Origin of the sequence: Brevibacillus sp. JB24b (assembly GCF_051713385.1) — a bacterium.
GTDB lineage: Bacteria > Bacillota > Bacilli > Brevibacillales > Brevibacillaceae > Brevibacillus_B > Brevibacillus_B laterosporus.
In genome coordinates this window covers 3,761,344-3,819,014 of record NZ_JBNVQV010000001.1, presented here as the reverse complement: position 1 = coordinate 3,819,014, position 57,671 = coordinate 3,761,344, and the positions used below count along the sequence as shown (strand labels likewise).

Sequence of the window (57,671 nt, the reverse complement as noted above, 5' to 3'; positions counted from 1 at the left end):
TTATGAGAAGGGGGAAAATTATCTAGTAATCAAGCGTATGAGAGGAATCTCGTTGTTTGATTGTGTACGCTATGGAATCCCTATTCCTGAAAATGTAATAAAAGAAGTAGACGAGGCACTAGATGAAGCGAGAGCGAAGGGATTATACCCTCAAGATGTGCATGGTAAAAATGTTCTCATGTATCAAGGACATGCCTATATCATTGATGTGAGCGACTATATCCATCCGGGGGAAGATCGCAAATGGAAGGATATTAGAAGTGCCTATTATCGTATTTATTACCCTTATCTTAAAGATCGGCGTATCAAAATTCCATTGTGGACACTTGATCTGGTACGCAAAGGGTATCGCTTTTATCGGAAGCTGAAAGGTTTGACTTCCATGAAACATAAAGAAAGACATAAAAAGAGCTCTATCTAATAAACAAGCAGGAAGTTATTGAAAAAAATTGCCCAACTGATTTTGCCTGTGGTACAATTTGCGGTGTTACTCTACGCCATTTATGTAAGGAGGCTGTTATGTATATATACTACATAATTGCGCTCGCGGTTATTGCCTTGGATCAATGGACCAAGCATCTCGTGGTGAAGTACATGGAATATGGAGAATCAATTCCGTTGATTGAAAATGTGTTCCACTTAACTTCACACCGTAATATGGGTGCTGCGTTTGGCATGCTCCAGAACCGTCGCGTGTTCTTTATTATTATCACTACGCTAGTTGTAATTGGGATTATCTATACTCTTTACAAACAAGGAAAAAGCAATCCGCGTATGTCCATTGCCTTATCACTCGTATTGGGTGGAGCCATCGGTAACTTTATTGATCGGGTTTCAACGGGACAAGTAGTGGACTTTTTACACGCTGTCATTATCAACTTCCCAATCTTTAATGTAGCCGATATGGCAATTACATTTGGTGTGGCCGTGATGCTGATTGATATTTTTATGGAATCTCGCAAGCCATCACATTCTTCCAGCAAGTAAGAGCATACTACAATTAGAATGAATACATTTAGGAGCTTATAGATGACAGAGCAAACTTTTGAACGTTATGATTGGACAGTGGAAAAAGAAGAAGCAGGGGAACGCATTGATAAATTTTTGACCATGCAAGAAGGAGAATGGTCTCGTTCTCAAGTACAAGCATGGGTAAAAGATGGAAGAGTTACGGTCAATGATGCTCCGATTAAAAATAATTATAAGGTAGCAGTGGATGATGAGATCAGTTTGCGTGTGCCACCTCCAAAAGAGTTGAAGATCGAAGCGCAAGAGATGGATTTAGATATTGTCTATGAAGATTCTGATGTCGTGGTTGTAAACAAACCACGTGGTTTAGTCGTGCATCCTGCGTTGGGTCATTATACAGGAACGTTAGTAAATGGCCTCATGTACCATTGTAAGGATTTATCTGGCATTAATGGTGTGATGCGCCCAGGTATCGTTCATCGTATTGATAAAGACACATCTGGGTTATTAATGATTGCCAAGAACGATAAGGCTCATGCGAGTTTGGCTGCTCAATTAAAGGAACATACCGTTAATCGTAAATATGTGGCGCTTGTTCACGGGGAAATCCCACATGAGATGGGGACTATTGATGCGCCAATCGGACGCGATCCCAAAAATCGTCAACAGATGGCAGTTGTCTTTGGTAATAGTAAGCCCGCTGTGACGCACTTTGTCGTGCTGGAGCGGTTGAAGGATTTTACCGTTGTGGAATTAAAGCTAGAGACAGGACGCACTCATCAGATACGTGTTCATATGAAATATATTGGCTATCCGTTAGCTGGTGATCCAAAATATGGACCTCGAAAAACACTGGATATCAATGGTCAAGCCTTGCATGCGAAAACACTAGGATTCATTCATCCAAGTACAGGTGAATACATGGAATTCGAGGCACCAACGCCAAAGGAATTGCAAGCAGAGATTCAGTTCTTACGTGAGCAAAAAAGTTAAATGTGTTGACAGATATAAAAAGGTATGTCATAATCATTCGTAACAAAAGGTAACCTTTAAATCCAGTCCCGTGAGGCTGGCAAGGGCGACGGTGAATAACGTAGATATGGTTGGGATAATTATACCCTTCTTTATGTACGCACGAAGCTTCTTGTCAGTGAGACAAGAAGCTTTTTTTGTGTGTCAAACCACCAAGAAGAACACAAGCTAGCAGATAGTAGCCTCCCGAGTCTTGTAAAGGTCATCTACTTCTGCTGAAAGGAGCAACTCCAATGAACGAAAAAAGCATTATGATGGATGAAGCAGCTATTAGACGAGCCTTAACTCGCATTGCTCACGAAATTATTGAACGTAACAAGGGCGTAGAGGACTGTGTGATCATCGGCATTAAAACTCGCGGTATTTATTTGGCAGAACGCTTAGCCAAACGAATCGAGCAAATTGAGAATGTACAGCTTCCATTTGGTGAATTGGACATTACCCTGTACCGGGACGATTTGACACACAGGTCATCGGAAGCAATTGTTCATGGTGCGAAACTACCTGAGATTACAGGAAAAAAGGTCATCTTGGTGGATGATGTGCTGTATACAGGTCGTACTGTCAGAGCTGCTCTGGATGCCTTAGTGGATCAAGGACGCTCCACGATGATTCAACTCGCTGTATTAGTGGATCGTGGACACCGTGAATTGCCCATCCGACCTGATTATGTGGGCAAAAACATGCCAACGTCCCGTTCTGAAATTATTGCTGTACAATTACTAGAAGTAGATGGAACGGATAAAGTTTCACTGATGCAAAAAGAAGAATGAATCGACAACTATATATGCCTCTTTAAGGCTAATCCCGTGAGGTTAGCAAGGGGACACGATCTAACGCTGGAGGTATGCGTACCTCTGTGCTTGGACCTGCCTCTTTGTGTACACACGAAGAGGTTTTTTTGTGCAAAAAATACCAGAAAGCAGGGGAGATAATGAGCAAACAAGACTTTGTAGACGTACATGAAACACCAGCTTTGACTCGTTTATTACCACTTAGTATTCAACACTTATTCGCAATGTTTGGCTCCACAGTACTAGTCCCAATCTTAACGGGTTTAGATATATCAGCTGCATTGATCGCGAGTGGTTTAGGTACTCTAATTTTCATGATGATTACAAAAGGAAAAATTCCTAACTATCTTGGATCTTCCTTCGCTTTCATCGGACCAATCATTACGGTGACTGCAACATATGGTCAAGGAGTTGCCTTATTGGGTTGCTTTTTATCTGGTCTGGTATATGTGCTAGTAGCAGCAATGGTACGAAAATTTGGGGTAGGCTGGCTAGATCGATTACTCCCTCCAGTTGTGATTGCATCCATCATCGTGGTTATTGGTTTGAGCTTGGCCGGAGTAGCTGTCGATATGGCTACAAAAGTAACAGTAGAGGGAAAGTCAGTAATCTCGCTCACTTCTATTGAAATCTCTTTAGTTTCACTGCTGGTAACAATTATCGCTGCGGTTATGCTACGTGGATTCTTATCAATGATTCCCATCTTGCTTGGAATCATTGGTGGATACGGCTATACAGCCCTACGACATGCTGAATTGATTGACTGGGCTTCCATTACAAATGCCCCACTTTTCATCAGCTTACCGGAAATGTTTACGCAACACTTGCATGTAGGCTTGCTAACAACTGCCATGATGGATAAAGGAGCATGGTTGTCGGCCCTAATTATTGCACCGATTGCATTTGTCTCCTTAACAGAACATCTGGGTCATTTATTAGTAACAAGTAAAATTATGAATCGTGATTTAATGAAGGAACCTGGCTTGCACCGAAGCTTACTAGGTGATGGTGTAGCTACTGCGGTTGCCGCCTTTATCGGTGGACCACCTAGTACGACTTATGGCGAGAACATGGGTGTTCTAGCAATCACCCGAGTCTATAGTCGAGCAGTCATTGGCCTAGCGGCAGTGTTCGCGATCTTATTCTCCTTCTGTGGAAAAATCAGCGCGTTTCTCTTAACCATTCCAACGCCGGTACTTGGTGGAGTCTCGATCGTGCTGTTCGGGATTATCGCATCCCAAGGGTTCCGGATGTATGTTGAAAATAAAGTAGATTTTTCAAATAAACGTAACATGATTATTGCCGCCTCCATTCTAGTAACAGGAATCGGCGGATACAAAATTAGCTTTGAGGGAGTTACCTTCTGGCAAAGCTTCCTGAAGAACTTAACGATTGATAATGTAGCATTTGCTACTTTCATAGGAATTTTCCTGCATGCGATCTTGCCTGGAAAAGAATCTGCGATGGGTGAGGCGCACAAGGATCAAGTAGAGTCGGCAGCATAAGCATTATGACAGACCAGACAGGCGAAGGAGTGGAGGATAATGAAGAATCTGCTGGGAATAAAAAACCTTAGTAAAGGTGATATCGAAGCAATCTTGCGAGAAGCGGAATACTTTGCAGCAAGGCCAAACGAAAATATCAATCTATTGCAGGGACGATTCATAGCTAACCTATTTTTCGAAGCAAGTACGCGAACCCGCTTTTCCTTTGAAGTAGCGGAAAAACGTTTGGGTGCTCACGTATTGAATTTTAGTGATAGCAGCTCTTCCACTACCAAAGGTGAGACAATCTATGATACTTTGCGAACACTTGAATCGATGGGAGTAGAGACAGCTGTTATTCGCACAGGACAAAATGGATTATTCACTGAGCTTGCTAACGAACAAAACTTGAACATGCACCTTGTAAATGCAGGGGAAGGCACGATGGAACATCCAACTCAATGCTTGCTGGATTTACTGACAATGAAGCAGCATCACGGGGGCATTCAAGGGTTACAGGTAGCGATCGTTGGTGATTTGCGCCATAGCAGAGTGCTCGGTTCGCACTTGGATGCATTACCTAAGCTTGGCGCTAAACTTATGATTTCAGGACCAGATCAGTTGTTGCGTGATCAGACAGCCTTGCCAGAAGGTGTAAGAGTGGTGGGGATGGAGGAAGCCATAGCAAAAGCGGATGTGGTAATGATGCTACGGGTACAACTAGAACGTCATACTGGTCAGCTCTTTTCATCCAAGGAAACGTATCATCAGGCTTATGGACTTACGTTGGAACGAGCTGCCATGATGAAGACAAATGCAATTATTATGCATCCGGCTCCTTTTAATCGAGGAGTGGAGATTGATGGACAACTGGTAGAAAGTAAGAAGTCGGTTATTTTCCCCCAAGTTACAAATGGGGTGGCTGTACGCATGGCCGTAATCGCTAAAATGATGACAGGAGGAATGAGCACATGGGAATCATCCTTAAAAATGGCAAACTGCTAAACGAACAAGGTGAACTTTCGATCAAGGATTTGTTAATTGTAGAAGATCGCATTGTTAAAATCGAGAGTAACATCGAGGTAGAAGCAGATCATGAAGTGGTGGAATTGAATGGACACTTCGTAGCCCCAGGTCTAGTGGATGTACATGTGCATTTCCGTGAGCCAGGATTTGAAGCTAAAGAAACGATTGAAACGGGAGCACGTGCAGCAGTGGCGGGTGGCTACACCACGGTATCCTGCATGCCAAATACACGCCCAGTGATCGACAGTGTTGAAACCGTAGAATTCGTCCTCAATAAAGCAAAACAAGCGAACATGGCACGTGTTTTGCCTTACGCTGCCATTACAGTACGTCAACTTGGTTTAGAGCACACAGACTTTGCGGCCTTACAACAAGCTGGAGCCTTTGCCCTGACTGATGATGGGGTAGGAGTGCAATCTACTAAAATGATGGTAGAAGCAATGAAACGGGCTAAAGCATTAGGAATGTCCGTCGTTGCCCACTGCGAAGACAATGATTTGTTGCCTCCGGGTGCGGCTTTACATGACGGGATGACAGCAGCCAAGCATGGGCTACCAGGTATCCCGTCTGCATCAGAATCCGTGCATGTCGGCCGAGATATTCTACTAGCAGAAGCAACGGGGGTTCACTATCATGTATGTCATATCAGCGCAAAAGAATCGGTGCGCCTTGTACGCGATGGTAAACGTGCAGGCATCAACGTTTCAACGGAAGTAACTCCACACCACCTGTTGTTATGTGATGAGGATATTCCAAACAGTCTAGATTCTAACTGGAAAATGAATCCACCACTTCGCTCCCGCGAGGATCGTGAAGCTTTGATCGCTGGACTAAAAGAAGGAAGCATTGACATCATTGCTACCGATCATGCACCACATACATCAGAAGAAAAAGCAAAAGGATTGGAGCGTGCTCCATTCGGAATAGTCGGACTAGAAACGGCATTTCCACTCCTTTATACGTATCTTGTAGAAAAAGGAATTTTAACTCTTGCTGAGTTGGTTGACAAAATGGCTACAAAACCAGCCGAACTGTTTGGACTACCCTATGGAAAATTAGAAGTAGGAGCAATTGCTGACTTGGCAGTATTTGATCTTACGACTGAGAGAAGCATTAATCCCGATCATTTTAAAAGTAAAGGCAAAAATACACCATTTGCTGGTTGGGTATGTAGGGGATGGACTGTACTCACGATGGTAGATGGAGAAATTGTATACAACAACAAGTAGGGATAAGGGGGATAACGGCATGAAAGCACGTTTGATATTAGAAGACGGAACGATTTGTATAGGGAAAGCGATGGGGGCCACCAATGAAAGCATTGGTGAGGTGGTATTTAACACAGGATTGACAGGCTACCAAGAGGTATTATCCGATCCTTCTTATTGTGGACAGATCGTCGTCATGACGTATCCCTTGATTGGAAACTATGGGATTAACCGCGATGATTTAGAAGCGGTTCGTCCGTTTATCCATGGCTTTGTTGTACGAGAGCATTGCGATATGCCAAGCAATTGGCGCTCGACACAAACCTTAGATGAACTATTACAGGCCTATGAAATTCCGGGTATTTCAGGTGTAGATACACGAATGTTAACACGTAAAATCCGTCATTTTGGAACCTTGAGAGGATTAATCACTACCAGCGAGCGACCAGCTGAGGAATTGATTGCTCAGTTGAAAAGTACGGATGTAATGACCAATCAGGTCGCCCAGGTATCAACAAAGAGTATTTACTCAAGTCCAGGTAGTGGTGACCGTGTGGTTTTAGTAGATTTTGGTTGCAAGCATGGCATTATGCGGGAATTATCCAAGCGAGGATGCGATATGGTAGTGGTTCCACATAACGTCACTGCAGATGAAATTCGCCGACTGCAACCAGATGGCATATTGCTGTCTAACGGCCCAGGTGACCCTAAAGATGTACCGCAAGCTATTCAGATGGTTAAAGAAATCCTTGGTGAATACCCATTATTTGGAATATGTTTAGGCCATCAGCTGTTCGCTCTTGCAAGCGGAGCTGACACGGGAAAATTGAAATTTGGTCACCGTGGAGGCAATCATCCTGTAAAAGAATTGCTAACCGGACGTACATATATCACGTCCCAAAACCACGGCTATGCTGTAAACGAATCTTCTATTATCGGAACAGAATTAGAAGTAACACATCTCGCGCTTAATGACGGTACCATTGAAGGATTGCGTAATGCTGAAAAGCAAGCTTTCTCTGTTCAATACCACCCAGAAGCAGCACCTGGTCCATACGATTCAGGCTATTTATTCGACCAATTCTTAGACATGATGAAACAATCCAAGGAGGAGAAATGGTATGCCAAAAATAGATAATCTGAAAAAAATTCTGGTGATTGGCTCTGGTCCTATCGTAATTGGTCAGGCGGCGGAGTTTGACTATGCAGGAACGCAAGCCTGCGAAGCATTAAAAGAAGAGGGGATGGAGGTGGTTCTAATCAACTCCAACCCAGCTACGATTATGACGGATACCAATATGGCTGACAAAGTATACATTGAGCCAATTACACCTGAGTTCGTAGCTCGGGTCATTCGTAAGGAAAAACCAGATGGATTGTTACCAACATTGGGCGGACAGACAGGATTAAATATGGCAGTAGCTCTAGCAGACATGGGTGTACTTGAAGAAGAGAATGTAAGGCTATTGGGAACAAAACTGACCTCAATTAAACAAGCGGAAGATCGCGAGTTGTTCCGCTCTCTTATGCAAGAGCTAAATGAACCAGTACCTGATTCCGCGATTGTTAGTACGGTGGAAGAGGCGCTTGATTTTGCCAATGAAATTGGGTACCCAATCATTGTTCGTCCCGCTTACACGCTCGGTGGAACAGGCGGAGGTATTTGTGAAGATGAGGCTTCGTTGATCGAAATCGTCACAAGTGGTTTAAAATACTCCCCGATTACTCAATGCTTGGTTGAAAGAAGTATTGCAGGAATGAAAGAAGTAGAATATGAAGTGATGCGTGATGCTAACGACAACTGTATCGTAGTCTGCAACATGGAAAATATTGACCCAGTTGGTGTACACACAGGTGATTCTGTTGTTGTCGCTCCAAGTCAAACGTTATCTGATCGTGAATATCAAATGCTGCGCTCTTCTGCATTGAATATTATCCGTGCCTTACAAATTGAGGGTGGATGCAATGTTCAGTATGCGCTCGATCCCGTTAGCTTTCAATATTATGTCATTGAGGTAAATCCACGTGTCAGCCGTTCCTCGGCATTAGCGTCCAAAGCCACAGGATATCCGATTGCTAAAATGGCGGCAAAAATCGCTATTGGCTATACCTTAGATGAGCTAAAGAATCCGGTAACTGGTCAAACCTACGCTTGTTTTGAACCAACCCTAGACTATGTAGTTAGCAAAATTCCTCGCTGGCCTTTCGATAAATTTCAATCAGCCAATCGCCGTCTTGGTACGCAGATGAAGGCAACGGGCGAAGTCATGGCGATTGGACGTAGTTTTGAAGAATCTATGATGAAAGCGATCCGCTCCTTAGAGATCGGAAGCTACCATTTGGAAATACCAGAGGCAAAAGAGCTTACTGATGAAGAATTAGAACAACGTCTGGTGATTGCAGATGATGAACGCCTTTTCTTACTAGCAGAAGCGATGCGCCGTGGCTATCATATCTCACGAATTCATCAGTTAACCAAGATTGATCTTTTCTTCTTACACAAATTCTGGAATATTGTTGCTTATGAAACAACACTAGCCGAATCTGGCTTGACTCAGGAAGCTCTGTATGAAGCAAAGCGACTTGGCTTTACCGATCGGAAAATCGCAGAATGTACGGGACAAAAAGAAGAGGAGATTTATAATCTACGTACACAATGGGGAATGAAGCCTGTATATAAAATGGTAGATACTTGCGCTGCCGAATTCGAAGCGCAAACACCGTACTATTACTCGACCTACGAGCAAGAAAATGAATTTGTTGATACAGGTAAAAAACGCGTAATCGTGCTAGGCTCTGGTCCAATCCGCATTGGGCAGGGAATTGAATTCGATTACTCTACAGTCCATGCGGTCTGGGCTTTGAAAGAGGCTGGATACGAGGCCATTATTGTCAACAACAACCCTGAGACGGTATCAACAGACTTTAATACCTCTGACCGGCTTTACTTTGAACCTTTGTATATAGAGGATGTCATGCACATCATCGACCAAGAGAAACCAGAAGGTGTCATTGTTCAGTTTGGAGGACAAACAGCGATCAATCTTGCTGATAAGCTTGCTAAACGTGGTGTCAAAATCCTGGGTACAAGCCTAGAAAATATTGATGCAGCTGAGAACCGTGAGAAGTTTGAAGCTCTGCTGCGAAAGCTTGATATAGCTCAACCACCTGGGAAAACAGTGACCTCTGTAGAAGAAGCTGTGGTTGCTGCTGACTCATTAGGCTTCCCTGTGCTAGTTCGCCCTTCCTATGTATTGGGAGGACGAGCGATGGAAATTGTTTATAACGAAGAAGAGCTAATCTCTTATATGAAAAAAGCAGTAAAAGTGAATCCAGAGCATCCTGTTCTAATTGATCGCTATATGCTAGGGATTGAGGCAGAAGTAGATGGGATTTGCGACGGAGAGAACGTTTTGATTCCAGGTATCATGGAACACATCGAGCGTGCAGGGGTTCACTCAGGTGACTCTATTGCAGTATATCCGCCGCAATCCTTATCAGAGACAGTGAAGACAGAGATCATCGACATGACTACAAAGCTAGCGCGTGCTCTCTGCATCAAGGGCTTACTCAATATTCAGTTTGTCATCTATAAAGGCAAGCCTTACGTCATCGAGGTCAACCCACGCAGCTCCCGTACAGTTCCATTCTTGTCTAAGGTAACAGGAATTCCAATGGCGAACATTGCGACGAAAGCCATTCTTGGTTACAGCATTCTCGACCAAGGATTTACTACAGGCTATCATCCTGAAGAAAAGATGGTTTCTGTAAAAGTTCCTGTCTTCTCCTTCACAAAACTACGCCGTGTGGACATCACTTTAGGCCCAGAGATGAAATCCACCGGGGAAGTAATGGGACGTGAGACTACCCTAGCTAAAGCTCTTTACAAAGGTTTGCTAGCGGCTGGCATGAATATTCCAACCAAAGGAACTCTTTTGGTAACAGTAGCTGACAAGGATAAGGAGGAAGCGTTGTCGATCACAAAGCGTTTCCAACAGCTTGGTTTTAAACTACTAGCGACGGATGGAACTGCTGACTACTTAGAGCAGGCAGGCTTATCGGTCCGTCGTGTACAAAAGCTATCGGAAGGCACTCCGAACTTGCTAGATGAAATCCGTACAGGTCAAGTGAATCTTGTGCTTAACACCTTAACGAAAGGTAAAACACCACAGCGTGATGGGTTCCGCATTCGTCGTGAGGCCGTGGAGAACGGGGCAGTATGTCTGACATCTCTGGATACAGCAAGCGCTATCTTGCATGTATTGGAAACAATCACATTCTCTACAGAGGCAATGCCGAAACAACAGATGGGAAAGGTACTGGCAACACAGTAATAGAAAAATTGAGTTGACTTAGAACGGGGACGTGCTCATCAAGAGCACTCCCTTCCTGTATGTGGACAATGAGTGGACAACAAAGGAGAGGAGTTTCACACATGGAATCATCCTTAACTCAAAATCATTTGTTATGTAAAGCGGACGAACGGATTATTCTAGCGCTGGATTTTCAAACAAAAGCAGAGGTAATGAACTGCCTTGCTAGCTTAGAAAATCAGGTACGCTACGTGAAAGTTGGCATGGAGCTTTTTTATGCAGAAGGATCAGCAATTGTATCACTATTGAAGGAACAGGGATTAAAAGTGTTTGTTGATTTGAAAATCCACGATATTCCCAATACTGCTAAAGGCTCGATGAAAAGTTTAGCTAAGCATGGCGCTGATATGGTGAATCTGCATGTAGCAGGCGGCATAGCTATGATGGAAGCGGCACGAGAGGGATTGGAGCAAGGCGTCTCTGCCGGTAGTAAATCCCCATTACTGATCGGTGTAACCATGCTGACGAGCAGCAGTCAGCAGATGATGAATGAACAAATTCTCATTCCTGGTAGATTGGACGAGACGGTTTCTCACTATGCATCCTTGGCATGTCAAGCAGGTCTGGATGGCGTTGTTGCTTCTCCCTTGGAAGTACCAATTATTAAACAAGCTACTAGAACGGATTTTTTGACTGTAACACCAGGAATTCGTACCGTTGGATCTGCTTTTGGCGATCAAACACGAGTAACTACCCCAGCAAAAGCATTTGAACTGGGTACAGACTATATCGTTATCGGGAGATCCATTACGCAGGCTGAAGAGCCAGCCAAAGTATGGGCTGACATGATGGCAAGTATACGGGAGGGAAAATAAATGAGTACAACAATTGCAAAACAAGTAGCACAGCATCTCTTACGAATTGGAGCTGTACATCTTCGTCCAGAAGAACCGTTTACCTGGACATCCGGGATTATATCTCCCATTTATTGTGATAACCGTATTACAATGACGTACCCAGAGGTTCGTAGCTATTTAGCAGATGCTTTTGTTCAGGTAATTCGTGAGCGTTTTCCTGAAGTAGAAGTTATTGCTGGTACAGCGACAGCAGGAATTCCTCATGCAGCATGGATTGCTGATCGTATGGGGTTGCCAATGATTTATGTCCGTGATAAGGCAAAGGGTCACGGTCGTCAAAATCAGATTGAAGGGCATATTGCTGCTGGTCAAAAGGTAGTCGTTATTGAAGATTTAATTTCTACAGGTGGAAGCTCCATCAAGGCAGCAAAGGCTGTTGAATTGGAGGGAGCTGAGGTATTGGGAGTAGTCGCTATTTTTAGCTACCAATTTGCCGATGCAGAACGTGCTTTTACAGAAGCGAACTATCCATTACACACGTTATCCAACTATACAGCACTATTAGAGCAAGCAAAAGATAATGGAACAATCAGTGCTAGACAAGAAAAAGTTTTGTCTCAGTGGAAGGAAAAGCCGCACACGTTTTATAAGGAGCAGGTTTTAAAAACAGAATAGGTTTTAATACAAAAGGACAGTTTTCGAAATGGAAAAAGCTGACGCCCAATGAAGGTTGGGGTCAGCTAACGTTCTAACGAACAGACTTTTCTTGTTGACTACAAAATTGCGCTTATAACTCAATCGGTGTAATGGAAAGCGTACTTATCTTACTAAATACTTTGCCTGTGATGAACCAAGCTTTTTAGCATTTTTATCATCAATCTTTGTTTCAATAAATTCGATCCCCGCTTTTTCCAATCTGATTCGATTCGAATTAAAATGTTGGAAATCAACTAATACAGGCTGCTTACTTTTCTTCATTTCGTGAAACTGTAGATTTACTTGGGCATTGAAGAATGTTTGAGCAATCGTTTGAGTAGCCCCTACTAGCAACAGATTTATGGAAAGAGTACAAATCAAAAACCAACTTGCGTACTTCGTAAATTGCTTATCAGTTTCCAATCCTACCATTGCAATGAGAATGGGTACGAACCACAATTGAGGAACGTATCGCGCCCACCAACATTCAGGATTTATAAATACCGTCAAAAAAATGATTCCACTTACTATAAATACAGGCTTTGCTAATTGTCTACTTCGAAGGAAGAGAGCAAATGAGACAAGGCAGGTTAGTAATACAGCTCCTCCAAACAGAGGACCAAATCCCGCTAAACGAGCATCAGCCCCAATAAAAGCTTGAAATTCCTCAAATGCTACAGTGAACGGCCATTTCATTGTGCTTTCATTAGGTCTTATAATATTTTCTGACTTGGCAAATAAAGATACAAAGAACTTTTCGAATTGATTTTTCCCTTGAAAGTCGGCTGGACTATTAGCTGTCATAATATCTACAGCATGTTCACCGGCTAATGGATAAAATGGATGTCCCTTTGCTAAGAAATTGGTAACGTAGGGATTATAACCAACGATTGCTACCGCTACGAGGCCGCTTGCGACAAGAGAAAGCAGTAGCTTTTTCCAATGTCTATGTTTATCGTACAAGAAAAATAGAACAAGCAATCCACCACATAAAAGAACTGCGTATACAAGAGCGGTAAACTTAATAGCCGTTAGCAGGATAATGGCCGAGCATAGCCCTGCTAAAATCCATGGGTTAAAACGTTTAAATAAGAGATACCCCAAGGAATAGATGATAAGTACAAGCGATGCTAATTGTCCATCAATATAAAAGGTGACCAGCTGTGTTATCACGACTGGATTGCAGGCCAGAAGTAGTGAGAGGAAGACCGCACGCCTTCTTTTCTCAGGATAGGCATCAAGAATTGCAGCCAAGCAAAGAAAAAACGAAGCAAATAAAAGAATAAAGTTAAACATCTTACTTCCTTCAATTTGATCCGTCAATTTGTACATGACGGCATCAAGCATCCATGGCCCTTTTGTGTAATGATTAATCCATAGATGAAAGGGAGTACGGATGTCTTCTCCACTTGAATTATCAAGCTTTTGGGCGTCGGTTATGTTTAGTAAAGGTTGGTCATGAACGGGATTCCAGCCATTTTTTAATAGAATAATCGCTTCTTGATGGTAGGTCTGACCATCCCAAGATAGATCATATGTAGCAGTACTAGTATACCAGCTTATTCCAAAAATCAGTCCTAATCCCATTAGCAAAGAAAAAAACATGGTTGCCCTACGAGATGTAAAGAATGTATGTGTCATAACTAGGAGGCAGACAATACTTGCACATACAGCCACCCAGAAGCTAGTTGTTGAGATGGATACACCAAGCAAAAATAGAATCGATGTAGAAAGTACAATTCCTAATAAAAGCAGGAGTAAGACAATTCCTATTACAAGAGAGACGTTAGGTGTTCGGCTCTTCATATCTTTTCTAGTTCCCTCCTAGGCTGAGTAGTCCTGAGACTATTGGTGACAGAAGATGCAATAGCAGTCCTACTAAAACTCCTAAAACAATACCTCCGAGGATTTCCCATTTTGTATGTCCCATACTTTCACGTAAGGTTTCTTTTTCCTCAGCAGTTGCATGGTCTTTTACCAACAAATTAATAGTGGTAGCATGCTTGCCGACAGCTCTCCGCAGTCCGGTCGCATCAATAATAATGATAAAGGTAACAGCGATACCTAGACCGAAAATGGGGTTGGAAAAGCCTTCATTAAGCCCAATTAAGCTGATGGTGGTTACCATAACTGTTGTATGTGTACTAGGAAAGCCACCATTTCCGATTTTCTTTCTTGCTTCTTTCCCAAATTGTACATAGTTGATCATAAATTTAATCGTACCGGATACTAACCAGCCGATAAACGGTGCCAAAACGTATAGCATAAACAATTCCTCCGAATAGATACTAAGAACGTGAAATTACAATGACGCCAATAACAATAATAGCTAAACCAATCAAGCGAACGCCTGAGACAGGCTCTTGAAAAATCCATACAGAAAGCAGGGCTACGAGAACATAGCCCAAAGCAGCCATAGGATAGGCGTAGGAGAGCTGTACTTTTTCAATTGCTGCAATCCAGACAAACGCTGATATTCCATAAAGGGCAAGCCCGACCATAATTGGAATATTGGTTAGATATTGCAATATTTTCATCCAAAACACATCGCTTTTTCCAGAGAGAGCAGAAGCTCCCATCTTCATAGCGACCTGCCCGCATGCACTAAGAATGACTGAAATGAATATAAGAACTTGCGATGGCATAAATGTTTACACAACCTATCTATATTGTTTATTCAAAAATAAGGATAATACTAGCTACTGCAACCACATATAGCAGGACAGTGACAAGAATCGGTTTGTCCTCTAGCAATACTTTTTCAGGGCTTCCTCCTTTGTTGCCCATCATAATCAAGTAGAGATAGCGAAAAATACCAAAGATCACAAATGGAATTGTCCACATAAGCTGAATGGTTCGTCCAGAAGTGAAGGTGAATAGGGAGTAACTGATAATAGTTGCTGAAGTTACAATCGTATTTAATTGATTTAATAGTTCTATGGAATAGTTGTCTAATACTTTACGATGACTCCCTTTTTCTTCCTGTAGCAAATAGAGTTCATGTCGACGTTTACTAATCGCCAAGAATAGGGAAAGTAACATTGTGCACAGCAAAAACCACGGAGTAAAAGGAGTGCCAATCATCAAGCTTCCACCGATTGCTCTCAGCACAAAACCAGCAGAAATAATCATAACATCCAGAATAACCACATGTTTTAATTTAAAAGAATAGGCAACATTTATCAAAAAATAGAATAATAAAACACTACCAAACCATAAATCGAAGTGAAAAGCAGAAAACAAAGAAGCTATCAGCAGCCCACACCCAAATGCTAGTCCCAAAAATGGGTTTAGTGCGCCTGAAGCCATAGGACGAAAGCGTTTCTCAGGATGATTGCGATCGTTTTTGATATCAGCAAAATCGTTTAGGATATAGACACACCCTGAAACCATGCAAAATAGAAAAAAGGCAATGAGCGACTTGCCAAGCAGATGGATACTTACTTTATGTAGAGAAAATAAGAGGGCAGCAAACACGAGCAAATTTTTTGTCCATTGCTGAGGACGTAACTGGAGAAGTAATAAAAGTAAGATATTTTGTTTTGAAGTAACTCTTTCTTTTAATTTAATTGAATTTGATAACACGTATAAATCCCCTGTCTACTTGTTAATGTACCTCTTATAATTGACGAAATTTGTCAAAAAACCGTTACATAATTTGGATTTTGTTGATTCAAAAAAATCGCCAGAGTAAGATTTTACTATACGACATACGCAAGGACTAGTACAGGTCGATCTTCATTATTGTCGTCATGATATGAGATAGGAACGATAATACGGTTGATCGTTGGGGAGGAGGCCGTTACCCTTAGCTAGCTTTATTCCATGTAGGTGTGGCAGAACCCTACTTGCCAATCTTTGATCGCTATTTGAAGCACACTACTACAGCTACGGTTCAAATGAAAAAAATTCCATACATCTCTTTATTAAACCACATTGCACATCAAAATCTACACAATATAAAAAATTAATGGAGTATTTTCTGAAATAACAAAAGCAATCTTCACAGCTGAAGATAAATAAAAAAGCGGGCTACCATGCAGGATAAACCTGCTTTGGATAGCTCGCTTTTGTGTATCTAGGATTGATAAGGACTATCTTATTTAACCAGTCTTTTATACATATACAACATAGCAACTCGCCACGGGAGAATCATCCCATAAGCAAGGACAAAGAATAAACCTGCTGTCTGCATCGGAGTAAACGTATCACCAACCCAGAGTTTAATCACGAGTCGAATTAGCAGCAGAACAAACAAAACAACGATAAACGCATTGGACCGACGCAAAAAGATATGATTCCCTACTTGTTCAAAGCGGGAAGACAAAATAAGTGGAATAGAGAACAAGCACCCAATAAAGAAAGCGATAAAATCATAGCTGATAGGTGTGGTCACGCCCGGATAATGAAACATTGCAAAGCCTGTAGCCATAGCAAGGGGTGGGATAATGATCTTACGTGTAGATACAGGTTTTTTTGCTGAACGCAACCGAACAATAATGACTGTGGTTGCCATGAATAGACCAATAAGTATACTAACTACAGTAGGGGAGATGCCAAGAAATGTATTCATCGTTTAGTACGGCTCCCTTCTCGATTCACCCTAAATATTTACCTTTTATCTTACGTCTATACTACAAAAAAAGAAGAGGTGGTGTAAATACACCCCTCCGTCTTATCTCCACCTGATTGGTAAAATAGTTACGCCATTTTAACAGGGGGGGGTGCCTCTGAAACCTGTCTGACATCCAGAGCATGCCGCTTTCCATAGTAATAGGACAGACCACCGACAACAAGGGAAGCAAAGCCCATTATGAAAAGGTATGCGTGAATGCCCACTAGATCAAGACACAGACCAGTTCCAGCTAATGCTAGTAAAAACCAGGCTCGATCTAGCATGGTTTTAAAGGAGAAGAATCGGCCACGTGATTCAGCAGGCAATTGTTTTTGAAACAGGGTGGCAGTAAGCGGAACAACGGTCCCAAAGCAGAACCCAAATAGCGTATAAGATAAAAGCAATGGCACCAAGCCATACGACAGAGCCATTCCGATTTGGGATAAAGCGAGCAAAAATAGGAAAAGAGTAGACGACATGACTAGGTTTGTTTTTCCGAAAAAGCGCTTGACCAGAATACCAGCAATGAGCGCTGTGAGTCCTTCTGTCGTATAAATCCAGCCCATCAAACCTGGTACTGCAAGCATTTCACTGAAATTGATGACCAATAAATTAGAGCCACCAACGAAATATGAGACAACCAAGGCATTCGTAAGACCAAGACTTAACGTCCGATCTGATTTAAGCAGAGAGAAAACCTCTCGAAAAGGCATTTTGATTACCTTACCAGCTGATTTTAATGAGTTGATTACAGGAATATGAACAGGAAGAATAAATAGAATAAGGACAAAATAGCAAGCTAGTGTGATGCTATAAAGCGTCCACAGTTGCATAAAACCAATAAGGATTCCTCCAATCGCCGTTCCACCAATTCTTGCGAGTGTGGAAGCATTTACATAAAATCCGTTGGCGCGAAGTAATTCTTCGTTTGGCACAATTAAAGGTATAGATGCTTGAGCGGCTGGTTGATAGAAGGTGGCGGCCAATTGGATAAAGATTGATGAAGCTATCATCCAGCCTACGGAATCGTAATGAATCGCAAATAGCATACAAATGGGAGCTAAACATCGAATCAAAGTCGCATAAAACAACACGTTTTTTTTCGAAAAACGATCGATCCATTCTCCTGCTTTCGGAGAAAAGAACAGACTGACAAAGAGCCCCACCATCAATAATAAACCCTTCAAAAAATCGGAATCGAATAAATGTTGCAAAAATTTAAGGTTTCCGATAATTCCAATCCACATTCCTGTACCAGCTATAACCTCACCTATAACCAAGCATAAGTAAGATTTATTCCGTGATAAAATAATGACCACCCCTTAACTTGAATGTGTAGGTAAAATATTCAATGTTATTATTATACCAATATTTACATAAATAGGCATATCTTATTTATGGCTTTTTTCTTATCTATGCGAATTAGTTATTTTTCATTCATCACAAATAGAAAGAGAATAAACATCACACACTAGAGTAGAAATCTGGGGGGAGGGAGTGTTTTGGATTTTACAAGCAAAACTGACAAACGAAGAAGACAGCCCTTATTAGTACTTATATGCTATAGTTGCTTTGCCACCCTCACTATATTTTATGGATTGGTTGAAAAGCATAGTTTATTCATTACCTTTGTTGGGTTTCATCTCGTAACCTGTCTAATCATCCCTATTTTTCATGCCTATTGGGAGGGGAACCTTGCGATAAAATGGAGAGAAGCATGGGGCTTGCACAGGCATCAGGAAAGAAAGCTAAAAGGCATTTGGTGGGGCATCATCTCGGGAGTTTTATTGTTTATACTGATTTGCCTTGGTTTTTATGCATTGCTATGGACAGGTGCATCTACAGAGTGGATGCGAAACAAGCTATTTTCTTGGGGATTGACTGAAGAAACAAAGTGGTGGTTTGCCCTATACATGACAATTGGCAACTCGCTATTTGAAGAAATGTTGTGGAGAGGCTTTCTGCTCGAACGTTTACTTTATAATATGCAGCTATATAAAGCCATTTTACTTAGCAGTTTTTTTTATTCTTTGTATCATTTTATCATTGGAGTTACGTTATTTGGTATAAAGGCTGGTTTGGTTGCTACTTTTCTGGTTTTTTTGACCGGAATGTTTTGGGCATGGTTAAGGAGAAGGTATCAAAGTATCTATCCGACGTGGATCAGTCATTTATTTGCAGACTGGGCTTTAATGTATACAATGTTACGCAATGTACTATAAAAAGAAGTCCCCTGGCCAGGTGTGAGGAAAACTCTCTGGCTAGGGGAATTATTTTTCGATAGACACAGTTTTCGCGAGTTAATCGTTCTGTTTCCTCTTTTGAATGAGGCTGAGATTGCGTTCCATAATAACCTCATTGCGGTCACGTAGGGTATGCTTGTGTACGAGATAATCATCAGCAGGGGTACCGATACTACCAAAAATCAAACCACGACTACTAGCGAGTTCCTGACACTGCTTCAGAAGACTTTTGTCGGTTAAGGGAAGATTCATGCTGTGATACGTTTTTTTCTCCAAAACAGCCTGTATCCGTTCCTGAAGCAGTTGCGTAAACGAATCTACGTCTATGCCTAAGTGATGTAGCTCAGCTTTATTCAAAATTGCTAAGGAGGATGCATTTTGCAGTAATTTTGTTGCCCCGTTAAAGTTACCACGACGATGGTGATAGAGGGCCACAGCAACTTGAATCAGACATACCCAAGTAGACGTACGTTTTTCTGGAGAGAGTGATTTCCAGTATTCCTCTAAAATCTCATGGCATTCAAAATAATCTCGATCAGTATGAAAGTGAAGTAGAAATTCTACATATGCAGAAGGATACATTTGATTCGCTCCTGTTAATCCTTGTTTTTCTCTATTATAATAGATGGACTACCCCGGTGTAGAGCGGGAATACAATTCGTTTAGATAAAGGTGGATAAAAAATGACTCAACAAGAAATAGTAGATACACTAAAAGAGAGACGGATGACGGAAATCCTTGAGCTTATTTATGATGCAAAATCAGGTGATCTAGAGGAATTAGAACTGGTGGAGAGCCTTGGACTATTGGCAGATGAAACATTAAATAAAGAAGTAATTGGTTTGTTAGAGGAGCTTGGAGTGAACATCATCTATTTGAGCGGTGATGAAGAAGACGAGGAAGAGGACGACGAAGAAGAAGTATAAGTTTAAGTGCATAGTGTGAAAGAAAATGAAAAAGGCACATGCCAAATATAGGCTGTGTCTTTTTCATTTTTATACAATAGATAAAGCTTATTTTTGTGTCCACACTCGATTTTTATTTCGTGTAGCAGGGAATTTCTCCCCTTTTTTTAGGGTAATAATCATTGGGTCCTCTACCCCTGAGCCTGTTTCTCCAATTTCAATATAGACCTGATTTTTCGGTGATTTCTCTCCCTCATGAAACCGGCTATGTTCGCCCATGCCTCCATCACCCCTTTTCCATATGTTATCTATAGTATCTCCTAGGACAAATAGGCACATGTACAAAAAAAGACGCCAAAAAATAGACGATTGTCTCCGGTATATTAGCTGATTTTCATTGAACTAGACAGCTGTACCAATCACAAACATCAATCTGTACATAATTTGTTAACGTATCAGACAAAGAAAGGATGATGAGGTTATGGGTTGTGGATGCAGAAGAAGAAGAAGAAGACATAGTTGTGGTCGCTGTGGAGGGTTCCGCGATTTCGATGGTGGCTTCGAAAATTGCTATACTACGAAACATTGGAGAAAAGTTTGCAAATGTGTACCTTTCCACAGAACAGTTTGTGAAGCACCAGCTTTTGATGGATTTGGAGATGATGACTGCCAGGGACATCGCCATCGACACCACCACTGTCATAAAAAATGCTAGTTAATTTTGGGGGAGAGAGGCGCTTTTAGGCGCTTCTCTTGCATTTTTCGATGTTATTGATGACAGAGATCCCCTCATGATATAGAACCCCTGTCCATCATCTACTATGCATCGGAAATATCCGTAACAGAAGCCTTGTCCAGCAAAAGCAGAAGTGATATGATATACATAAATCCTTAGGTAACATTTCTATAATAAGTTGATTCCGATCAGCATTTGTGATAGGATTTCAAATACATATGATGTGTAGCATATTCCTGCGATGTGCGTTGAGCTAATATGTTTTTAACCTTAAGTGTTTCTAGGGAGATAGAACGCTGTTACCTAATGTCAGGCCCACCTCCTATATGGGACGCTGGGAAGGCAGAAGGGCGGCTGAGTCACCCACCTGGTCTTTCAGGTTAAAAGAAACATGTATAGCAAGACGGCAGAGCGGGGCGTTATACATACGAAACAAAAAACCTGAAGCAATTGCTTCAGGTTTTTTGTTGTGTAACAAAGTGTTACTCTCATTGATATTGCTGTTTGTTTTTGGCCTTTTGGTTACTACTTTGATCTTTGGATGATCTTTTTTGGGATTTATCCTGTTGTTGCTGATTTTGATTTCCTTGCTGGTTTTGCTGACCGTTCGTATTTTCGATACTTACGATTGTAAGCTGTTGTTCCAAATCGGTTTGTTGTTTAGCATCTGTTACGATTTGGTACATTTGCAAAAATGTAGCCTTTTGCCCCTCAGGTATTCCCTTGATTCGGACAACCATTTCTTGTGGCTCATTTTGCTGCTGAGATTTATTATCTCTTGAATTACCGGTTTCCTGCAAAACATCCCCACCAAGAAAATTGAGAAACTCGTTGTCGTCATCATCGTTACTATGATCCTGATAATTCTGTCCGGCTCCATTTTGATTTCCTTGCTGTTCTTGCTGCTGCTTTTTATCCGGCTCAAATAGAATACTGAACTCATTCATATCTGTTTGCACGATCCCGATTACTTCCACGTTTTCACCCTCGTTCACTACGTTAATCTACGCTTATGTCATATATGTAGTATGAAACGGAAGCGGTGTAGATATACAGTTCATGGATGAACAAAGAGTGATTTCGTGGATCTAGCATTTACTTTTGTTCGTACGCTGAATTATTTTTTAGCTCAGCAACTAAGGTAGCATCTGGAGTAACAAATAACGTCTTTTGTTGCTCATAGGTTACATAGCCGGGTTTAGCACCACTTGGTTTTTTTACATGTCGGATCAGGGTATAATCGACTGGCACTTTACTGCCTTGCTGAGCTTTGCTGAAATAGGCCGCAAGTATGGCTGCTTCATATAAGGTTTGATCACTTACCGTGCGCGATCTGATTACCACATGGGAACCAGGGATATCTTTGGTGTGTAACCATGTCTCAAAGCTAGCCGCCAATTTATTGGTCAGATATTCATTTTGCTTATTATTTTTTCCGACTAACAGCGCGGTACCATCTGAAGAATAGTAGGTATCGAGTGCTGGGGCCGTCTCTTTTTTCTTCTTGGAACCGCGTCTGTTTCGATTGCGCAGATAACCTTGCTCCACCAACTCTTCCCGAATTTCTTCTGCTTCGACTAAGCTAGCGTGAGCCAGTTGTACAAGAATGCCATCTAGATAGATAACTTCCTGTTCAGCTAAGCTAATCTGCTCTGCTATGAATGCTAGGCTTGCTTTCGCTTTGTTATATTTTTTATAGTAAGCTTGCATGTTTTCCGACGGTGTTTTTAAGGCGTCCAGCGGAATGACAATTGTCTCAGCATTTTCACTGTACCAGTTGGTTGCAATAAGCTCAGTATCTCCTTTTTTTGCTTGATGCATATGAGATAGAATCAGTTCACCATAAAGCCGAAAGCGTTCGGCCTCGTGCGCATCCTCGATAGAATGACGTAGCTTTTCAATTTTCTTCTCGTTCTTGTTCTTTTCATTTGTTACCAATCGTAATAGATCATGTACCTTTTGCTTAACCACGTCTCGCATTGCCTTATGTTCATAAAATCGTTGTAAGCATTCGCTGATCGATGGGAATGTTTCAGTTTCTCTGACTCCCAAATGTGTGAGGGAAGTGATAGAGAAGGCAGCTTTATCACTGGTCGTCTCAATCACAGGTTCATAACGGTGGAGAGTCATTTGTTGCATAAAGCTGGAGAATTCATGCCAAATTGCATCACGTGTAGGTAGTGCTGCACGAGAAACAAGCTCTCTGGCTATCAAGGGGCTAAGCCCGCTAAAACGCTCGACCAGCTGTTTGTCCAATTTTCCTTCGTTCCATTGAAGAGACATCACAAAATCTTGCTCACTTGCGGTAAGTGGGTTCAGCTTATTTTGGGCAGGAGGAGCTACATAGGCTCGACCTGGTAATACTTGTCGATACTGGCTAACTCCATGAGAAACATGGTGAATTCCATCCAGAATCATGTTTGTTTTCACATCTAGCAGAATGATATTACTATGTCGACCCATGATCTCAACCACAATTCGTTTTCTGGTGGTATCTCCCAGTTCATCGCGGGATTTTAGATCAACATAGATTACACGTTCCATTCCATCTTGTGTGATGGCTTCAATTACGCCATTTTCGCAATGCTTGCGCAATAACATACAAAACATCGGAGCTTCCTTTGGATTAATAAATTCCTCTGATGTCAAATGAATGCGTGGATAAGTTGGATTTGCTGAAATTAACAATTTTAAGGTACCTTGGGTTGAACGTACCTGCATAACGATATCGCTTGGATGCGGTTGATGTATACGCGTAATACGGGCCCCTACGAGCATGGATAGCTCATGGACGACCGCTCTAGTTACTAATCCGTCAAAAGCCACATTCTTCACCTCTTGCTTCCTCTACCTAGCAGTAGCTATTTCTTCAGTGTAGCATACAGGGAAGATCAACCCAAGTAGGAACAGCAATTTTGTAACGGGAAGTCAAGTTGACACTAGGCTGTATTCTCTCCTATAATAAATTAACGATTTTATGTCTGTGGGTGGAACCAGATGATTTCTATGACAGGCTACGGCCGAAAAGAAATAGAACGTGGATCTGTGCGTTTAACGGTGGAAATGCGCGCGGTCAATCATCGTTTTTGTGAGATTATTGTTCGTTTGCCCAAAATCTGGACCATGCATGAAGAACGAGTGAAAAAGCGGATTGCAACGAAAGTGCGCCGTGGGCGAGTCGATGTTACCGTCTCGCTAGAAGCCGTTCGGGACGAGTCTTCCGAGGTTCAGATTGATTGGAGCACAGCGCAATTTTATGTTACGGCAGCCAATCAGCTAGTGGAACGTTTTGGTTTGCCTGAGACTCTTCACGTGAAAGATCTGATGCGTATGCCTGGTGTATTGATAGAAGCCAGTGTACCTGAGCTTTCTGATGAAGAGGTGGAACAGCTATTAGATGAGGTAACAGATGCTGCTTTAGCTGAGCTCTATGTCATGAAGAGTACAGAAGGGAATCTCTTGCAGCTTGATCTGATACGACGCCTCGAATACATTAAGTCAACGACCCACACTTTGCAGGATATTGCTCCTGAAGTACGAGAGCAGTATCGCAATCGCCTGAAAAATCGCCTTGATGAAATCATGGAAGATCATATGCTAGATGAATCTAAAATCTTTCAAGAGGTGGCATTATTTGCTGAAAAGGCCGATATCTCCGAAGAAATTACGCGTTTGTTAAGTCATTGTGAGCAATTTTTGGAACAGATACATAGCTCGGAGATTATTGGACGCAAATTGGACTTTCTATTGCAAGAGATGAACAGAGAGGCTAATACAATCGCGTCAAAAGCGAATCATTTACAGATTCAGCGCTTGGCAGTTGAAGTGAAGACCGAACTGGAAAAAATGAGAGAACAAGTGCAGAACGTTGAGTGAGGAAGGGTGCCAATCTCTATGGGGATTAAGTTGATAAATATCGGGTTTGGAAATATCGTGAATGCAAATCGCATCATTTCGATTGTAAGTCCTGAATCCGCACCAATTAAACGAATTATACAAGAAGCAAGGGATCGCAACATGCTTGTTGATGCTACGTACGGACGCAGAACGCGTGCTGTGATTATCACGGATAGTGATCATGTCATTTTATCAGCGGTACAACCAGAGACAGTTGCCCAACGTCTAACCAATAAAGATGACGAGTCTGATGAATAAGGTAGGAGTTGAAACAAAGATTATGGATAAGGACCACGGCCTTCTGTTAGTTTTGTCGGGGCCATCTGGAGTGGGTAAAGGAACGGTTTGTAAAGCACTTCGTGAATATATGCCGCAACTTATCTACTCTGTATCTGCGACAACCAGACAACCGCGTGTGAACGAAGTGGATGGGGTAAACTATTTCTTTAAAGAAAAAGAAGAGTTTAAGCGTATGATGAAAGAAGATGAGCTTCTTGAATGGGCAGAGTATGTTGGTAACTACTATGGAACGCCTAGACGTTTTGTAGAAGACACACTCGCTACTGGACGAGATGTCATCCTAGAAATTGAAGTGCAAGGAGCCATGCAGGTAAAAGAAAAATTCCCGCAAGGCATTTTCTTATTCTTAGCACCTCCTGATCTGGATGAGTTACAAAACCGCATTGTTGGACGTGGTACGGAAACGGAAGAATCCATTAAAAATCGGATGGCGATGGCGCGTACTGAGATTGAGATGATGAATCATTATGATTATGTTGTCGTTAATGATGAGATCTCACATGCATGTGAAAAGATCAAATCCATTGTAACTGCCGAGCATTTGAAAAAAGATCGTCAGGTTCATAAATTTTTGAAATGGCTTAAGGAGGTATAATACATGTTATATCCATCGATTGATAAACTTGTAGACAAAGTAGGTAGCAAATACACATTGGTGACACTGGCTTCCAAGAGAGCACGTCAGCTTCGTGAAGACAATGATATGCAGGTTGAAAAACCTTTCTCTAAAAAATTTGTTGGGCAATCATTAGAAGAGATCATTTCTGACAAATTACCGTACGAGACTCCAGCTGTAAAATAATACGAGAAAAGTCTCTAGACAAAGGTTTGTTATAGGTCGACAAGCTCTCTTTATGTTCAATACATAAAGGGAGCTTGTTGTTTTTGTAGTACTTTTTAGCGTTAATTATCATGATTATGAAAGTGAGTATGAAAAAACGTTATCAAAAAAATGATAACGTTAAAAAGGCTTATTTTAGGATGTAGGTATAAAAAATCCTATGGCATCAATTTCACTTCCCGATCTTCCAAAGAAACCACCAATATTTGCAGCGTCAATCTCAAAGGGACTTCCCCCGTTTCCACCGTAAGAACCATACGTACGCTTATTTGTCGTAATGGTAAGTTGATCTACACGGCTACCAGTGCGACCAGTAATCCGGATGATATACTCATCATCTTCAAAGAAAACAATGGCTTGAGTGCCTCCATTTCCTCCATGGAATTCTTGTGGGGCTCTTCTTCCATCTAAATAATCGTAAATACCCTGAATAGCATCAATTCTACTGCCATGACGAATGTAGAAGCCTGCTAATCTTTTCACATCAGTATGATCATCATTGAAGGGGCTACCGCCACTGCCACCAAATAGTGTAGATTTTCTCCAAGACATACCTGATCGCTCCTTTTGAAAGTGAACTTTGAATCAATTTAAATATAATCCAATAAATGTAATTTATGCATATATTTTCAATTTTATAAATTAGGAGTTATTTTTTACTGTCATTTTTACAAATAAACTGTAACTTTTTTGCTTTTTCTGTGACTAATGTCAGATACAAAAATTCGGAACAGAAATCAGGAGGTACCAAGAGCATATAAATTTCAAGAGGTTGTGGACTGGCCATATCAAACAAAGCCTTTGCTATTACGCAGGGGTTTTTGTGATTAATCTCAGCTGTGCAAGTTAATGATATGTGAGGAAATTGCTTCATGATGGTGGAGAGGGGAATGTACAATTGGGGCAAAATTGAGACCAAAATAGGTAAAAGAGGTTACAAAAGGTTATAAAAAATATATACTCGAAAGCAGAGAAAGCCAATATAACAATAAAACTTATACGATAACTGTAATGCATGCAAAACACTCAACCACTTTTTGAAGGTTGTTTTTTTGCGTAGGATGGCGTGAAAGGAGCTGTACCATGAGTATCTTACAACATAAAGAGATTGTTCTGGGTGTGTCCGGTGGAATTGCCGCCTATAAAGCAGCGGCCTTAACAAGTAAATTGACACAGGCAGGAGCCAAGGTAAGCGTCGTGTTGACGGCTAATGCTTGCCGATTTGTACAACCGATTACATTTGAAGCATTATCGCATCGCCCTGTTTATACGGATACGTTTACGGAACCGGTTCCAGGAGTAATCGCTCATATAGATGTAGCGGATCGAGCTGACTTGGTCATACTCGCCCCTGCTACAGCTAACATTATCGGAAAATATGCAAACGGAATTGCTGATGATATGCTCTCAACCATGTTATTAGCTACGACTGCTCCCGTCATGGTAGCACCGGCTATGAATGTAAATATGTATAATCATCCTGCTGTCCAAGCTAATATGCAACGCTTGCTTTCCTATGGAGTGACGATGGTAGAGCCTAATGAGGGAATGCTGGCTTGTGGATGGGTTGGCAGAGGGCGCTTGGCCGAACCTGAAGAAATTGTAGAAGCGGCTATTCGTTTTTTTGAACAGAAAGAAGTAACTACGAAATCAGTACATGCAGCATCTCATCAGGACCTACAAGGGAAAAAAATCGTTGTGACAGCAGGACCTACCCGCGAAAAAATTGATCCCGTACGTTATATTTCAAATTATTCGAGCGGAAAGATGGGCTATGCGATTGCAGAAGCAGCTCGTGATCGTGGTGCAGATGTTACGTTAATTAGCGGGCCTACAGCCCTTTCCATCCCTTCTGGAGTTACTTTTGTCCCGGTCGAGTCGGTGCAAGAAATGCTGGATGCAGTCTTACAGGTTTATCCACAGGCGGATGTTGTGATCAAGTCAGCGGCTGTATCTGATTATCGTCCAGAACTAGTGTACACGCATAAGGTAAAGAAAACGGAGAGCGAAGATTTTTCGCTTTCATTAGTAAAAGCTCCAGATATTCTTCGTACGTTAGGAGAACAGAAAACACATCAAATGCTAGTCGGCTTTGCAGCGGAAACGCAGGAGGTCGAGAAGCATGCGCTAGATAAAATGCGTCGCAAAAACTTGGACATGATTATAGCAAATGATGTGTTACAGGAAGGTGCAGGTATGGGGGTTGATACCAATATTGTAACGATCTATCAACAAGATCAAGCACCTATTCGTCTCGATAAAATGAGTAAGCGGGACGTTGCGGAACGCCTTTTAGATGCAATGAAACAGAATTTGCAAGCAGGAGTTCAAGAGTCGTGATGCCACATGAGTAATCATCAAATGAGAGCAAAAGTCATTGTAGATGTCCCAACAATTCGCACCAATCGACCGTATGACTATGCTGTTCCCTTGTGGCTACAGCCGTTGATTGCAGTGGGAAGCCGTGTTGTTGTACCATTTGGGCCTCGTAAGGTTCAAGGGTATGTCATTGGATTGATACAAGGGCAAGAGATAGATCAGGACCCAGATGGTTCGGGCATGTTAAAAATAAAAGAAGTTGAAAAGGTATTAGACGATGTTCCGCCACTCTCCCTTGAATTAATTCATTTGGCAGAATGGATGAGCCATCGCTATTTATGCCCACTTACTATGTCGATTGCTGCGATGTTGCCGGCGGTTTTAAAAGGTAAAACGGAAAAATGGTACATGCTCGCAGATGAAGTGGATGAAGAACTAGTAGCAAAACATCCTTTGTTACACTATTTAGTACATCAAGGAAGCCTGTTGCAAGCAGAAGCAGAGAAACAATTCCCTGTAGATAGCAAGCTAGTTCCCAAATGGATTAAAAGTGGATTAATCGTTAGTGAATACCAGGTGAAAGATCGGCTGACACATAAAAAAGTAGCACATATACAGCTTGCAATCGATGAGATACGAGCGTGGGAGCTCATGGAGAACATGCCAAAGCGTTCCTATCGGATGCGAAATGTGCTTGAATTTTTATTGAATCAGCAACAGGCACAAGGAATAAGAGAGTCATATCCAATCAAGGATGTAATAGAGAAGCTATCTATTACACGTTCCACCCTAACAACTATGCAACAAAAAGGCTGGATAGCGATAGAGCAGAAAGAAGTAGGCAGAGATCCTTACGCCAATCGTACTTTTTCACCACCGCCAAAGCATATATTGACGGAAGAACAGGAACATAATTTAGCGGCCATTTTGCGTTCCATCGAACAAGAAGAATATCATTCCTACCTGCTACATGGTGTTACGGGTAGCGGTAAAACAGAAGTGTATATGGAAGCAATTGAACATACGTTAGCGAAAGGTCGAGAAGCAATCTTTTTGGTGCCTGAAATTTCGTTGACACCTCAGATGGTAGAGAGAATCAAGGGACGTTTTGGTGATAATGTAGCTGTATTACACAGTGCGTTATCACAAGGAGAGCGATATGATGAGTGGCGCAAAATTTTGCGACAGCAGGTACAGGTTGTAGTCGGAGCTCGTTCGGCCATCTTTGCTCCGTTTCGTAATCTGGGTCTGATCATCATGGATGAGGAGCATGAGGGTTCCTATAAGCAGGAAGAGACTCCAAGATACCATGCTAGGGATGTGGCCATGTGGCGAGCACAAACCAATAAAGGCGTGCTTATTATGGGGAGTGCTACACCCGCTTTGGAAACCTATGCATTGGCAACACGAGGACGCTATGACTTGTTATCCATGAAGTCGCGGGTAGGGAATAGACCACTTCCAAAAGTACATGTGGTTGATATGCGGGAAGAAATGAGAGATCAGAATCGATCCATGTTTAGCAGGACCTTGCATCAAATGATTGAGGATCGTCTTCAAAAGCAACAACAGATTGTTATTTTTTTGAATCGTAGAGGCTTCTCTACTTTTGTCATGTGCCGTTCCTGTGGATATACATTGGCTTGTCCACATTGCGATATCTCACTTACTTATCATCGAACAAATCATACAGCTCGCTGTCATTACTGTGGGTATACCATTTCTCAGCCAAAGCATTGTCCAGAATGCCAAAGCGATCACATTCGTTTTTTTGGTACAGGTACACAAAAGGTCGAGGAAGAATTGGCTAAATTATTTCCCGGTGTTCGCGTCATTCGGATGGATGTGGATACCACTTCCAAGAAGGGAGCACACGAAGTATTACTGAACAAGTTTCGTACTGGTCAAGGTGATATTTTATTAGGTACACAAATGATTGCGAAGGGTCTTGATTTTCCACGTGTAACGCTAGTGGGAGTAATAGCGGCTGATACTTCCTTATACCTGCCGGATTTTCGCGCGGCAGAAAAAACGTTTCAGCTTCTAACCCAGGTAGGGGGGCGAGCAGGTCGTCATGAGCTTACTGGGGATGTAGTTGTGCAAACATATACACCTGAACATTACAGCATCCAACATGCAACTCTGCACGATTATGAAGCCTTTTATCAAGCTGAGATGATCCATCGCAAGAAAACGGGCTACCCGCCATTCTATCGTTTAGTCTTGATTACATTCTCGCATGAAGATGTTCCTATGGTGATTCGGGCTGCGGAACAGTACGCTGCTTATCTACGACCACGGCTGGCACAGACAACCGTTATATTGGGGCCTGTGGCCTCGCCAATTGCCCGGATCAAAGATAGATTTAGGTTTCAGATCATGTTAAAATATCGTGATGAACCGAAAATATTTGATCTATTGGCGCAAACTACGCTACATTTTGATGATTGGATGAAACAAAACAAAGTGTTGTCCACGATAGATGTCGACCCACAGATGCTACTCTAACAGATCAAATGCTACTTATGTTGGATATAGATAAAGGAGGCCTTTTTATGGCAATTCGCAACATCGTAAACCATCCTGATCCTATTTTAAGAGAAAAAGCAATACAGGTAACGAAATTTAACAGTAACCTGCACAAATTGCTTGATGATATGAAAGATACGATGTACGAAGCAAACGGAGTAGGGATTGCGGCCCCACAGGTAGGTATTTCTAAAAGAGTATTCGTGATGGATTGCGGCGATTTCTATGTAGAAGCGATCAACCCTGAAATCATTGAGTTTAGCGGTGAGCAATTTGAGAATTATCCGGAGGGGTGTCTAAGCATCCCAGGCCTACATGGTGATGTTCGTCGCCATATGTTGGTGAAAATGCGTGCACAAGACCGTGACGGTAACTTCTATGAACTAGAAGTAGACGATCTAGAAGCTCGTTGTATTCAACATGAACTGGATCACTTGAACGGTGTTTTATTCATTGACATTGCCGAAAAAGTATATCCTGCAACAGAGGGCAAGGAAGGGGTTTAGGGTCTTGAAAGATACTCGAATTCTTTTTATGGGAACCCCTGATTTTTCTACACAAAGCTTGCAAGCCTTAATCACGAATGGCTATCAGGTTGTAGGTGTTGTCACACAACCGGATCGTCCGGTCGGCCGCAAACGCGTGCTGACCCCTCCTCCGGTAAAGGAGCTAGCACTTCGTTATGGGTTACCTGTTTATCAGCCGGAAAAAATTAGGGAGAGCGAAGCCGTTCAAAGCGTGTTGGATGCCACTCGTCCCGATTTGATTGTAACAGCTGCCTATGGTCAAATTTTACCTACCTCATTATTGGAAGCTCCTAAACATGGATGCATTAATATACATGCCTCCTTGCTACCAAAATATCGTGGCGGTGCGCCAATTCATGCCAGCATTATCAATGGCGAGAAAGAGACAGGGGTTACCATTATGTATATGGTACAAGCTCTGGATGCAGGTGACATGATCTCGAAAGTGATTGTGCCGATTGAAGAGCGCGATACAGCAGCTAGCATGTTTGAAAAGCTAGCAACAGCCGGCGCAGATTTATTGATCGATACGTTGCCAAAGCTATTGAATGGTGAGATCACACCAGAGCCACAAAACCATGAGGAGGCTACTTTTGCGCCTAACATTAAGCGTGAGAACGAGCGACTAGATTGGAATAAATCGGCTCAGGAAATTTATAATCAGGTGCGTGGTATGAACTCATGGCCTGTTGCCTTTACTACTTTTGAAGAAAAAGTGTGGAAAATTTGGTGGGCAGAAGTGGTGGAGCTAGCTGGCCAATTAGCTACCCCTGGAACCATCATTGACCGAACAGAAGATGGCCTAATCATTGCTTGTGGAGCAGGAAGTATTATCTTGAAAGAAATCCAACCAGAAGGCAAAAAGCGAATGAGCGTGTATGATTTCTTACGCGGTGCAGGCGCTTCCATTGCTTTAGGTTCGAAAGTAGGAGAATAGATTCGTGTTAAAAACGAGAAGTACAACAGCGCGTGAAGTTGCTCTAGATGTTCTGGTCCGAGTAGAAGAGAACCAATCCTATAGTAACCTAGAATTAAAATATGCTTTAAGTGAAGCAGGTCTTTCCAAAGCAGATGTAGGTTTGGTAACCGAACTTGTTTATGGAACAATTCAACGCCGAATGACGTTAGATGAAGTGATTGGTCAATTTGTAAAGGGTGGCACAAAAAAACTCCAGGGCTGGGTTCTACAATTATTACGGATGAGCTTGTATCAGGTTCGTTTTTTGGATCGTGTTCCAGATCGAGCAGCTGTACATGAAGCAGTTGAAATTGCTAAAAAGCGCGGACACAAAGGCATTTCCTCATTGGTAAATGGGGTTTTGCGCAATATCCTTCGCCAACCAGAGGTATGGGAGAAGCTACCTAAAGGTGTAACAAAACAAATTGCGGTAACTGAGTCACATCCAGAGTGGCTGGTAAAGCGTTGGATTAAACAATATGGTGAAGAAACCACCAAAGCAATTTGTAACAGTAATAACCAAGCGCCTATGCCAACCATTCGAGTGAATCGTTTGCAAACATCAGCCGATGCGTTGTTACAAGAAATGAAAGAAGCATTCCCGGAGGCTACAAAATCTGAGCTAACGCCAGATGCCCTGTTGTTACACAGTGGGCATGCAGCAGGCTCTTCTTGGTTTCGAGAAGGATTTTGTACCATTCAGGACGAAAGTTCTATGCTAGTAGCTCCTGCTTTGCACCTTACTCCAAACCTGCGAGTTCTGGATGCTTGTGCGGCTCCAGGGGGGAAAACGACGCATATTGCAGAGCTGATGAGTAATCAAGGAGAGATTCTAGCTTGCGATGTACATCCTCATAAACGCGAGCTAATTGAGCAAAATGCTAAACGCCTAGGAATTAATATTATTACAACAATGGTAGCGGATGCGGCCGATTTGCTAGATCGTAACGTAGGTCAATTTGATCGGATTTTACTAGATGCTCCGTGTAGCGGATTTGGTGTCATTCGTCGCAAGCCTGACCTGAAATGGAATAAGACAGCAGAGGATATACGAGCGATCTCTGAGATTCAGTATGATTTACTGGAGCGCGTTGCTCCTTTACTTAAACCAGATGGCTATCTCGTTTATAGTACATGCACGATCGATTCTCAGGAAAATCAAGATGTGGTGGAGCGTTTTATCGCTCAATATCCAGAGTTTGAGCTGGACAAAACATTGACAGAAGACCTACCTACAGGCATAACCGAAAAAGTGGATGCAACGAAGGGGTATGTACAGATTTTGCCACACCACTTTAATAGCGATGGATTCTTTATTGCCAGATTAAAACGTGTTCGTACTTAAATTAAATACTGAACTGGTTTAACAGGCTATATCAGGTGGCAGGAATCAGGTCTCTTTGTGAAAAAAAAGTCAAGTGGAAATCTGCAATTGCGGCTTTCCACTTTTCCTTTTCCGTCACAAAGGGTACAATGAGTGAATGGGGTTTGTTTCTGACTCCCAAATACATGTAGTTACGACTAGTAAAAAGGTGAATCTTACAATGAACATTACGTCATTTACTGACAATAAACCCTTGATCTATAGCTTGCATCTTGAAGAAATGAAACAATGGCTAGAAGAGAACGGGGAAAAAGCATTTCGTGCTGCACAAATTTTTGACTGGTTATATGTAAAACGAGTAACAGAATTTGAAGAGATGAGTAACCTGTCGAAAGCCTTGCGCGATAAATTAAATGAGCAGTTCCGTATCAAAGCGTTAACCGAAATCACACGTCAGGAATCAGCGGATGGAACAATCAAGTTCTTATTCCAACTGATAGATGGCCATGCCATTGAAACAGTAATCATGCGTCACAATTACGGAAATAGCGTATGTGTAACAACACAGGTAGGCTGTCGCATTGGCTGTACGTTCTGTGCATCAACATTGGGTGGCTTAAAGCGAAACCTGGATGCTGGAGAGATTGTGGCTCAGGTATTGCAAGCCCAACGCGCCCTAGATGCAGATGAAGGACGTGTAAGTCATGTAGTTGTAATGGGAATTGGCGAACCATTTGAGAATTTTGAACCACTGTTATCCTTCTTGAACATCATTAATGACAACCGTGGATTAAATATTGGTCAACGTCATATTACGGTTTCCACCAGTGGAATTGTGCCAAAGATTTATGAATTTGCCGAACGTGGAGGTCAGGTGAATCTGGCTATTTCTCTTCACGCTCCTAACACGGAGCTAAGAAGTAAGCTAATGCCGATCAACCGTGGATTCCCATTGGAAAAATTAATGGAAGCTTGTCGTCATTATGTAGCTCAAACAGGGCGTCGCATCTCTTTTGAGTACGGACTGTTTGGTGGACAGAATGATCAGCCGCACCATGCGGAAGAATTGGCTGAGTTAATTGGTGATATGCTTTGCCATGTTAACTTAATACCTGTTAATTACGTTCCTGAACGTGATTATGTTCGAACGGCTAAGAATGATATTTTCACCTTCAAACGCATTTTAGACGATCGCGGTATAAACGTTACAATTAGACGAGAGCATGGCAGTGATATTGCGGCTGCTTGCGGTCAATTGCGTGCGCAACACGCGAAAGAAACGGCAGGGTGATAAAGTATGGAAATAGCGATGAAATCGCATGTAGGATGCGTCCGACAAGTAAATGAAGATTTTTATGCCTGCGCAGTTGACCTGGCTGGACGTGTACTTGCAGTTGTCGCAGATGGCATGGGAGGTCATCAAGCTGGCGATGTTGCGAGCAAAATGGCGGTTGAACGCATTTTAAAAGAAATGAAAAAAGTTGAGCACAACATGGTTCCACTAGAAGAGCGAGAATTATTGATGGATGCTTTACTTCTTGCTAATCAAGAGGTGTACGAGTATGCTGAGGCTCATCCTGAGTGTAACGGGATGGGAACCACGGTCGTTGCTACTCTAGTAGGAAATGATGCCGGGGTCACAGCACACATTGGTGATAGTCGGTTGTATCTTTATAAGGAAAATGAGCTGATTCAGCATACAGAGGACCATTCCCTTGTACAGGAATTGTTAAAAAGTGGGCAAATCAATCAAATGGAGGCGTCCCTACATCCTCAGCGCAACGTCCTGATGAGAGCTCTTGGTACGGAGGATCATGTTCGAATTGATCTCGGACAGTTTGAGTGGTCAGATGGAGAGGTTGTGCTGCTTTGCTCAGATGGATTATCCAATAAAGTACCAGAAGATATCATGGAGGAATGGTTAGCTAAACCGGTACCTCTGCAACAAAGCGTGGACGCACTCGTTCAATATGCTCTGGACGCAGGGGGAGAAGATAATATTACTTGTGTGGCCATACGTAATAGAAAGAAGCCTTCGCAAGTCTGTGAGAAAGAGGGGGGAGGAGAATGCAAGGTCAGCGACTAGGTGGGCGCTATCAACTTGAGGAAGTAATTGGTGGCGGCGGAATGGCTATTGTTTACAAAGCCAGAGATCTTGTGTTAAATCGAATCGTTGCCGTCAAATTGCTAAGACCCCAATTTGGCACGGACGAAGACTTTGTAGAGAGGTTTCGCAGAGAAGCGCAAGCGGTAGCAAGTCTTTCGCATCATAATATCGTTAATGTTTATGATGTTGGGCAAGATGATGATATTCATTACATGGTGATGGAATATATCGAAGGCTCAACATTAAAGGAGATTATTACAGCTCAAGGCGGCATGATGATGAGTGAGGCAGTTCGAATTGCGATGCAGGTGTGTGACGCATTAGATCACGCCCATCAAAACCAGATCATTCATCGAGATATTAAGCCGCATAATATCATGATTGGAACGAATGGTCGTGTGAAAGTAACCGATTTTGGGATTGCCCGTGCGGTTACCTCACAGACGATTACACAGACGGGTTCTGTACTTGGCTCAGTCCATTATTTTTCACCAGAACAAGCCCGTGGAGGAATTACCGCGGAGAAATCAGACATCTATTCCCTCGGAATTGTGCTGTATGAAATGGTTACGGGCACGTTGCCATTCTCAGGAGATTCTCCAATTACCGTAGCGCTCAAACATTTACAAGATCCATTACCAGAGCCACGTAAATTAAATCCAGCTATCCCACAAAGCTTGGAGAATGTTATTATTCGTGCTTTGGCTAAGGACCCATTCCAACGCTACAAATCTGCACGGGAAATGTATGAAGACTTGGAAACGTGCTTGTCAGCAGAGAGACGCCATGAATCAAAACTTACGTTTGCAAGTGATATAGATGATGAAGAAACACGGGTCATTTCAGCAATCACACCAGATATGCTGGTGAAGAATAAACAAGATAGCTATCAACCGAGAACCTATCCTACCCGTACTCCTCAAAAGGTAGCAAGCACGGAGGAGCGATATAGAGACGACGAGGAGGAAGAGGAGGAGGAGAACTTGGCTAACAAGAAAAAGGGCATTTGGTGGAAACGAAGCCTTCTTTGGTCTGGTATCGCTGTTCTATTCGTTGTTTTGGCTATTTTTGGTTTTAATCTTGCAATGAAGCTACTCACTGTTCCAGAAACAGATGTACCTAATGTGATAGGAATGACGATGGAGCAAGCCGAAACTACTTTAAAAAATGCTGGATTAAGTGCTGCGTTTACTGAGGCCTTTAATGCCGAAGAGAAGGGGAAGGTTTTTGAACAAGACCCAGCGGCAACAAGGCGTGTGAAAGAAAATAGCACGGTAAATGTAATGATTAGTAAAGGGAAACAACAAATTCCGACTCCGAACTACGTGGGTATGTCTCAACGAGAAGCGGAACAAAAGGCGCATTTAGATAACTTTAAGGAAGTAAAAATTGTTACAGAAGAAAGTAGTGATGTGCCAGCTGGTCAGGTAATAAATCAGGATCCGGTTGCAGATCTTAAAATTGCTCCTGTGGATAAAATTTTGACTTTAACAGTTAGTGTAGGGAAAAAACGAACAAAGGTACCTAATTTCGTGGGTAAGTCTTTTGAGTTAGTTAAATTGACGCTTGACAAATCACTCAAAATAGGAGATATCAAGGATCAAGGTTCTTATGAGGTCCGGGAAATGGGAGTTATCCTCTCAACAGATCCACCTGCTGGTTCTGTAGTTGAAGAAGGAACGCAGGTTAACTTTGTCGTAAGTAGTGGACAATGGCCTTCTGATGCTAAGATTGTAAGTGTTCCTGTTCATGTCGAGCATGATCCTGTCGATGTACCTTCTGCAACAATTGAAATTGTTGTGAACGATGCTCGGAAAAAAGAACAGAAACCCATTCATCAAACTATATCAGAAAGCACTGACTTTAACGTTGAAGTAGTCTTATCACCAGAGACGAACGCAAAGATTGAAGTCAAAAAGAATGGTGAGACAATCAATACCGTGGATGTTGATTATCAATCGTATCCGTAAAACGCTGGAGGTACCTGCATGCCAGAAGGGCGAATTGTAAAAGCATTAAGTGGATTTTATTACGTGGCCGATCAAGCGAATCCAGAGCGAATCGTCCAATGCCGTGCGCGTGGCTTGTTTAAAAAGAAAGGGGCAAAGATTACCCCTTTAGTTGGCGATTGGGTCGTATTTGAGGCACCAAATGATCGAGATGGGTATGTGATGGGGATAGGAGAGCGAACAAGTGAGCTGATTCGCCCTTCTATTGCCAATGTTGATTTAGCTGTCTTGGTGTTCTCTGCTAAAGAGCCTAACATGAGTCCGTTGCTATTGGATAAATTCCTTGTGCATACAGAGCATGCTGGCATTGAGGCAATTATCGTTATTACGAAGGCAGATTTATTGGAAGAGGAAGAATGCAAAAGGCTTGTAGCGGAATATGAAAAGGTGGGATATCGAGTGATTCCCACCTCCATTCTTGACAAGCGTGGTGTAGAACAAGTACGTGAAGAGTTGATCGGAAAGCTAGCGGTATTTGCTGGACAATCAGGAGTAGGTAAATCGTCTTTGCTAAATGCTATTTTTCCAGGAATAAGCCTACAAACAGGAGAAGTCAGCCAAAAGCTAGGACGTGGTCGACACACTACTCGCCACGTAGAGCTACTACCACTAAAGGAAGGTGGCTACGTCGCTGATACACCTGGATTCAGTTCATTAGATTTTATCAATATGACCGAGCTAGATTTGGCGCAAGCATTCCGTGATTTTGAGCAACGAAGCGATGAATGTAAGTTCCGAGGATGTTTGCATATAACGGAACCAAACTGTGCTGTTCAGGCGGCTTTGCAAGCTGGTGAAATCGTTGAACATCGTTATAAACATTATCTACAGTTCATGGAAGAGTTGAGAGAATACCTGAGGAGGAACAAACAATGGTAAAAATCGCACCATCTATTCTATCAGCTGATTTTGCTCGCTTGGGAGACGAAATTAAAGACGTTGAACGTGGAGGGGCTGACTGGATTCACGTAGATGTAATGGATGGTCATTTTGTCCCTAATATTACGATAGGTCCCTTGATCGTGGATGCGATCCGTCCAATCACACAACTCCCACTGGACGTACATCTGATGATTGAAGAACCAGATCGTTATATCGCTCAATTTGCCAAAAGTGGAGCAGATTACATCACGGTTCATCAGGAAGCTTGTCGACATCTACATCGGACCATTCATCACATTAAAGAACAAGGTGTAAAAGCAGGGGTTGTTCTAAACCCAGCAACTCCAATTCATACGATCGAACATGTGCTAGAAGATTTGGATTTGGTTTTATTGATGACTGTAAATCCAGGCTTTGGTGGTCAGAAATTTATACATAGCGTATTACCAAAAGTACGTGATTTACGCTATTTATTAAATGAACGTGGTCTCTCCCATGTTGATATTGAAATTGATGGTGGGGTAAATGCCCAAACAGCCCGCTTGTGTGAAGATGCTGGTGCGACTGTACTTGTTGCAGGTTCTGCTGTTTATAATCAAACAGATCGAGCGAAGGCGATTGCTGAGATTCGCGGGTAACAAAAAAAAGGATGATTCTCTTGTTTTACAAAAGAGAGCATCCTTTTTTTGTTACTGTTTCACGCACTTTTGACATCGTTTGAGAGTAAAATATTTATAATAAATTATTACCATACTATGGCGATAGGAAAGCGAGATGAATGAGATAAATGAGATAAAAATAAACAACCGATGATGACCAGCAATATATTTTGGGGCAGAACCCAAGGATGCAGAAATACTGGAATTTGTACAAAAGAATTTACGGGGACTTATTGGATAGCGCGACAATTTCCTCCGTTTTAACACTTGATTAAGAAAGAACGAAGGATAAATTCCCAAGCGAATGATTCGAGAATAGCTACTATTTTTATGTAGCAATTTTATAAAGAACAGTTATTTATGCATAAATAATGCATAAAAAACAAAAAAATGCATAAAAGGTGCTACTCATGAGGTTATAAAGGCGAGTATATGTGAATAGATGATCAGTTTTGATCGCACACTATACAAAGATTTTGTTAGAAATGAAGCTAGTACATAGAAGAATCATGATCAGATAAATACTTTACTTTATAAAACACAAAAAAATATTATTAAATTTTACTTTCTTATTTTTATACATGTGGTATTATAAATATAAGTTTTCAGTGTTTCGTAAATAATTTGGATTATATACATCGTAGATCATCGGTGTTTCATACTGGAGGGTATTATCATGAGAAAACCTATAAAAACATTTGCAGCACTTGCTTTATCAACTTTATTATCTGTTTCCTTATTAACAGGTTGTGGTTCTGCTAGTCAGGACAATGGAAATACAACTGCTGGAAACACAGATAAAACAGCAGCTAAAACCTTAACGATGTTCACGTCAGCTGATTACTTTCCTTATGAATTCCATGAAACAAAGGATGGTAATGATCAGATTGTAGGAATGGACATCGATATTGCTACCTATATTGCAAAGGAACTGGGATATGAATTAAAAGTAGTGGATACAGATTTTAATGGCTTGGTTCCTGCTCTTCAATCAAAACGAGCAGACTTCGTAATGGCGGGTATGTCCACTTCCCCTGAGCGTAAGAAGAATGTAGATTTTTCTACTAATTATTATGAAGCAAAAAATACATTAGTGAGTAAAAAAGACTCGCCAATTACCAAGCCAGAACAATTAGCAGGCAAACGGGTAGCCGCTCAAATTGGGTCCATGCAAGAAAAGGCTGCTCAAGTGATTGCTAAAGAGGTTAGTGGTGTTGAGGTGGTTTCCTTAAATAAAATGGGGGAAATCATTCAAGAGGTTATTACGGGACGATCTGCGGCAGCTGTTGTGGAAAATACCATCGCACAAGGCTTCCTGGAGAAAAACCCCACTTTACAATCAACAGTTATGACAACTAATAATACAGAAGGTTATGCGATTGCTTTCCCAAAAGGATCAGAACATGTGGAAAAGTTTAATGAAATCTTGAAAAAGATGGAAGAAAACGGTGAAATGGACAAACTGATTAAAAAATGGCTGGGACAATAATCCCAGTCTGCTTTTTTTACAGGGCAAAGATGATGAAGCAGAGGTGAACACAAGACATGAATACTACCGTACCAATAGATTTTTCATTGCTTACACCACATATTCCCTACATGCTGGAGGGTATGGGGATTACCTTACAGTTTACGGTATTATCCGTTTTTTTCGGATTTATTCTAGGAACAATCTTAACCTTATGTAAAATATCTAATAGCAAATTTTTACAGGTATTTGCTGCTTTTTATACAAGTATTTTTCGCGGTACACCTTTACTAGTACAGCTTTTATTAATTTATTATGCAATTCCGCAATTAACGGATTATCAAATCCCAGCCTTATTTGCTGGCGTTCTCGCTTTTAGCTTGAACTCTGCAGCCTATTTGTCAGAGACCATGCGTGCTGGAATTTTGGCTGTAGACAAAGGGCAGTGGGAAGCGGCCAAAGCATTGGGGGTTCCATACTCTCGCATGATGAAGGATATTATTTTCCCTCAGGCGATTCGTAATATTTTACCTGCCATCATGAATGAATTTATTACCTTACTAAAGGATTCTTCATTAGTATCAGTTATTGGAGTGGCAGAGATTTTGCGCCGTGCTGATGTGGTTAAGGGGCAATTGTATATTTACTTTGAGCCTTTGGTGTTTGCAGGCTTACAGTATTACATTTTGGTCATGATTTTAACGCTACTGTCTACATGGCTGGAACGGAGGCTGCGTCGTAATGGTTAAAATTGAGAATTTGCATAAAGCGTACGGCAAATTGGAGGTTCTGAAAGGAATCAGTACCACTATTAAAAAAGGAGACGTAGTGGCTATTATTGGGCCATCGGGCTCGGGAAAATCTACGTTCTTACGTTGCATGAATATGCTAGAAGAGCCGACAAAGGGACAAGTAATGATCAACGGGGTAGATATTACCAATTCTAAGGGGAACATTCATGTCATTCGGCAGAAAGTGGGAATGGTATTCCAGCATTTTCATTTATTTCCTCATATGACTGTATTACAAAACCTGACGTATGCACCAATCAAGGTAAAACGAATGACCAAGGCGGTTGCGGAGAAAAAGGGAATGGAGCTTTTGGAGCGCGTTGGACTATCCGATAAGGCAGGTGCCTATCCAAGTAGCTTATCTGGTGGGCAAAAGCAACGTGTAGCGATTGCACGGGCCTTAGCGATGGAACCAGAGATTATGCTATTTGATGAACCTACATCTGCCCTTGATCCAGAGATGGTAAAAGAGGTTTTGGAGGTTATGAAAAGCTTAGCGCATTCTGGTATGACAATGGCGATTGTTACACATGAGATGGGCTTTGCTCGGGAAGTGGCAGATCGCGTACTGTTTTTGGATGGCGGGCTGCTGGTAGAGGATGCTCCCCCACAGGAGTTTTTTACGCACCCCACAAGTGAACGTGCCCGTCAGTTTTTGGAGAAAGTATTATAGTGGGGCAAGATAAGAGCAATCTACTCAATATTCTATTCGTACTTTACGTTTAAAAAGAAAGTAAAATAAACCTCTGTCTATTTCTTCTAAAAGGAATAGGCAAGAGGTTTTTTTGTTTTTTTCGATTGTTTTATACCAGACTTGCGTTTACTTCCCCTAGTAGCGACCGTACAATATAGAGTAGCTTACTAAAATAGCTAAAAACAAGTTGATATGAAAAAACGACTAAGAGGCACCTACTAGAGAAAGGGATGTAAAAATAATGATTGATTTTACTATACATATTTGCACAGGCGGAGATCTTGATATGCTTCCGCAGATGGAGAGAGAGGACTTATTAATTGGAGTGGATGGGGGAGCGATTGCTTTACTAGAAGGAGGGATGATTCCACATATTGCCGTGGGGGATTTCGATACCATTCAGGAAGAGGGGCTTAGACTGCTTCAGGAAGCGGGTATTGCTATTAAAAAGTTCTCAGCCATGAAGAATGCCACTGACACAGAAATTGCCGTAGAGATCGCTATGGAGGCTGCACGAGAACATTTACGTGATCTAGGTTCTACCCTAGATAGCGAAGACGGTGTTGTGCATTTATATCCAGCTCATCGCTTCAAAATCGTAATGTACGGGGCGGTAGGTAGTAGATTAGATCATTCGCTCGCAAATTTGTCCCTGTTAAAAAAGGCGCATCTGGAAGGTGTCTGGATGGAGATTGTAAATCGGCACAATCGTGTCATGCTGTTATCGGATCATTTTCCAAGCGTAAATCTTCGCGGACACTCCGGTGAGTTTCTGTCTTTAGTGCCAGCTTCCCTTGAGGTGACCGGCATCAATCTAACAGGCTTTGCCTATCCATTGACAGATGCAACTATTCCATTTGGTTCCTCTATTGGCGTTAGTAATGAATGGGCAAATGAATACGGCAAAATAGAACGTGCATCAGGGGATTTATTTGTAATTGCGGCTAGAGATCGGTAAGCGCTTTGCACAAGTCCTGTTTCTACATACTGCTACGATTTTTCTAGAAAAACTAGCAACAAATGAAATATGGGCGCATATAAATATCAGGTAGGTAGGTATTATTCTTACGTGATGAAGTTTTTCCATTTTTCCCCGGCATACTGGACATATGTTTGACCCTCTTCGGAATATGTATGTAATAGCCTTGTTACGGATTAAGCCTAAGGGGGGTGCGACCTGGTATGAGTTTTCGCTCGTTTCACGTGAAGCAGGGGATGGCAATCAAGCGCGTTCTCGGAGTCATTTTTGGAGTGGGTGGACTTATCCTCATTTTGAATACGATGCCCCTCTGGGTGTGGTATGCCATTTTGGGAACAGCACTCATAGCAGCAGGCTGGTTTTTATTTCATCACAAGTAATTCCGGAGTAAGGAGGGGTCAAAATGCGTTTCTATACGATCAAGTTGCCGAAAATTCTAGGTGGTATGGTTCGCGCCATGATTGAAGCTTTCAATAAGAAAGCCAAGTAAACGCTGAGGATGTGGCTCAGATGAGAGGCGACATTCGATTGCCCATCAGCATTTTAAACCGGCATTCACCCTGTAGTTATGGATGGTGAATGCCTTGGTATTTATGATGAGTCCCATATTAGGGGATAATAATAGTAAATAAAAAAAGCACCCACGAAAGGTGCTTTTTTTACATGTTCCATGTAAGTGCAACGTTGTCCTATCCAGTCAAAGACTAGACAGCCCCATTTCTATGACGAACCAAAGAACTGATTCGCTTCTAGCTCAGCTTATGCTGAGTTATACGCGAGTTACAAGACCAGATTTCAAAGCTCTAGTGCTTACATAAACGCGTTTTGGTTTCCCGTTAACAAGGATGCGCACTTTTTGAACGTTAACACCCCAAGTACGGCGGCTAGCACGCATAGAGTGAGAACGCGCATTACCAGCTTTCGCTGTTTTTCCAGTAACAAAACATTTACGTGACATTTACATCCACCTCCCTTGAAGCTATTAAACAAGCCCAATACGGGCATAAGAACAGCTTGAATCATAGTATCATAGCAAGCTGTCAATTGCAATACTTGACAGGAAATTCCCTGTGGCTATTTCGACAAATGAAAAAACCTTCAAATCACACTTTACTTATAGTAGAATGGGGTGAAGTACAAGATATACCATTATACGGATTGGTCTGTGTAAAAGGAGGAACCTTGAATGCCAGTTGAAATGAATACATCTCTTGGAAAAATTGACGTTAGCGAGGAAGTAATTGCTCGCATTGCTGGTGGAGCTGCCATGGAAGTATTTGGTCTAGTGGGCATGGCTTCCCGTAAAGCGTTAAAGGACGGTATTGCTGAACTTCTAAAAAAGGATAATTTGAGTAAAGGCGTCGTTGTTCGTAATGAGAATAACGAGGTTAGCTTAGATTTGCATATTATTGTAAGCTATGGTACAAAGATTTCTGAAGTGGCTGGCAATGTGCAGAGCCGTGTGCGATATACACTCGAGCAAACGCTAGGAGTCGAGGTATCGGCGATTAATATATATGTCCAAGGGGTCAGAACAGACCGTGAACTGTAAGGAGGAAATGTAGTGGTACAAAAGCGTCTTGATGGCGTGCAATTTAGTCAGATGGTTTATCTAGGCGCCAATAACCTGCATACGAACTACAAAATAGTAGATGCTTTAAACGTGTTCCCTGTTCCAGATGGCGATACAGGTACAAATATGAATCTTACGTTTACAGCTGGTGTAGAAGAGCTTTCCCGTAAAGAGTCTGCACACATCGGTAATTCAGCTCAGGCGTTGGCAAAAGGACTTTTAATGGGAGCTCGCGGAAATTCAGGCGTTATTTTGTCTCAATTATTCCGTGGATTTAGCAAGGTGGTAGCAGGTAAGGAATCCATCGATGCTCGCACGTTTGCAGATGCATTAAAAATGGGTGTGGATACAGCATATCAAGCGGTAATGAAACCGGTTGAGGGTACTGTTCTTACCGTAGCACGTGAAGCTGCTGAAATGGCTGTTAAAATCTCTCGCACGACAGATGACATCCTCACTGTGATGGACAAAACCTTTGAACAGGCAAAGCTTACATTAAGTCAAACCCCTGAATATCTGCCTGTATTAAAAGAGGTAGGCGTTGTTGATTCCGGTGGACAAGGATTAGTTTACATCTATGAGGGCTTTGTTCGTTCTCTACATGGAGAAAAGGCTGTTGAGCAAAAACAGATGCCTGGTGAAACTGCTACGATACAGAATATGAATGATCTTGTAGAAGAGAAGCATAGCGCTCAATCTCAACTAAAAACAGAAGACATTCTGTATGGATATTGCACCGAGTTCATGGTGTATCTGACTGGAAGCACAGAAGCGAATAAAAAGCCTTTTGTTGAAACAACATTCCGTACCCAATTAGATACAATGGGAGATTCATTGCTAGTTGTATCTGATGAGGATGTTGTGAAAGTACATATCCACGCTGAACACCCAGGAAATGTGCTTAATTATGCACAGCAATTCGGTTCCCTACATCGAATTAAAATTGATAACATGCGTGAACAGCATTCTAATATCTTGCGTGAAGAAATAGCTGACGCCACTCCTGAGGAAGCACATGTTGCACGAACACCTGTGGCAGCTATAGAAGAGAAAGCGGCCCCAGTACCTTATGGTATTATTGCGGTAGCGGCAGGGGACGGAATCGTGGAGATTTTCCAAAGCTTAGGAGTTCAAGTAGTCGTACAAGGTGGACAAACCATGAATCCAAGTACGGAAGACTTCATCAAAGCTATTGAAGAACTTCACGCCGAAAAAATAATTATCTTACCAAACAACAAAAACATCATCATGGCTGCACAACAGGCGGCTGTTTTGGCGAGTGTACCTGTGGCAGTTGTCCCGACGAAGAGTGTGCCACAAGGGATGGCAGCGTTGGTAGCATTTAATGGCGGAGAAGATTTAGAGAACAATAAAGAAATGATGACAAAAGCGCTGGAGCAAGTAAAAACAGGGCTGGTTACTCATGCGGTTCGAGATACCAAAATGGGGGATGTCGAGATTGCAGAAGGTGACTTTATTGGAATTAACGAGGGAACCATCATTACAGCAAAATCAGACATGATGGCCAGTGCTCAGGAGCTTTTGAACCAAATGGTAGATGAAGAGACTGGGCTAGTCACAATTATCTATGGTGAAGGTGCTTCCGAAGAACAGGGAGCCCTGCTAGAAGAAATGCTAGCGGATTCATTCGAGGATGTGGAAGTTGAGATCCTTTCTGGTAGACAACCACTTTATCCTTTCATTTTTGCTGTTGAGTAAGAGAGGAGTAATGTTACGTTGTCACCTATTGTAATTGTTACGGATAGTGCGTCAGATATTGATCAGGCTCTGATTACAGAGTTAGGTATTGAGATCGTTCCTTTGAAGGTGAGCTTTGGCGCTGAAACTTTTTTGGATGGTATCACTATGCGTTCTACCGAGTTTTTTGAGCGCTTGCGCTCATCCGATGTGTTTCCAAGAACATCTCAGCCATCACCAGTAGAGTTCTCTCAAAAATTCCAGGACATCAGTGATAAGCATGGTGCGGATGTGTGTATCATTGCTATTTTGTTGTCCAGTCAGTTATCGGGCACGTACCAATCTGCTGTTATTGGAAAGGGTATGCTCGAACAAGAATTGGACTTGACGATTATTGATTCTAAGAAGGGCGCTATGTTTGAGGGACTCCTTGTTGTTGAAGCTGCCAAAATGGCTCGTGCAGGATGCTCTAAACAACAAATTCTGGATGAAGTGGACCGGATGATTGGGCAAATGCAAAATTTCTTTATTATCGACACTCTGGAGTTTCTGCAAAAAGGCGGTCGAATTGGTCGTGCTTCCGCATTTATTGGTTCGCTTTTAAACATTAAGCCTATCCTGTCGTTAGATGCAAACGGTGCTGTGTATGCTTTTGACAAGGTACGTGGCAATAAAAAAGCAGTGGCTAGGATGATGGACGAACTAAAATCCTATGCTGCAGATGCGAGGGTAAAGGTAGCAATCATGCATGCAAATGCGTTAGAAGAAGCGAAGGCATTAAAAGAGCGAGTCACCCAGGAATTTCAGGTAATTGAAACCTATATATCCGAAATTGGCCCTGTAATCGGAGCACACATTGGACCAGGTGGAATTGCCTGCGCTATGGTAAAAGAGTAGGGATAAAACATTTAGCAAACGTTCACGGACAACAAACCAGGAGAATAAGGGAGCACCTTGCTTGAATCGTGTAGATAGCGATTAGGTAAGGTGTTTTTTTGTTGTGTAATCATGCAATAAGTTTAAGGGGGTTATCAAGCATAATAAAATAACGTGAAAGAATTCTAAGCTAAACATGTGCGCACACAGATTATAATTACTCATAAGATAAAGATAAAAAATAATAAGATACTCCAAATGGGATGGAGGTTCGTATGAAAAAAACAACACGATTAAAGCATCTTATTCATTCCTCAGAAATTGAATTTTTAATGGAGGCACATAACGGATTATCAGGGAAAATTGCAGAGAATTGCGGCTTTAAAGGAATTTGGGCAAGTGGCTTAACTATTTCGGCTTCCTTGGGAGTGAGGGACAACAATGAGGCCTCTTGGACCCAAGTGCTAGATGTATTAGAGTTTATGAGTGACGCAACTTCTGTACCAATTTTGCTAGATGGCGATACAGGTTATGGGAATTTCAATAATGCAAGAAGATTGGTAAAAAAATTAGAGCAAAGAGGTGTAGCGGGCGTATGCATTGAAGATAAGCTTTTTCCGAAAACCAATTCATTTATAAAAAGTGAAATGCAGCCGCTTGCCAATATTGACGAGTTTTGCGGAAAGATTAAAGCGATGAAGGATAGTCAAACAGATGAGGATTTTGTCGTTGTTGCAAGAGTGGAGGCTTTCATTGCAGGATGGGGATTGGAAGAATCATTACGAAGGGCAGAAGCTTATCGACAAGCAGGAGCTGACGCTATTCTCATTCACAGTAAAAGAGCAGATATTACCGAAATTGAGGCCTTCATGAAAGAATGGGAGTTCAGACATCCTGTTGTGATCGTACCGACTAAATATTACACGACACCGGTAGACAAATTTGAAGAACTGGGTGTGAGTATGGTCATATGGGCGAACCACAATCTAAGATCTTCGATTGTTGCCATGCAGCAAACATCGAAACAAATCTTTGAAGAGAAAAGCCTCATCCATGTGGAAAAAAATGTGGCAACGCTAGACGATGTATTCCGACTGCAACATGCGGATGAACTGAAGGAAGCGGAAAAGAAATATCTACCCACAAATGACTTTACAAATCCTGTATGCAAAAAGGATGATTGAATGGTGCTAAACACGAGCTGGTTTGTGAATGAATTGAGAAAGCGGGGATTCCAATTTTATTGTGGGGTTCCTTGTTCATTTTTAAAGGATTTTATTAACTATGTCAAAAATGAATGCAATTATGTGGGAGCTACCAATGAAGGCGAAGCTATAGCTATTTCATCTGGAGTAGCGTTAGGAGGAAAAAAAGCAGTTGTTTTCATGCAAAATTCCGGTCTGACCAATGCTGTTTCCCCTTTAGTATCACTCAACTATCCTTTTCGTCTTCCTGTTCTTGGTTTTGTCAGTTTGAGAGGAGAAGAGGGAATTCAAGATGAGCCGCAGCATGAATTAATGGGAAAAATAACGACACAGCTATTGGATTTAATGCAGATAAAATGGGAATTTTTATCGATTGATGTAGAGGAAGCAAAGCGGCAGATCGATCGAGCTAATGAATATGTGGAAGATAATCATTCTTTTTTCTTTGTTGTAAAACAGAAGACATTCGAAAAAGTTGACCTGCTCAAACAAGAATCCTTTGTAAAGCACCATTTTCATAAAATCACAAAAAATAAACAAGAGGATGTTCCGAAGCGCTATGAAGCGTTGGCCGTTATTAATTCCTTAAAAGACAGTCAAACGATCCAGCTTGCTACAACTGGAAAAACGGGACGGGAACTATATGAGATTGAGGATGCTAACAATAATCTGTACATGGTAGGCTCTATGGGATGCGTTAGTTCTCTGGGACTCGGTTTGGCGCTAACCCAAAAGGATAAAGAGATTGTTGTTATTGATGGGGATGGCTCCTTGCTTATGCGTATGGGGAGTTTGGCTACAAACGGGTTCTATGCTCCAATCAATATGCTTCATATTCTGCTTGATAACAATGTCCATGATTCTACGGGTGGACAAAGCACGGTATCGAATACGATTGATTTCGTGGAAATTGCTTCTGCTTGTGGGTATATGAAATCCATTTATATTCATGGCTTGGAAGAATTGGAAGACGCCATCAGAGAATGGAAACAAACGCGAGGCCTGACTTTTCTCTATTTGAGAATTTCAAAAGGTTCCTTAGAGCAACTTGGCCGCCCAAGCATAAAGCCTTATGAAGTAAAGGAACGATTGCAGGCGTTTGTACGCTGCAGCAATGTATCCCATTTTGTGGAGGGGGATATCATATGCAGATCGTGAAGAGAAACATCTTATTGAATCCTGGTCCCGCCACAACAACAGACCGTGTGAAATTCGCCCAAGTTGTTCCTGATATTTGCCCCCGTGAAACAGAGTTTGGTGATCTGATGGAATACGTATCTACAGAGCTTACCCAATTGGTTGCTGATACCAAGGATTACACTACTGTATTGTTTGGCGGTTCAGGAACGGCAGCCGTTGAAGCTATTATTAGCTCTGTTGTGAGTGATGATGTTGTGCTCGTCATTAACAATGGTGCGTACGGAAAGCGAATGTGTGAAATTACTAAAGCCTACGATTTGCACCTCTTGGAATTCATTAGCCCTCATGATGCTGGAATCGATTTCATTTCATTAGAAAAGCTGATTCAAAACTCCTCCAAAAAAATCTCCCATCTAGCCGTAGTTCACAATGAAACGTCTACTGGTCTCTTAAACGATATTGAGGCTATTGGGGCCATTTGCCAAAAATATCACATTGATATGATCGTAGATGCGATGAGCTCATATGCGGCCATTCCGATTCATATGGACAAAATGAATATTAGTTTTTTGGCTGCAAGCTCTAATAAAAATCTTCAGAGTGTTGCAGGTGTCGCATTTGTCATTGCAAATCGAAACAAATTGGAATGTATCCGGCACTTTAAAACAAAAAATTATTATTTAAATCTCTATCAACAATATCAGTTTTTTTGTGAGTCCCACCAAATGCGTTTTACACCTCCTGTACAGACCCTCTATGCACTAAAGCAAGCGATCGACGAATTGAAAGAGGAGGGAGTAGAGGGAAGATACAAAAGATATACCGAATCATGGGAAACGTTAATAAAAGGGATTGCTAGGCTTAACCTGAAGTATATTGTTCCAAGGAAACATCATTCCAAAATCATTACTTCCATTGTTGAACCTGATTGTAACGGATACGATTTCAATGAAATGCATGACTATTTGTACAAACAAGGATTTACAATATATCCTGGTAAATTTGCAGGGTTACAAACATTCAGGATAGCAAATATTGGGGATATTACCTATAAGGATATGGAAGATTTTTTGAGTATATTAGAAAGTTACTTAAAAGCCATTCGTTATCCTTTTGAAAAGGAAGATGCCTAATGAGAGCAAGAAATAAATGGTCAAAATATTTATTTTTAAAACAGTTTCGAGAAGTAGCACCGTACTTGCCAGAAACGCACCGGATGACAAAAAGTGCTTTTTGGGATTTTATCAACCAATATGGCAAAGTGATTCTAAAGCCTGTCATGGGAAAGGGAGGGGCTGGCGTAATTCAAGTATCTTCGTTAGGGAATCGTAAATATAAAATACACAGTGAGAATAAAAAGAAGACAATAATAGGGAAAAGACGGACTTATCATTATCTAAAAAACAAAATCAGATCGTCTGCTTATATGATTCAACGTCGAATTTCTCTTGCTACAGTCCGCAAACGTCCATTTGATATGAGGATCATTGTGCAACGCAGAAAATATTCTAACTCGTGGAACATTACTGCTAAAGCAGCGAAGGTAGCTGGTAAAGGTTACATCGTCACCAATAATACAAGGAGTAAAGGAAAAATGATGCACGTTGAGACTGCGCTTCAAAAATCTTCTCTTAAAGATCATTCGCGACGACATCTCCTGTCCAATGTTAATAAGGTGGCTTTATTGTCCGCAAAAAGGTTGAGAATAGCATTCCCATCGCATCGTATGTATGGAATGGATATGGGATTGGATAAGAAGGGTCGTGTATGGATTATTGAAACAAATCATTACCCGGCTATTTCTCACTTCCGCAAGCTGGGTGATAAAGCTATGATTTATCGAATTAGGTCCTATCAAAAGGGTTGATAAGTAGGGATTTTGGAAGTAAAGGGTTGGTCTTTCAATGGATCAGATTAGAATAGTAAGGTTCATGTAACGTAAACGTGACAATCTTTTATCAATCAATGGTTGTCACGTTTCTTACCTAAGTGACAGAATAGTCCAACATTCTTTTTTCCTTTCATAAGAGAATCTCTACTCCCTTTTTGGCAAACCATACATATACAGATTGCAATAATAAGCTGGAACGTAGAGGTTCACATTGAATAAAAAGGTGAGGTCATGTCATTCTTCCAACGATATTGGACAACCAGAGAGGGACGGAAAACAGGAGGAAGCGGGACTTCAGATTCTACCTGTATCGACGCTTCTATGTATACCAATCTGACTAAATTAGAGACGATATTCTCTGGAATTCCGGATTTGACCATGCGCGAGATCCCTTTAAAAACAGGAGAGAAGGCGCTTTTGGTTTATTTAGATGGTTTGATAGATAAAACCATTTTGAATCGAGATATTGTTCATCCCTTATTGGTTACAGAATCCGTATATCCCGAACAAATGGAATCCGTATTATCTGTAGGCAAAATCAAACAAATTAATTTATGGGCTGAGATTGAGGAATCCTTGTTTCATGGTTGCTGCATTATATTTATGGATGGGTTTTCTCATGCTTTTCTTATTGAAGCACAAGGGTGGCCACAACGTGCTATACAGGAACCGCAGATTGAATCAGCTATTAAAAGTGCTCACCAGGGATTTATTGAGACAGCAAATGCCAATATTGCTATGATTCGACGCTACATTCCTAGCAGTGAGTTGAAGGTGAAGGAACATACTATTGGGGAACGCGGCGGAGTAAAAGTATCACTCTTGTATCTGGAAGATGTGACGAATCCACGTATTTTAGAAGAGCTTGAAACAAGATTAAAATCGATTAAAGTTGATATTGTTTTAAATACTGGGGAACTAGAAGGATATTTGGAGGATCAGGCATTTACCCCTTTTCCTCAATTCTCTATGACGGAACGTCCGGATACGGCTTCTTCTCATATTTTACAAGGTAGAGTCGTCATAGTCATGGATCGCTCACCAGGTGTGTTAGTGGCTCCAATGACCTTTTTTTCCTATTTTCAAACTGTAGATGATTATAGTGTTCGGTGGATTGTTGCTTCTTTTATTCGCTTATTGCGTTTTGCTGCTTTTTTTATCGCAATTTTGGCTCCCGCGATCTATATTGCTACTGTATCGTTTCATTATGAATTAATACCGCTCTCCTTGCTTTTGACGATTGGAGAATCGCGTGAAAGAGTGCCACTCCCGCCAATCCTTGAGGCATTTATTATGGAGATGGTATTGGAAATGCTACGTGAAGCCGGATTACGATTGCCAGCACCTATTGGACAAACCATTGGTATCGTAGGCGGTATCGTTATTGGTCAAGCTGCTGTATCGGCTGGGCTGGTTAGTAATATCATGGTGATTGTAGTTGCCCTGACAGCGATTGCTTCATTTATCATTCCGAATTTAGAAATGTCGGCTGGAGTTCGTATGATTCGTTTTCCTATGATGGTGGTTGCTTCTTTATTTGGCATGGTGGGTATCATTTGGGGACTTATCCTGCTAATTTTGCATCTTCTCTCACTAGAATCATTGGGTATACCATATGGAGCCTCCTTTTCACCAATGCATTTCTCAGAGCTAAAGGATACCTTCCTTCGTTTACCGATGTGGATGATGAAGAAACGGCCAATAGAGCTCAAACCCAAGCAAGTTGATCGGCATGGAGAGAAGGACGGAGGGGAGGGAGGGCATCATGAAAAAATTGACTGATCGAAAAATTTCTCTCCTGCAATTTATTTTGACGATCAGTGGGATTGAGGTAGGTAGTAGTATCCTAAGTCTCCCGGCAGATTTGGCTCGTGTAACCGGTACAGATGGCTGGATTTCTATTATTATCGGATATCTGTTTACGATTCTAATTAGTCTTTGCATTATCGGGATTATGTCTAAACACCCAAATAAAACGATGCTTGATGTGTTGATTTACTATTTAGGTTCTTTTTTTGGTAAATCAATCATGGTGGTCTGGATTCTATATTCCTTGCTTGGGGCTGTCACGATCTTTTATACCAGTATCTATATTATAAAAGAATGGGTATTACCTAATACGATGACATTTCTGATTGTGGCTCTCTTCCTCCTTTGCACATACATAGCCCTACGGGGAGGAGTCAGACTGATTTGCCGATATCAGGTGTTCGTATTTTTCTTTACGTTGTGGATGCCCTTAATTTTACTGTTTTCGCTGAAGCATGGTCATCTTACGTTCTTGCTACCAGTATTGAAAGAGGGGTGGCTACCCATTCTACATGGGGTGAAAGTAACGGTATTAGCGTTCCTCGGTTTTGAATGGGTATTTTTGTTCTATCCTTATTTGGAGAATAAAAAGCATGCGGTCAAAGGAATAATCATTGCAAATACAATCACGCTACTGATTTACTTGCAAATTACGTTTAGTTGTTTTACCTTTTTTAGTCCTGATGAAATCTCAACATTTATTTGGCCTACACTTACTTTGGTCAAGCCGGTCAGATTTTCTTTTCTTGAGCGTTTTGAGATCATCTATCTTTCCTTCTATATCTTTATATTTTCTACATCTGTAATTCCATACTTTTTCTTTGCGATGGAGAATATTGCGCATTTGTTTCATAAACCAGATTGGCATGTACCATACGTTATCCTGCTGGCATATGCGCTCAGTTATCTCTTTTATCAACCGTCGTATACAGAGATTACGTTTTGGAAGGATTCATGGCAATGGATGGGTTACTTCCTAGTATATTTGTTTCCAGTACTCTTTTTATTGTATACCATGCTGGTTGGCCGATGGAGGGGGCGACAATTGAATGAAAAAACAGGGTAAAAGTAAAGTATCTCAGCTTCTGGGCTTCTTCGGTGCATGTACCTGTTTATTAGGCTTAAGTGGCTGTGGGGATCAGCTTCTGGTGGAGGATATTAATTTAGCGCTGATTTATGCAATGGATAGGGCCCCTGACAAGCAAATGCTAGTCTATGAAATGAGTCCTGTCTTTAATAAAGATGCTAAAAAAAAATACGCTGTCTATGGAGCAAAAGCACATACTATTCGACAAGCGAAGGACGTGTTCAACAGTGTAGCAGAGGGGCAGGTAGTTGTCGGCAAAATACAAGTCTTGCTGTTCGGTGAAGCACTTTTACATGAGGGAATTGCTCCTTCTTTGGACGTGTCCTTTCGTGATTCTAAAAATGTAGCGAATATGGTGATGGCGGCGGTAAAAGGGTCCATGTCTGATCTTGTGAATAGTAATTTTGAGGATAAATCTATCCTGCCTCGCTATATTACGGAATCTCTTCAAAATAGCGCCAAGCTTAATCAAGGAATAGAAACCACCCTCCAAGAATTTCATACTTTACTGTATGACAAGGGAATCACGCCAGCGATCATGGAGGTGAAAAAAGATAAGAATGGGATTGTGGTATTGGGAACGGCTCTCTTGGACAAAGCAGGCAGACAGCAATTATCTTTAGACCGTCGAGAGAATCTGTACCTATTAATGTTGCAACGAAAGGCTAATGCTCCGATCTCTTATACAGTATCAGTTCCTACAGCTTCGTTTTCACAAGAACAGTTTTCAGGTAAAGAAAAAAAAGAAGGCTTTGTTACGATTAACATTCAACAGATACGGCCAAAGATAGAAACCTCCTACCAAGATAATCAATTTGTTTTTACGGTTCATCTAGAAATGAAGGTACGTGTCATTGAACGAACGATCCTGATTGATTTAGAGAAAGAAAAGGACAAGCTGGCCCATATCATTCGAAACAAAATGAAAGGTGAAATAGAGACACTAATAACAAAGGTACAACAGAAAAAATTGGACCCATTTGGGTTTGGGTGGCATGCAAGAGCGTATCAGTATCCCCATTGGAAGAAAATTCAAGATCAGTGGCCTGCTGAATTTTCAAAAGCACGGGTGAATATCCTGCCAACTATTAATATAGAAAGCCGAGGAGTAATCCAATAGATGAGTAACGTGTGCTTTTAGAAGTAGCCGATTTCCCTAACCTACGATACAATAAGGTGTACGAGATTTTGGGGAGAGCGAGGGCTGCTCAAATGAAATTTAAAAGCGTTTTCGATATCATTGGACCCGTAATGGTTGGTCCATCCAGTTCACATACAGCCGGAGCGGCTCGAATTGGACGCGTTGCTCGCACTTTATTCGGGAAGCAACCAAAAAAGGCGGAAATCACGTTCTATGGTTCTTTTGCAAAAACCTATCAAGGTCATGGTTCTGATGTAGCGACTGTGGCAGGAATCCTTGATTTTGATACAAGTGATTTACGATTGAAAGATTCTATCCAAATAGCAAAAGACTTTGGAATTGAAGTTATCCTCACCACCTCAGAGCTACAGACGGAGCATCCTAATACGTCTCGAATTAAGCTCTCAGATGAGCATGATAATGTGGAGATTGTTGGAATTTCTATTGGCGGGGGCAAAATGCTAATTACAGAAATTAACGGATTCCAATTAACATTGTCAGCTAGTGCCCCTACGTTATTGGTATTCCATGAGGATCGTTTCGGCATGATTGCTAAGGTGTCAGAGATTTTGGCTGAGCATCGTGTCAATATTGGTTTTATGGAAGTATCACGACGGGAGCGTGGCAGTTTAGCTCTTATGATCATTGAGCTAGATACGCTTGTTGATCAGGCGACGATACAGGAGATGGAGAACTTGTCGTCCATCGAGCGAGTATTATTGTTGCCAACGGTGTAGTTTAGAGCTACTTGTGATGGATTATTTTTGTGAAAAATAAGACCCATTATGGGAATGGAGATAGAACTGGAAGGTAAGTGCTAAAGGAGTTGAGGTCCATGTTTCGCAATGTAGCAGAGCTAGTGGAACTAGCGGAATCACAAGGGAAACCCATTTCTCAAATCATGATTGAGGCAGAAATGAACTTTTCTGAGCGATCTCGTGAGTCTATTATGGAAGAAATGTATCGCAATCTGGATGTGATGGAAAAAGCGGTGCAACGGGGATTGACCGAGGATATTCGTTCACATAGCGGTCTGACTGGTGGAGACGCTAAAAGACTACAACAATATATCAATGAAAAACCGTTTTTATCTGGTAAGACGTTACTCAATGCTGTAAGTATGTCAGTAGCTGTTAATGAAGTGAACGCAGCGATGGGGACGATTGTTGCCACGCCAACAGCAGGTGCTTGTGGAATTGTACCTGGAACGTTGTTTGCTGTATCTGGAAAGCTAAATCCAACACGCGAGCAAATGGTGAATTATCTTTTTGCGGCGGGAGCGATTGGATATTGCATTGCTAACAATGCCTTTATCTCAGGAGCAGCTGGTGGTTGTCAAGCGGAAGTAGGATCTGCTACAGCGATGGCAGCAGCAGCGATCGTTGAAATGGCTGGAGGTACACCAGAGGAATCAGCCCAAGCGGTAGCAATCGCTTTGAAGAATATGCTTGGTTTGGTTTGCGATCCAGTGGCTGGTTTGGTTGAGGTTCCTTGTGTGAAGCGCAATGCAATGGGGGCCGCCATCGCAACAGTAGCTGCTGATATGGCAATGGCGGGCATCAAGAGTGTGATCCCTACTGATGAAGTAATTTTAGCGATGTATCGTATCGGATGTAGTATGCCTAATACCCTGAAGGAAACGGCACAAGGCGGGTTGGCTGATACGAAGACAGGTCGTGCAATTGAAGCAAAAATCTTTGGTGTGCCGGTGAATCAGCATGATTGATTTGTTAGCCGGGCCTGTTAGCAACCTGTATGGAATTGGGGAAGAGCGGGCCAAAGATTTAGAGGCGCTTGGCATTTACAACATCAAGGATTTAGTAGAGTATTTTCCATCGCGTTATGAGGATTATCGCATCCGCGATTTAACTGAAGTGAAGCATGAGGAGAGGGTTACTCTTGTAGGCACAGTCTACGGCGAGCCCTCTGTTCGCTTTTTTGGCAAAAAGAAATCACGGATCAGTGTCAAACTCGTCATGGATCGCGTAGTGGTTACAGCTGTTTGGTTTAACCAAATGTACGTTAAAACACAGTTATCTCCAGGCAAAGAGATTGTAGTTACAGGAAAGTGGGACAAGCATAAATTACA

Annotated in this window: 59 protein-coding genes and 1 other RNA gene (2 of these 60 only partly in view); 48 read left to right on the top strand and 12 right to left on the bottom strand. The window is 41.8% G+C overall.

The genetic code is table 11. The annotated features are described in order from the left end of the window. The 11 genes from ACQV1I_RS17865 to pyrE form a co-directional block, all read left to right on the top strand. Positions 1–421, top strand: the 3' portion of a protein-coding gene (locus ACQV1I_RS17865) for a serine/threonine protein kinase (protein ID WP_116333417.1). The gene continues 257 nt to the left of window position 1, outside the view; 421 of the gene's 678 nt are visible here — the last part of the coding sequence; its start codon lies beyond the left edge, outside the window; the stop codon is at positions 419–421. 98 nt (positions 422–519) lie between these two features. Then, positions 520–987 carry a signal peptidase II gene (lspA, locus tag ACQV1I_RS17860; RefSeq protein WP_018671819.1) on the top strand — a complete coding sequence of 156 codons (468 nt, stop codon included), beginning with the start codon at positions 520–522 and terminating at the stop codon, positions 985–987. Between the two features lie 42 nt (positions 988–1,029). Then, entirely contained in the window at positions 1,030–1,962 is a 933-nt protein-coding gene (locus tag ACQV1I_RS17855) for an RluA family pseudouridine synthase (protein ID WP_018671818.1), read from the top strand. Positions 1,963–2,234: 272 nt separating this feature from the next. Then, a complete protein-coding gene (gene pyrR / locus ACQV1I_RS17850; protein ID WP_116333416.1) occupies positions 2,235–2,774 on the top strand; it encodes a bifunctional pyr operon transcriptional regulator/uracil phosphoribosyltransferase PyrR in 540 nt (179 codons plus the stop codon). Positions 2,775–2,935: 161 nt separating this feature from the next. Then, entirely contained in the window at positions 2,936–4,300 is a 1,365-nt protein-coding gene (locus tag ACQV1I_RS17845) for a solute carrier family 23 protein (RefSeq protein ID WP_116333477.1), read from the top strand. A 39-nt stretch (positions 4,301–4,339) separates the two neighbouring features. Continuing rightward, positions 4,340–5,284 carry an aspartate carbamoyltransferase catalytic subunit gene (locus ACQV1I_RS17840; protein ID WP_094699497.1) on the top strand — a complete coding sequence of 315 codons (945 nt, stop codon included), beginning with the start codon at positions 4,340–4,342 and terminating at the stop codon, positions 5,282–5,284. Beyond that, positions 5,251–6,534 (top strand): dihydroorotase, encoded by a 1,284-nt coding sequence (locus ACQV1I_RS17835; protein ID WP_116333415.1) that lies wholly within the window; start codon positions 5,251–5,253, stop codon positions 6,532–6,534. Before ACQV1I_RS17840 ends, ACQV1I_RS17835 begins: the two co-directional genes overlap by 34 nt. Before the next feature lie 19 nt (positions 6,535–6,553). Continuing rightward, the gene (locus ACQV1I_RS17830) at positions 6,554–7,651 is read left to right on the top strand and encodes a carbamoyl phosphate synthase small subunit (RefSeq protein ID WP_116333414.1); all 1,098 of its coding nucleotides are present in this window, start codon (positions 6,554–6,556) and stop codon (positions 7,649–7,651) included. Next, entirely contained in the window at positions 7,635–10,847 is a 3,213-nt protein-coding gene (gene carB / locus ACQV1I_RS17825; RefSeq protein WP_094699494.1) for a carbamoyl-phosphate synthase large subunit, read from the top strand. The genes ACQV1I_RS17830 and carB overlap by 17 nt, the downstream gene beginning before the upstream one ends. A 101-nt stretch (positions 10,848–10,948) precedes the next feature. After that, on the top strand, positions 10,949–11,701 hold the full coding sequence (gene pyrF / locus ACQV1I_RS17820; RefSeq protein ID WP_094699493.1) for an orotidine-5'-phosphate decarboxylase: 753 nt from the start codon (positions 10,949–10,951) through the stop codon (positions 11,699–11,701). Further along, positions 11,702–12,358 (top strand): orotate phosphoribosyltransferase, encoded by a 657-nt coding sequence (gene pyrE, locus ACQV1I_RS17815; RefSeq protein ID WP_116333413.1) that lies wholly within the window; start codon positions 11,702–11,704, stop codon positions 12,356–12,358. A 144-nt stretch (positions 12,359–12,502) separates the two neighbouring features. Here the strand turns inward: pyrE and ACQV1I_RS17810 are convergent, their stop codons facing one another. The 6 genes from ACQV1I_RS17810 to ACQV1I_RS17785 all read right to left on the bottom strand — a co-directional run bounded on the left by ACQV1I_RS17810 (position 12,503) and on the right by ACQV1I_RS17785 (position 18,313). Next, complete coding sequence (locus ACQV1I_RS17810; protein ID WP_116333412.1) at positions 12,503–14,185, bottom strand: hypothetical protein; 1,683 nt, start codon at positions 14,183–14,185, stop codon at positions 12,503–12,505. Between the two features lie 7 nt (positions 14,186–14,192). Continuing rightward, positions 14,193–14,645: a divergent PAP2 family protein gene (locus tag ACQV1I_RS17805; RefSeq protein WP_116333411.1), complete on the bottom strand. Its 453-nt coding sequence runs from the start codon at positions 14,643–14,645 to the stop codon at positions 14,193–14,195. Positions 14,646–14,667: 22 nt separating this feature from the next. Continuing rightward, positions 14,668–15,024 (bottom strand): SMR family transporter, encoded by a 357-nt coding sequence (locus ACQV1I_RS17800; RefSeq protein WP_026315167.1) that lies wholly within the window; start codon positions 15,022–15,024, stop codon positions 14,668–14,670. Between the two features lie 28 nt (positions 15,025–15,052). Continuing rightward, positions 15,053–15,964, bottom strand: a complete 912-nt coding sequence (locus tag ACQV1I_RS17795) for a decaprenyl-phosphate phosphoribosyltransferase (RefSeq protein ID WP_116333410.1) — start codon at positions 15,962–15,964, stop codon at positions 15,053–15,055. 514 nt (positions 15,965–16,478) lie between these two features. Then, positions 16,479–16,952 carry a CcdC family protein gene (locus ACQV1I_RS17790; RefSeq protein ID WP_018671804.1) on the bottom strand — a complete coding sequence of 158 codons (474 nt, stop codon included), beginning with the start codon at positions 16,950–16,952 and terminating at the stop codon, positions 16,479–16,481. Positions 16,953–17,080: 128 nt separating this feature from the next. Next, on the bottom strand, positions 17,081–18,313 hold the full coding sequence (locus ACQV1I_RS17785) for an MFS transporter (protein WP_255193584.1): 1,233 nt from the start codon (positions 18,311–18,313) through the stop codon (positions 17,081–17,083). A gap of 183 nt (positions 18,314–18,496) precedes the next feature. Between ACQV1I_RS17785 and ACQV1I_RS17780 the strand changes: the two genes are divergently transcribed. Then, positions 18,497–19,216 (top strand): CPBP family intramembrane glutamic endopeptidase, encoded by a 720-nt coding sequence (locus ACQV1I_RS17780; RefSeq protein ID WP_116333409.1) that lies wholly within the window; start codon positions 18,497–18,499, stop codon positions 19,214–19,216. A 78-nt stretch (positions 19,217–19,294) separates the two neighbouring features. Here the strand turns inward: ACQV1I_RS17780 and ACQV1I_RS17775 are convergent, their stop codons facing one another. Next, on the bottom strand, positions 19,295–19,819 hold the full coding sequence (locus ACQV1I_RS17775) for a DUF309 domain-containing protein (protein WP_094699487.1): 525 nt from the start codon (positions 19,817–19,819) through the stop codon (positions 19,295–19,297). A gap of 101 nt (positions 19,820–19,920) precedes the next feature. Here ACQV1I_RS17775 and ACQV1I_RS17770 point away from each other — a divergent pair, with 101 nt between their 5' ends. Further along, entirely contained in the window at positions 19,921–20,163 is a 243-nt protein-coding gene (locus ACQV1I_RS17770; RefSeq protein WP_094699486.1) for a hypothetical protein, read from the top strand. Between the two features lie 87 nt (positions 20,164–20,250). Here the strand turns inward: ACQV1I_RS17770 and ACQV1I_RS17765 are convergent, their stop codons facing one another. Further along, positions 20,251–20,421: a YjzC family protein gene (locus ACQV1I_RS17765; RefSeq protein ID WP_081621611.1), complete on the bottom strand. Its 171-nt coding sequence runs from the start codon at positions 20,419–20,421 to the stop codon at positions 20,251–20,253. Positions 20,422–20,630: 209 nt separating this feature from the next. Here ACQV1I_RS17765 and ACQV1I_RS17760 point away from each other — a divergent pair, with 209 nt between their 5' ends. Together ACQV1I_RS17760 and ssrS are read left to right on the top strand one after the other, a co-directional pair. Continuing rightward, positions 20,631–20,861: a hypothetical protein gene (locus ACQV1I_RS17760; RefSeq protein ID WP_176452340.1), complete on the top strand. Its 231-nt coding sequence runs from the start codon at positions 20,631–20,633 to the stop codon at positions 20,859–20,861. A gap of 247 nt (positions 20,862–21,108) precedes the next feature. Beyond that, a non-coding RNA gene (gene ssrS / locus ACQV1I_RS17755) (6S RNA) lies at positions 21,109–21,300 on the top strand. Positions 21,301–21,366: 66 nt separating this feature from the next. Here ssrS and ACQV1I_RS17750 read toward each other — a convergent pair. Both ACQV1I_RS17750 and ACQV1I_RS17745 read right to left on the bottom strand, forming a co-directional pair. Next, positions 21,367–21,855, bottom strand: a complete 489-nt coding sequence (locus ACQV1I_RS17750; protein WP_116333408.1) for a hypothetical protein — start codon at positions 21,853–21,855, stop codon at positions 21,367–21,369. A gap of 118 nt (positions 21,856–21,973) precedes the next feature. After that, positions 21,974–23,704 carry an Rqc2 family fibronectin-binding protein gene (locus ACQV1I_RS17745; protein ID WP_116333407.1) on the bottom strand — a complete coding sequence of 577 codons (1,731 nt, stop codon included), beginning with the start codon at positions 23,702–23,704 and terminating at the stop codon, positions 21,974–21,976. A gap of 171 nt (positions 23,705–23,875) precedes the next feature. Here ACQV1I_RS17745 and ACQV1I_RS17740 point away from each other — a divergent pair, with 171 nt between their 5' ends. From ACQV1I_RS17740 to rpoZ, 4 genes are read left to right on the top strand one after another with little or no spacing between them, the layout of a single operon-like run. Then, positions 23,876–24,754 (top strand): YicC/YloC family endoribonuclease, encoded by an 879-nt coding sequence (locus tag ACQV1I_RS17740; protein ID WP_116333406.1) that lies wholly within the window; start codon positions 23,876–23,878, stop codon positions 24,752–24,754. Positions 24,755–24,772: 18 nt separating this feature from the next. Next, a complete protein-coding gene (remA, locus tag ACQV1I_RS17735; RefSeq protein ID WP_018671794.1) occupies positions 24,773–25,033 on the top strand; it encodes an extracellular matrix/biofilm regulator RemA in 261 nt (86 codons plus the stop codon). After that, a complete protein-coding gene (gmk, locus tag ACQV1I_RS17730) occupies positions 25,026–25,670 on the top strand; it encodes a guanylate kinase (protein WP_236645708.1) in 645 nt (214 codons plus the stop codon). The genes remA and gmk overlap by 8 nt, the downstream gene beginning before the upstream one ends. Before the next feature lie 3 nt (positions 25,671–25,673). Next, positions 25,674–25,877: a DNA-directed RNA polymerase subunit omega gene (gene rpoZ, locus ACQV1I_RS17725; protein ID WP_031413545.1), complete on the top strand. Its 204-nt coding sequence runs from the start codon at positions 25,674–25,676 to the stop codon at positions 25,875–25,877. A gap of 174 nt (positions 25,878–26,051) precedes the next feature. On the opposite strand, the gene ACQV1I_RS17720 is transcribed toward rpoZ, so the two are convergent. Further along, on the bottom strand, positions 26,052–26,468 hold the full coding sequence (locus tag ACQV1I_RS17720) for a jacalin-like lectin (protein ID WP_018671791.1): 417 nt from the start codon (positions 26,466–26,468) through the stop codon (positions 26,052–26,054). 531 nt (positions 26,469–26,999) lie between these two features. Here ACQV1I_RS17720 and coaBC point away from each other — a divergent pair. The 16 genes from coaBC to spoVM all read left to right on the top strand — a co-directional run bounded on the left by coaBC (position 27,000) and on the right by spoVM (position 43,652). Next, positions 27,000–28,256 carry a bifunctional phosphopantothenoylcysteine decarboxylase/phosphopantothenate--cysteine ligase CoaBC gene (coaBC, locus tag ACQV1I_RS17715; RefSeq protein WP_116333405.1) on the top strand — a complete coding sequence of 419 codons (1,257 nt, stop codon included), beginning with the start codon at positions 27,000–27,002 and terminating at the stop codon, positions 28,254–28,256. A 21-nt stretch (positions 28,257–28,277) separates the two neighbouring features. Continuing rightward, complete coding sequence (priA, locus tag ACQV1I_RS17710; protein WP_201747394.1) at positions 28,278–30,743, top strand: primosomal protein N'; 2,466 nt, start codon at positions 28,278–28,280, stop codon at positions 30,741–30,743. 47 nt (positions 30,744–30,790) lie between these two features. Beyond that, entirely contained in the window at positions 30,791–31,270 is a 480-nt protein-coding gene (gene def / locus ACQV1I_RS17705) for a peptide deformylase (RefSeq protein ID WP_018671787.1), read from the top strand. Positions 31,271–31,274: 4 nt separating this feature from the next. Then, positions 31,275–32,228 (top strand): methionyl-tRNA formyltransferase, encoded by a 954-nt coding sequence (gene fmt / locus ACQV1I_RS17700; protein ID WP_018671786.1) that lies wholly within the window; start codon positions 31,275–31,277, stop codon positions 32,226–32,228. 4 nt (positions 32,229–32,232) lie between these two features. Then, positions 32,233–33,594 carry a 16S rRNA (cytosine(967)-C(5))-methyltransferase RsmB gene (gene rsmB / locus ACQV1I_RS17695; RefSeq protein WP_116333403.1) on the top strand — a complete coding sequence of 454 codons (1,362 nt, stop codon included), beginning with the start codon at positions 32,233–32,235 and terminating at the stop codon, positions 33,592–33,594. Between the two features lie 199 nt (positions 33,595–33,793). Then, on the top strand, positions 33,794–34,864 hold the full coding sequence (gene rlmN, locus ACQV1I_RS17690; protein ID WP_018671784.1) for a 23S rRNA (adenine(2503)-C(2))-methyltransferase RlmN: 1,071 nt from the start codon (positions 33,794–33,796) through the stop codon (positions 34,862–34,864). A 6-nt stretch (positions 34,865–34,870) separates the two neighbouring features. Then, positions 34,871–35,659: a Stp1/IreP family PP2C-type Ser/Thr phosphatase gene (locus tag ACQV1I_RS17685; protein WP_116333402.1), complete on the top strand. Its 789-nt coding sequence runs from the start codon at positions 34,871–34,873 to the stop codon at positions 35,657–35,659. Continuing rightward, positions 35,641–37,650: a Stk1 family PASTA domain-containing Ser/Thr kinase gene (pknB, locus tag ACQV1I_RS17680; protein WP_116333401.1), complete on the top strand. Its 2,010-nt coding sequence runs from the start codon at positions 35,641–35,643 to the stop codon at positions 37,648–37,650. The genes ACQV1I_RS17685 and pknB overlap by 19 nt, the downstream gene beginning before the upstream one ends. A gap of 18 nt (positions 37,651–37,668) precedes the next feature. Continuing rightward, complete coding sequence (rsgA, locus tag ACQV1I_RS17675) at positions 37,669–38,568, top strand: ribosome small subunit-dependent GTPase A (protein WP_116333400.1); 900 nt, start codon at positions 37,669–37,671, stop codon at positions 38,566–38,568. Beyond that, entirely contained in the window at positions 38,562–39,209 is a 648-nt protein-coding gene (rpe, locus tag ACQV1I_RS17670; RefSeq protein WP_116333399.1) for a ribulose-phosphate 3-epimerase, read from the top strand. The genes rsgA and rpe overlap by 7 nt, the downstream gene beginning before the upstream one ends. A 697-nt stretch (positions 39,210–39,906) precedes the next feature. Then, positions 39,907–40,719 carry a transporter substrate-binding domain-containing protein gene (locus ACQV1I_RS17665; RefSeq protein ID WP_094699473.1) on the top strand — a complete coding sequence of 271 codons (813 nt, stop codon included), beginning with the start codon at positions 39,907–39,909 and terminating at the stop codon, positions 40,717–40,719. Between the two features lie 56 nt (positions 40,720–40,775). Next, positions 40,776–41,447 (top strand): amino acid ABC transporter permease, encoded by a 672-nt coding sequence (locus ACQV1I_RS17660; protein WP_018671777.1) that lies wholly within the window; start codon positions 40,776–40,778, stop codon positions 41,445–41,447. Then, positions 41,440–42,162 carry an amino acid ABC transporter ATP-binding protein gene (locus tag ACQV1I_RS17655; RefSeq protein WP_116333398.1) on the top strand — a complete coding sequence of 241 codons (723 nt, stop codon included), beginning with the start codon at positions 41,440–41,442 and terminating at the stop codon, positions 42,160–42,162. Before ACQV1I_RS17660 ends, ACQV1I_RS17655 begins: the two co-directional genes overlap by 8 nt. A 262-nt stretch (positions 42,163–42,424) precedes the next feature. After that, positions 42,425–43,141, top strand: a complete 717-nt coding sequence (locus ACQV1I_RS17650; protein WP_094699471.1) for a thiamine diphosphokinase — start codon at positions 42,425–42,427, stop codon at positions 43,139–43,141. A gap of 224 nt (positions 43,142–43,365) precedes the next feature. Further along, entirely contained in the window at positions 43,366–43,542 is a 177-nt protein-coding gene (locus ACQV1I_RS17645; RefSeq protein ID WP_018671774.1) for a hypothetical protein, read from the top strand. Between the two features lie 23 nt (positions 43,543–43,565). Further along, positions 43,566–43,652, top strand: a complete 87-nt coding sequence (spoVM, locus tag ACQV1I_RS17640; protein ID WP_035292591.1) for a stage V sporulation protein SpoVM — start codon at positions 43,566–43,568, stop codon at positions 43,650–43,652. Positions 43,653–43,931: 279 nt separating this feature from the next. Here the strand turns inward: spoVM and rpmB are convergent, their stop codons facing one another. After that, a complete protein-coding gene (gene rpmB, locus ACQV1I_RS17635; RefSeq protein ID WP_003341540.1) occupies positions 43,932–44,120 on the bottom strand; it encodes a 50S ribosomal protein L28 in 189 nt (62 codons plus the stop codon). A 228-nt stretch (positions 44,121–44,348) separates the two neighbouring features. On the opposite strand from rpmB, the gene ACQV1I_RS17630 reads away from it, so the two are divergent. From ACQV1I_RS17630 to recG, 13 genes are all read left to right on the top strand, one after another. Then, on the top strand, positions 44,349–44,714 hold the full coding sequence (locus tag ACQV1I_RS17630; protein ID WP_018671773.1) for an Asp23/Gls24 family envelope stress response protein: 366 nt from the start codon (positions 44,349–44,351) through the stop codon (positions 44,712–44,714). A 12-nt stretch (positions 44,715–44,726) separates the two neighbouring features. After that, on the top strand, positions 44,727–46,454 hold the full coding sequence (locus tag ACQV1I_RS17625) for a DAK2 domain-containing protein (RefSeq protein ID WP_116333397.1): 1,728 nt from the start codon (positions 44,727–44,729) through the stop codon (positions 46,452–46,454). Positions 46,455–46,472: 18 nt separating this feature from the next. Further along, the gene (locus ACQV1I_RS17620; RefSeq protein ID WP_094699469.1) at positions 46,473–47,330 is read left to right on the top strand and encodes a DegV family protein; all 858 of its coding nucleotides are present in this window, start codon (positions 46,473–46,475) and stop codon (positions 47,328–47,330) included. 254 nt (positions 47,331–47,584) lie between these two features. Further along, positions 47,585–48,493, top strand: a complete 909-nt coding sequence (gene aepX / locus ACQV1I_RS17615; protein ID WP_094699468.1) for a phosphoenolpyruvate mutase — start codon at positions 47,585–47,587, stop codon at positions 48,491–48,493. Next, positions 48,494–49,672, top strand: a complete 1,179-nt coding sequence (gene aepY / locus ACQV1I_RS17610; RefSeq protein WP_116333396.1) for a phosphonopyruvate decarboxylase — start codon at positions 48,494–48,496, stop codon at positions 49,670–49,672. After that, entirely contained in the window at positions 49,660–50,787 is a 1,128-nt protein-coding gene (locus ACQV1I_RS17605; protein WP_116333395.1) for a 2-aminoethylphosphonate aminotransferase, read from the top strand. Before aepY ends, ACQV1I_RS17605 begins: the two co-directional genes overlap by 13 nt. Then, positions 50,787–51,521, top strand: coding sequence for a YheC/YheD family protein (locus tag ACQV1I_RS17600; RefSeq protein ID WP_116333394.1), 735 nt, complete (start codon positions 50,787–50,789; stop codon positions 51,519–51,521). Before ACQV1I_RS17605 ends, ACQV1I_RS17600 begins: the two co-directional genes overlap by 1 nt. Positions 51,522–51,776: 255 nt before the next feature. Further along, a complete protein-coding gene (locus ACQV1I_RS17595; protein WP_116333393.1) occupies positions 51,777–53,327 on the top strand; it encodes a spore germination protein in 1,551 nt (516 codons plus the stop codon). Beyond that, positions 53,311–54,420 (top strand): GerAB/ArcD/ProY family transporter, encoded by a 1,110-nt coding sequence (locus ACQV1I_RS17590; RefSeq protein WP_094699463.1) that lies wholly within the window; start codon positions 53,311–53,313, stop codon positions 54,418–54,420. Before ACQV1I_RS17595 ends, ACQV1I_RS17590 begins: the two co-directional genes overlap by 17 nt. Then, on the top strand, positions 54,404–55,561 hold the full coding sequence (locus ACQV1I_RS17585) for a Ger(x)C family spore germination protein (RefSeq protein ID WP_094699462.1): 1,158 nt from the start codon (positions 54,404–54,406) through the stop codon (positions 55,559–55,561). The genes ACQV1I_RS17590 and ACQV1I_RS17585 overlap by 17 nt, the downstream gene beginning before the upstream one ends. A 92-nt stretch (positions 55,562–55,653) precedes the next feature. Further along, the gene (gene sdaAB, locus ACQV1I_RS17580) at positions 55,654–56,319 is read left to right on the top strand and encodes an L-serine ammonia-lyase, iron-sulfur-dependent subunit beta (RefSeq protein ID WP_026315162.1); all 666 of its coding nucleotides are present in this window, start codon (positions 55,654–55,656) and stop codon (positions 56,317–56,319) included. 98 nt (positions 56,320–56,417) lie between these two features. Then, positions 56,418–57,308 (top strand): L-serine ammonia-lyase, iron-sulfur-dependent, subunit alpha, encoded by an 891-nt coding sequence (gene sdaAA / locus ACQV1I_RS17575; protein WP_018671763.1) that lies wholly within the window; start codon positions 56,418–56,420, stop codon positions 57,306–57,308. Next, a protein-coding gene (gene recG / locus ACQV1I_RS17570) for an ATP-dependent DNA helicase RecG (RefSeq protein ID WP_116333392.1) crosses the window boundary here: on the top strand, positions 57,301–57,671 show its 5' portion. It continues 1,684 nt past the right edge of the window; only the first 371 of its 2,055 coding nucleotides appear in the window; the start codon lies at positions 57,301–57,303; its stop codon lies off the right edge, out of view. Before sdaAA ends, recG begins: the two co-directional genes overlap by 8 nt.

Bases quoted from the DNA above. Each gene is read 5' to 3' on its own strand.
- lspA (WP_018671819.1), top strand. From the start codon at position 520: ATGTATATATACTACATAATTGCGCTCGCGGTTATTGCCTTGGATCAA.
- ACQV1I_RS17855 (WP_018671818.1), top strand. From the start codon at position 1,030: ATGACAGAGCAAACTTTTGAACGTTATGATTGGACAGTGGAAAAAGAA.
- pyrR (WP_116333416.1), top strand. From the start codon at position 2,235: ATGAACGAAAAAAGCATTATGATGGATGAAGCAGCTATTAGACGAGCC.
- ACQV1I_RS17845 (WP_116333477.1), top strand. From the start codon at position 2,936: ATGAGCAAACAAGACTTTGTAGACGTACATGAAACACCAGCTTTGACT.
- ACQV1I_RS17840 (WP_094699497.1), top strand. From the start codon at position 4,340: ATGAAGAATCTGCTGGGAATAAAAAACCTTAGTAAAGGTGATATCGAA.
- ACQV1I_RS17835 (WP_116333415.1), top strand. From the start codon at position 5,251: ATGGGAATCATCCTTAAAAATGGCAAACTGCTAAACGAACAAGGTGAA.
- ACQV1I_RS17830 (WP_116333414.1), top strand. From the start codon at position 6,554: ATGAAAGCACGTTTGATATTAGAAGACGGAACGATTTGTATAGGGAAA.
- carB (WP_094699494.1), top strand. From the start codon at position 7,635: ATGCCAAAAATAGATAATCTGAAAAAAATTCTGGTGATTGGCTCTGGT.
- pyrF (WP_094699493.1), top strand. From the start codon at position 10,949: ATGGAATCATCCTTAACTCAAAATCATTTGTTATGTAAAGCGGACGAA.
- pyrE (WP_116333413.1), top strand. From the start codon at position 11,702: ATGAGTACAACAATTGCAAAACAAGTAGCACAGCATCTCTTACGAATT.
- ACQV1I_RS17810 (WP_116333412.1), bottom strand. From the start codon at position 14,185: ATGAAGAGCCGAACACCTAACGTCTCTCTTGTAATAGGAATTGTCTTA.
- ACQV1I_RS17805 (WP_116333411.1), bottom strand. From the start codon at position 14,645: ATGCTATACGTTTTGGCACCGTTTATCGGCTGGTTAGTATCCGGTACG.
- ACQV1I_RS17800 (WP_026315167.1), bottom strand. From the start codon at position 15,024: ATGCCATCGCAAGTTCTTATATTCATTTCAGTCATTCTTAGTGCATGC.
- ACQV1I_RS17790 (WP_018671804.1), bottom strand. From the start codon at position 16,952: ATGAATACATTTCTTGGCATCTCCCCTACTGTAGTTAGTATACTTATT.
- ACQV1I_RS17775 (WP_094699487.1), bottom strand. From the start codon at position 19,819: ATGTATCCTTCTGCATATGTAGAATTTCTACTTCACTTTCATACTGAT.
- ACQV1I_RS17770 (WP_094699486.1), top strand. From the start codon at position 19,921: ATGACTCAACAAGAAATAGTAGATACACTAAAAGAGAGACGGATGACG.
- ACQV1I_RS17765 (WP_081621611.1), bottom strand. From the start codon at position 20,421: ATGGGCGAACATAGCCGGTTTCATGAGGGAGAGAAATCACCGAAAAAT.
- ACQV1I_RS17740 (WP_116333406.1), top strand. From the start codon at position 23,876: ATGATTTCTATGACAGGCTACGGCCGAAAAGAAATAGAACGTGGATCT.
- remA (WP_018671794.1), top strand. From the start codon at position 24,773: ATGGGGATTAAGTTGATAAATATCGGGTTTGGAAATATCGTGAATGCA.
- gmk (WP_236645708.1), top strand. From the start codon at position 25,026: ATGAATAAGGTAGGAGTTGAAACAAAGATTATGGATAAGGACCACGGC.
- rpoZ (WP_031413545.1), top strand. From the start codon at position 25,674: ATGTTATATCCATCGATTGATAAACTTGTAGACAAAGTAGGTAGCAAA.
- ACQV1I_RS17720 (WP_018671791.1), bottom strand. From the start codon at position 26,468: ATGTCTTGGAGAAAATCTACACTATTTGGTGGCAGTGGCGGTAGCCCC.
- coaBC (WP_116333405.1), top strand. From the start codon at position 27,000: ATGAGTATCTTACAACATAAAGAGATTGTTCTGGGTGTGTCCGGTGGA.
- priA (WP_201747394.1), top strand. From the start codon at position 28,278: ATGAGAGCAAAAGTCATTGTAGATGTCCCAACAATTCGCACCAATCGA.
- def (WP_018671787.1), top strand. From the start codon at position 30,791: ATGGCAATTCGCAACATCGTAAACCATCCTGATCCTATTTTAAGAGAA.
- rlmN (WP_018671784.1), top strand. From the start codon at position 33,794: ATGAACATTACGTCATTTACTGACAATAAACCCTTGATCTATAGCTTG.
- ACQV1I_RS17685 (WP_116333402.1), top strand. From the start codon at position 34,871: ATGGAAATAGCGATGAAATCGCATGTAGGATGCGTCCGACAAGTAAAT.
- pknB (WP_116333401.1), top strand. From the start codon at position 35,641: ATGCAAGGTCAGCGACTAGGTGGGCGCTATCAACTTGAGGAAGTAATT.
- rsgA (WP_116333400.1), top strand. From the start codon at position 37,669: ATGCCAGAAGGGCGAATTGTAAAAGCATTAAGTGGATTTTATTACGTG.
- rpe (WP_116333399.1), top strand. From the start codon at position 38,562: ATGGTAAAAATCGCACCATCTATTCTATCAGCTGATTTTGCTCGCTTG.
- ACQV1I_RS17665 (WP_094699473.1), top strand. From the start codon at position 39,907: ATGAGAAAACCTATAAAAACATTTGCAGCACTTGCTTTATCAACTTTA.
- ACQV1I_RS17660 (WP_018671777.1), top strand. From the start codon at position 40,776: ATGAATACTACCGTACCAATAGATTTTTCATTGCTTACACCACATATT.
- ACQV1I_RS17655 (WP_116333398.1), top strand. From the start codon at position 41,440: ATGGTTAAAATTGAGAATTTGCATAAAGCGTACGGCAAATTGGAGGTT.
- ACQV1I_RS17650 (WP_094699471.1), top strand. From the start codon at position 42,425: ATGATTGATTTTACTATACATATTTGCACAGGCGGAGATCTTGATATG.
- ACQV1I_RS17645 (WP_018671774.1), top strand. From the start codon at position 43,366: ATGAGTTTTCGCTCGTTTCACGTGAAGCAGGGGATGGCAATCAAGCGC.
- spoVM (WP_035292591.1), top strand. From the start codon at position 43,566: ATGCGTTTCTATACGATCAAGTTGCCGAAAATTCTAGGTGGTATGGTT.
- rpmB (WP_003341540.1), bottom strand. From the start codon at position 44,120: ATGTCACGTAAATGTTTTGTTACTGGAAAAACAGCGAAAGCTGGTAAT.
- ACQV1I_RS17630 (WP_018671773.1), top strand. From the start codon at position 44,349: ATGCCAGTTGAAATGAATACATCTCTTGGAAAAATTGACGTTAGCGAG.
- aepX (WP_094699468.1), top strand. From the start codon at position 47,585: ATGAAAAAAACAACACGATTAAAGCATCTTATTCATTCCTCAGAAATT.
- aepY (WP_116333396.1), top strand. From the start codon at position 48,494: ATGGTGCTAAACACGAGCTGGTTTGTGAATGAATTGAGAAAGCGGGGA.
- ACQV1I_RS17605 (WP_116333395.1), top strand. From the start codon at position 49,660: ATGCAGATCGTGAAGAGAAACATCTTATTGAATCCTGGTCCCGCCACA.
- ACQV1I_RS17600 (WP_116333394.1), top strand. From the start codon at position 50,787: ATGAGAGCAAGAAATAAATGGTCAAAATATTTATTTTTAAAACAGTTT.
- ACQV1I_RS17595 (WP_116333393.1), top strand. From the start codon at position 51,777: ATGTCATTCTTCCAACGATATTGGACAACCAGAGAGGGACGGAAAACA.
- ACQV1I_RS17590 (WP_094699463.1), top strand. From the start codon at position 53,311: ATGAAAAAATTGACTGATCGAAAAATTTCTCTCCTGCAATTTATTTTG.
- ACQV1I_RS17585 (WP_094699462.1), top strand. From the start codon at position 54,404: ATGAAAAAACAGGGTAAAAGTAAAGTATCTCAGCTTCTGGGCTTCTTC.
- sdaAB (WP_026315162.1), top strand. From the start codon at position 55,654: ATGAAATTTAAAAGCGTTTTCGATATCATTGGACCCGTAATGGTTGGT.
- sdaAA (WP_018671763.1), top strand. From the start codon at position 56,418: ATGTTTCGCAATGTAGCAGAGCTAGTGGAACTAGCGGAATCACAAGGG.